At 69.9% G+C, this 57671-nt stretch carries 44 protein-coding genes (1 of these 44 running past the window's edge); 28 read left to right on the plus strand and 16 right to left on the minus strand.

The features are described from left to right. Nucleotides 1-517 precede the first annotated feature (517 nt). Nucleotides 518-685: a hypothetical protein gene (locus ACFY2Z_RS29605; protein ID WP_167529864.1), complete on the minus strand. Its 168-nt coding sequence runs from the start codon at nt 683-685 to the stop codon at nt 518-520. Between the two features lie 112 nt (nt 686-797). Here ACFY2Z_RS29605 and ACFY2Z_RS29610 point away from each other — a divergent pair, with 112 nt between their 5' ends. The 9 genes from ACFY2Z_RS29610 (at nt 798) to ACFY2Z_RS29650 (ending at nt 8652) form a co-directional block, all read left to right on the plus strand. After that, nucleotides 798-1391, plus strand: a complete 594-nt coding sequence (locus tag ACFY2Z_RS29610) for a hypothetical protein (protein WP_390747150.1) — start codon at nt 798-800, stop codon at nt 1389-1391. Next, nucleotides 1379-1546: a hypothetical protein gene (locus tag ACFY2Z_RS29615; RefSeq protein ID WP_390747151.1), complete on the plus strand. Its 168-nt coding sequence runs from the start codon at nt 1379-1381 to the stop codon at nt 1544-1546. Before ACFY2Z_RS29610 ends, ACFY2Z_RS29615 begins: the two co-directional genes overlap by 13 nt. Further along, on the plus strand, nt 1543-1920 hold the full coding sequence (locus ACFY2Z_RS29620; protein ID WP_390747152.1) for a hypothetical protein: 378 nt from the start codon (nt 1543-1545) through the stop codon (nt 1918-1920). The genes ACFY2Z_RS29615 and ACFY2Z_RS29620 overlap by 4 nt, the downstream gene beginning before the upstream one ends. A 520-nt stretch (nt 1921-2440) precedes the next feature. Next, nucleotides 2441-4579, plus strand: a complete 2139-nt coding sequence (locus ACFY2Z_RS29625) for a hypothetical protein (protein ID WP_390747153.1) — start codon at nt 2441-2443, stop codon at nt 4577-4579. Then, complete coding sequence (locus ACFY2Z_RS29630; RefSeq protein WP_141316184.1) at nt 4576-5100, plus strand: hypothetical protein; 525 nt, start codon at nt 4576-4578, stop codon at nt 5098-5100. Before ACFY2Z_RS29625 ends, ACFY2Z_RS29630 begins: the two co-directional genes overlap by 4 nt. Nucleotides 5101-5381: 281 nt before the next feature. Further along, the gene (locus tag ACFY2Z_RS29635; protein ID WP_390747154.1) at nt 5382-6329 is read left to right on the plus strand and encodes a hypothetical protein; all 948 of its coding nucleotides are present in this window, start codon (nt 5382-5384) and stop codon (nt 6327-6329) included. Further along, on the plus strand, nt 6326-6607 hold the full coding sequence (locus ACFY2Z_RS29640; protein ID WP_390747155.1) for a hypothetical protein: 282 nt from the start codon (nt 6326-6328) through the stop codon (nt 6605-6607). The genes ACFY2Z_RS29635 and ACFY2Z_RS29640 overlap by 4 nt, the downstream gene beginning before the upstream one ends. A gap of 564 nt (nt 6608-7171) precedes the next feature. Beyond that, complete coding sequence (locus tag ACFY2Z_RS29645) at nt 7172-7414, plus strand: hypothetical protein (protein WP_390747156.1); 243 nt, start codon at nt 7172-7174, stop codon at nt 7412-7414. 206 nt (nt 7415-7620) lie between these two features. Further along, nucleotides 7621-8652, plus strand: a complete 1032-nt coding sequence (locus ACFY2Z_RS29650) for a DUF3800 domain-containing protein (RefSeq protein ID WP_390747157.1) — start codon at nt 7621-7623, stop codon at nt 8650-8652. Nucleotides 8653-8790: 138 nt separating this feature from the next. Here the strand turns inward: ACFY2Z_RS29650 and ACFY2Z_RS29655 are convergent, their stop codons facing one another. After that, nucleotides 8791-9492: a methyltransferase domain-containing protein gene (locus ACFY2Z_RS29655; RefSeq protein WP_390747158.1), complete on the minus strand. Its 702-nt coding sequence runs from the start codon at nt 9490-9492 to the stop codon at nt 8791-8793. Between the two features lie 111 nt (nt 9493-9603). Beyond that, the gene (locus ACFY2Z_RS29660) at nt 9604-10074 is read right to left on the minus strand and encodes a glycine-rich domain-containing protein (RefSeq protein WP_390747159.1); all 471 of its coding nucleotides are present in this window, start codon (nt 10072-10074) and stop codon (nt 9604-9606) included. Nucleotides 10075-10264: 190 nt separating this feature from the next. On the opposite strand from ACFY2Z_RS29660, the gene ACFY2Z_RS29665 reads away from it, so the two are divergent. Beyond that, entirely contained in the window at nt 10265-11557 is a 1293-nt protein-coding gene (locus ACFY2Z_RS29665; protein WP_390747160.1) for a helix-turn-helix domain-containing protein, read from the plus strand. A 115-nt stretch (nt 11558-11672) separates the two neighbouring features. Here the strand turns inward: ACFY2Z_RS29665 and ACFY2Z_RS29670 are convergent, their stop codons facing one another. Then, on the minus strand, nt 11673-14105 hold the full coding sequence (locus tag ACFY2Z_RS29670) for a Helicase associated domain protein (RefSeq protein WP_390747161.1): 2433 nt from the start codon (nt 14103-14105) through the stop codon (nt 11673-11675). Nucleotides 14106-14294: 189 nt separating this feature from the next. On the opposite strand from ACFY2Z_RS29670, the gene tap reads away from it, so the two are divergent. Together tap and tpg are read left to right on the plus strand one after the other, a co-directional pair. Then, nucleotides 14295-16454 carry a telomere-associated protein Tap gene (gene tap / locus ACFY2Z_RS29675; protein ID WP_390747162.1) on the plus strand — a complete coding sequence of 720 codons (2160 nt, stop codon included), beginning with the start codon at nt 14295-14297 and terminating at the stop codon, nt 16452-16454. A 13-nt stretch (nt 16455-16467) separates the two neighbouring features. Further along, nucleotides 16468-17025, plus strand: a complete 558-nt coding sequence (gene tpg, locus ACFY2Z_RS29680; RefSeq protein ID WP_390747163.1) for a telomere-protecting terminal protein Tpg — start codon at nt 16468-16470, stop codon at nt 17023-17025. Nucleotides 17026-17426: 401 nt separating this feature from the next. Here the strand turns inward: tpg and ACFY2Z_RS29685 are convergent, their stop codons facing one another. Both ACFY2Z_RS29685 and ACFY2Z_RS29690 read right to left on the minus strand, forming a co-directional pair. Continuing rightward, nucleotides 17427-20615, minus strand: a complete 3189-nt coding sequence (locus ACFY2Z_RS29685; RefSeq protein WP_390747164.1) for an AAA family ATPase — start codon at nt 20613-20615, stop codon at nt 17427-17429. Beyond that, on the minus strand, nt 20612-21934 hold the full coding sequence (locus ACFY2Z_RS29690; RefSeq protein ID WP_390747165.1) for an exonuclease SbcCD subunit D: 1323 nt from the start codon (nt 21932-21934) through the stop codon (nt 20612-20614). The genes ACFY2Z_RS29685 and ACFY2Z_RS29690 overlap by 4 nt, the downstream gene beginning before the upstream one ends. Nucleotides 21935-22068: 134 nt before the next feature. On the opposite strand from ACFY2Z_RS29690, the gene ACFY2Z_RS29695 reads away from it, so the two are divergent. The 8 genes from ACFY2Z_RS29695 to ACFY2Z_RS29730 all read left to right on the plus strand — a co-directional run bounded on the left by ACFY2Z_RS29695 (nt 22069) and on the right by ACFY2Z_RS29730 (nt 36250). Next, on the plus strand, nt 22069-22911 hold the full coding sequence (locus ACFY2Z_RS29695; protein WP_279562810.1) for a hypothetical protein: 843 nt from the start codon (nt 22069-22071) through the stop codon (nt 22909-22911). A gap of 50 nt (nt 22912-22961) precedes the next feature. Beyond that, nucleotides 22962-24107 (plus strand): hypothetical protein, encoded by a 1146-nt coding sequence (locus ACFY2Z_RS29700; protein ID WP_132838550.1) that lies wholly within the window; start codon nt 22962-22964, stop codon nt 24105-24107. 14 nt (nt 24108-24121) lie between these two features. Beyond that, nucleotides 24122-25615: a hypothetical protein gene (locus tag ACFY2Z_RS29705; protein ID WP_390747166.1), complete on the plus strand. Its 1494-nt coding sequence runs from the start codon at nt 24122-24124 to the stop codon at nt 25613-25615. Beyond that, entirely contained in the window at nt 25605-26951 is a 1347-nt protein-coding gene (locus ACFY2Z_RS29710; RefSeq protein ID WP_279562812.1) for an AAA domain-containing protein, read from the plus strand. Before ACFY2Z_RS29705 ends, ACFY2Z_RS29710 begins: the two co-directional genes overlap by 11 nt. Before the next feature lie 281 nt (nt 26952-27232). Next, nucleotides 27233-28717: a DUF2397 family protein gene (locus ACFY2Z_RS29715; RefSeq protein ID WP_390747167.1), complete on the plus strand. Its 1485-nt coding sequence runs from the start codon at nt 27233-27235 to the stop codon at nt 28715-28717. Further along, nucleotides 28714-30009 carry a DUF2398 family protein gene (locus ACFY2Z_RS29720; protein WP_279562814.1) on the plus strand — a complete coding sequence of 432 codons (1296 nt, stop codon included), beginning with the start codon at nt 28714-28716 and terminating at the stop codon, nt 30007-30009. The genes ACFY2Z_RS29715 and ACFY2Z_RS29720 overlap by 4 nt, the downstream gene beginning before the upstream one ends. Continuing rightward, nucleotides 30009-35015, plus strand: a complete 5007-nt coding sequence (locus ACFY2Z_RS29725) for an SbcC/MukB-like Walker B domain-containing protein (RefSeq protein WP_390747233.1) — start codon at nt 30009-30011, stop codon at nt 35013-35015. Before ACFY2Z_RS29720 ends, ACFY2Z_RS29725 begins: the two co-directional genes overlap by 1 nt. Next, a complete protein-coding gene (locus tag ACFY2Z_RS29730; RefSeq protein WP_390747168.1) occupies nt 35015-36250 on the plus strand; it encodes a TIGR02679 domain-containing protein in 1236 nt (411 codons plus the stop codon). The genes ACFY2Z_RS29725 and ACFY2Z_RS29730 overlap by 1 nt, the downstream gene beginning before the upstream one ends. Before the next feature lie 255 nt (nt 36251-36505). Here the strand turns inward: ACFY2Z_RS29730 and ACFY2Z_RS29735 are convergent, their stop codons facing one another. From ACFY2Z_RS29735 to ACFY2Z_RS29745, 3 genes are all read right to left on the minus strand, one after another. Further along, entirely contained in the window at nt 36506-37795 is a 1290-nt protein-coding gene (locus ACFY2Z_RS29735; RefSeq protein WP_390747169.1) for a hypothetical protein, read from the minus strand. A 38-nt stretch (nt 37796-37833) separates the two neighbouring features. Continuing rightward, entirely contained in the window at nt 37834-38769 is a 936-nt protein-coding gene (locus ACFY2Z_RS29740) for a hypothetical protein (protein ID WP_390747170.1), read from the minus strand. A gap of 139 nt (nt 38770-38908) precedes the next feature. After that, nucleotides 38909-39391, minus strand: coding sequence for a hypothetical protein (locus tag ACFY2Z_RS29745; RefSeq protein WP_390747171.1), 483 nt, complete (start codon nt 39389-39391; stop codon nt 38909-38911). 85 nt (nt 39392-39476) lie between these two features. Here ACFY2Z_RS29745 and ACFY2Z_RS29750 point away from each other — a divergent pair, with 85 nt between their 5' ends. Beyond that, nucleotides 39477-40355 carry a hypothetical protein gene (locus ACFY2Z_RS29750; protein WP_229850791.1) on the plus strand — a complete coding sequence of 293 codons (879 nt, stop codon included), beginning with the start codon at nt 39477-39479 and terminating at the stop codon, nt 40353-40355. A 71-nt stretch (nt 40356-40426) separates the two neighbouring features. On the opposite strand, the gene ACFY2Z_RS29755 is transcribed toward ACFY2Z_RS29750, so the two are convergent. After that, nucleotides 40427-41257 carry a hypothetical protein gene (locus ACFY2Z_RS29755; RefSeq protein WP_390747172.1) on the minus strand — a complete coding sequence of 277 codons (831 nt, stop codon included), beginning with the start codon at nt 41255-41257 and terminating at the stop codon, nt 40427-40429. Continuing rightward, nucleotides 41254-45321: an AAA domain-containing protein gene (locus tag ACFY2Z_RS29760; protein WP_390747173.1), complete on the minus strand. Its 4068-nt coding sequence runs from the start codon at nt 45319-45321 to the stop codon at nt 41254-41256. Before ACFY2Z_RS29760 ends, ACFY2Z_RS29755 begins: the two co-directional genes overlap by 4 nt. 1575 nt (nt 45322-46896) lie before the next feature. Between ACFY2Z_RS29760 and ACFY2Z_RS29765 the strand changes: the two genes are divergently transcribed. The 5 genes from ACFY2Z_RS29765 to ACFY2Z_RS29785 all read left to right on the plus strand — a co-directional run bounded on the left by ACFY2Z_RS29765 (nt 46897) and on the right by ACFY2Z_RS29785 (nt 51002). Then, nucleotides 46897-47160, plus strand: coding sequence for a helix-turn-helix transcriptional regulator (locus ACFY2Z_RS29765; protein WP_058846732.1), 264 nt, complete (start codon nt 46897-46899; stop codon nt 47158-47160). Nucleotides 47161-47320: 160 nt separating this feature from the next. Then, on the plus strand, nt 47321-48217 hold the full coding sequence (locus ACFY2Z_RS29770; RefSeq protein ID WP_390747174.1) for a DUF6083 domain-containing protein: 897 nt from the start codon (nt 47321-47323) through the stop codon (nt 48215-48217). A 395-nt stretch (nt 48218-48612) separates the two neighbouring features. Continuing rightward, entirely contained in the window at nt 48613-50181 is a 1569-nt protein-coding gene (locus ACFY2Z_RS29775) for a UvrD-helicase domain-containing protein (protein WP_390747175.1), read from the plus strand. Continuing rightward, nucleotides 50178-50387 carry a hypothetical protein gene (locus ACFY2Z_RS29780; RefSeq protein ID WP_390747176.1) on the plus strand — a complete coding sequence of 70 codons (210 nt, stop codon included), beginning with the start codon at nt 50178-50180 and terminating at the stop codon, nt 50385-50387. The genes ACFY2Z_RS29775 and ACFY2Z_RS29780 overlap by 4 nt, the downstream gene beginning before the upstream one ends. Nucleotides 50388-50822: 435 nt before the next feature. Beyond that, nucleotides 50823-51002, plus strand: a complete 180-nt coding sequence (locus tag ACFY2Z_RS29785) for a hypothetical protein (RefSeq protein WP_390747177.1) — start codon at nt 50823-50825, stop codon at nt 51000-51002. Between the two features lie 124 nt (nt 51003-51126). Here the strand turns inward: ACFY2Z_RS29785 and ACFY2Z_RS29790 are convergent, their stop codons facing one another. The 4 genes from ACFY2Z_RS29790 to ACFY2Z_RS29805 all read right to left on the minus strand — a co-directional run bounded on the left by ACFY2Z_RS29790 (nt 51127) and on the right by ACFY2Z_RS29805 (nt 55603). After that, nucleotides 51127-52905, minus strand: a complete 1779-nt coding sequence (locus ACFY2Z_RS29790; protein WP_390747178.1) for an SAVED domain-containing protein — start codon at nt 52903-52905, stop codon at nt 51127-51129. Continuing rightward, nucleotides 52902-54230: a HesA/MoeB/ThiF family protein gene (locus tag ACFY2Z_RS29795; protein WP_390747179.1), complete on the minus strand. Its 1329-nt coding sequence runs from the start codon at nt 54228-54230 to the stop codon at nt 52902-52904. The genes ACFY2Z_RS29790 and ACFY2Z_RS29795 overlap by 4 nt, the downstream gene beginning before the upstream one ends. Nucleotides 54231-54364: 134 nt before the next feature. Further along, complete coding sequence (locus ACFY2Z_RS29800; protein ID WP_390747180.1) at nt 54365-55369, minus strand: nucleotidyltransferase; 1005 nt, start codon at nt 55367-55369, stop codon at nt 54365-54367. Between the two features lie 93 nt (nt 55370-55462). Then, a complete protein-coding gene (locus ACFY2Z_RS29805) occupies nt 55463-55603 on the minus strand; it encodes a hypothetical protein (protein ID WP_165951458.1) in 141 nt (46 codons plus the stop codon). A gap of 117 nt (nt 55604-55720) precedes the next feature. On the opposite strand from ACFY2Z_RS29805, the gene ACFY2Z_RS29810 reads away from it, so the two are divergent. Both ACFY2Z_RS29810 and ACFY2Z_RS29815 read left to right on the plus strand, forming a co-directional pair. Continuing rightward, on the plus strand, nt 55721-56095 hold the full coding sequence (locus ACFY2Z_RS29810) for a hypothetical protein (protein WP_234386736.1): 375 nt from the start codon (nt 55721-55723) through the stop codon (nt 56093-56095). A gap of 49 nt (nt 56096-56144) precedes the next feature. Further along, a complete protein-coding gene (locus tag ACFY2Z_RS29815) occupies nt 56145-57281 on the plus strand; it encodes an ImmA/IrrE family metallo-endopeptidase (protein WP_390747181.1) in 1137 nt (378 codons plus the stop codon). 26 nt (nt 57282-57307) lie between these two features. Here ACFY2Z_RS29815 and ACFY2Z_RS29820 read toward each other — a convergent pair whose 3' ends face one another. Continuing rightward, nucleotides 57308-57671, minus strand: the final stretch of a protein-coding gene (locus ACFY2Z_RS29820; RefSeq protein WP_390747182.1) for an AAA family ATPase. Its footprint extends 506 nt past the window's final position; 364 of the gene's 870 nt are visible here — the last part of the coding sequence; its start codon lies off the right edge, out of view; it ends in the stop codon at nt 57308-57310.

The following is a 57671-nucleotide window of genomic DNA, read 5'->3' on the forward strand; positions in this document are numbered from 1 at the left end:
CCCGCGGAGCGGGTAAGAGCCTGCTGCGCAGGCTCCAAGAGAACTTCCGCGCTGCGCGCGGAAGTTGGAGTGAAACCCCGCGCTGCGCGCGGGAACCGAAGTGAAGACGCCCCGCGGTGCGGGAAGTTGGGCTCTGCGCTGCGCTCCGAGCCTTGTTTCCTTCCGTCAGAACTTTTGCTATATCCGGAGTTTGGGCTGGTGTTCTCTGGCTCTCCGCTAACGCTCCGAGCCAGCGGCTCCTTCGTCGCTGCGCTCCTGGGAAGGAGCCTGGGGGTCCGTCCGCTGCGCTCCCGGACCGGCCCGCATGCGCGGGCGGCTGGCTACGAGGCGGAGTGGGCCGGGGTCCTTAGCTGGCTGTTTCCTTTGTTCCAGAAATTCTGGTGAATCCGGTTTCAGGGTGTGTGACTCCTTGGGCTGAAGGTTGCGGAGGCGGGGTGTGGTGTGTCCGGGTGGGTGAGGTGATGTCAGTTGGAGCCAGCTGCACAGACATTGAGTTCCTTTCGTGCTCGGGCGGGTGTCAGTCGTGCTGCCACCAGGTCACTGCGAGGTCGGCCAGGAGGGCACCGATGTGGCGGACGGCTCCGGTGAGGAGCGCTATGGAGACGAGGCGCCGCCACGAGACGGGGTCGGGCGTCACGTGATTCTGGTGCGGGGTGGTGGAGGAGGTGCGGTTCTTCTTCGGCATGGCGGGTGTCCGTTCGGGCAGGGCGCGGCAGCACGGGCTGTGGTGCTGGGACCAGTGAGCCAGAGCTGCAGATCCGCAGAAAATTGCGCTTCTCGGGGTTGTAATGGTGGGCATGGCACGAGGAGCGCCGAGTCCGGCCGATCTGCGGGTCATCCGCGAACTTGCCGCGCGGGAGGTAGTGGTGACGGCCAGCCAGTTGGAGAGCTGGCGGCGGGCGGGGTTGCTGCCGCGTCACCAGCGCCGCGGGCTCGGGCGCGGGCAGGGGTCGGTGGTGGACGCGGTCGATCCGGTGGTGGTGGAGAGCGCTGCGGCGCTGGCGCGGCATCTTCGGCAGGGACGAGACCGTCGGCTCGCTGTGCTGGAGTGGTTCGCCGAGGCCGGAATGGGCGTGCGGCCGGGGGCGGTTGAGGTGCCGGAGCCCTCCATCGGCGCCGTGCGTCAGGCTCTCGTCTGGGTGCTGGAGAGGTCGGTGTCGCACCGGCTGGTGGAGTTCGCTCGCAGCGCGGCCGGGAGGGGTGAGGAAGGGCAGGACGCGCTGTATGCGACCGCGGGCCGGCTCGTGGCGCTGCGCCGCGGGGCGGCGAGCCCCGCTCTGGTGCGCGCGGCACTCGAAGCCGGCGAGACGTGCCGGTGGAGGTCGAAGGGCCGGACTCCAGGAGCATGGTGCACGTGGTCGCGGCGATCGGTCTGGGAGTGGAAGAAGTAGGGGCGGACGCGCTGGCCGAGGCGTTCGCCGCGTTCGGCATGTACGGCCTGACGGTCGAGGACTGGGCGCGGATGCTGGGGGCGGCCGAGCGCGGCGATGAACCGCCGGTGGACTGGGGGCTGTTGGAGCGGCAGCGGATGCGGTGGGTCCGGTGAAGCGGGCCAGTGACGAGGAGCTCGTGCGGGCGCGGACCGTGCTACTCGGCTTGCGCTGGTTCTACGGACTGTATGTGATGCACGGGCTGCTCATGCCGGACACACCGGCGCAGGCCGCGCTGCGGCAGCGGATCGACGAATGGGGCATGTTCCCCTTCCTGGACCACCTCATCACCGTCAGCCCCTCCCCCGGCCAGTTCGCCGAGTCCCTGGCGGTCTGCCTCGAACCGCCCTTCGACAACTTGTACGAGGCGCTCATGGAGCAGCTCGCAGCCGACCCGTACATCTTCCGGATCCCCGGCGACGACACAGGCGCCGCCGGCTTCGGCGAGACGTGGATACGCACCCTGCGCGAACAGACCGCAGCCGGGTGAGAGTCAGGCGGTGGCGTGTACCAGGACGCTCGCCGAGAGCGCGCTGGGCCTGCTCTGTCGGATGGCGACCCCTGCAAGTGGCGTAGACCAAAACTGATGTTGGGCTTGGCTTGTGCCGAACTGACCAGGGGATTTACCTGGTTGAGAGCCGTCATCTTGAAGTCAGTCTGTTTTAGGTGGAGATGGGCGTAGGCTTGGGTGGAGCCGGCGGAGTTCGTTGTCGTCGGCTGCGCACCGCTCTGGCTACATGGAACTGCATGCCGCAGGGTTCGAACTGAGGCATGAAGAGCGGCTGGCACCCGTCGTCGACGGGAGTTCGGTCCCCTGGGGATCCGACTGACCAGCAGCTCGCCTAGGACCGTGGAACGCCGGTCGGCACGGGACATCGCGGAGACATGAGCCGCTGGTGGAGCGTGACGGCGCTCGCCGCTCCCTGTGGACGGCGCGCAGTGGAGGCAGTGGCTCACGCCCTGCCCGCGGGTACTTCCTGCTGCGCGCGATGCCCAGGAAGGGCAAGATCGTGACTTCTTCGTTCGACGACTTCGACGGCCTGGACGGGCAGGAGCCCGACGAGGGCCTGCCGCCCCTGCTGCGCCGCCCCGAGCCGGTCGCGGACCCGCTGCTGGTGACCAAGCTCCGCGGCACCCGTAAGGAGTTGCTCGCGAACCCCGAGGTCTCGCTGGACGAGGCCGCGGCGAACGCCGTGACCTCGGGTGCGGTGGACCCGGAGCGGCTGCAGGCGCTCGTGGCCCGTGAGCCGATCAACCTGCTGACGGCCAAGCCGGTCGTCGGCGGGATGCTGTACGCGACCCCGCCGCACTACCGCTACCTCGACCTCGACGTCCTGCCGGACTTCGTCAACCAGCGGTGGGCGGACCAGTTGCACACGGCCATGGACGTGGCGCCGTCCTCGTCGGTGGTGCCGGCGTACGAGACCGTGGTCGATCCGAAGACCGGCAAGCCGCTCGCGGTCTTCACGGTGCGCATGCCGGACCGCAAGGCGCTGGCCAAGGCGGTCGCCGAGAGCATGCGCAAGACGTACAAGGCCCAGAAGGGCGAGAACGTCTACACCTCGAGTGTGCTCCAGCAGGGCGTGAAGGAGCCGCTGACGCTGTTCGTGATGCGCATCGTGTACGACGACAACACCGAGGACACCTTCCTGGTCGCGGGCGACGGCAACAGCCGGATGGTGAGCATGTGGCTGGCGCGCACCGGTGGCGACATCGAGGAGGCGATCTCGGCCTGCACCGCCTCCGTCATCGGTTCCACCGAGCGGTCCGGCGGGCGCAGCCGCGCGGAGCAGGCGGCCACGCGGCGGCGGGTGGGCGAGCTGACGGCGCGGACCCGTAAGAACCTGGCGGCGCCCACGCTGACCGAGGCGACCCGGCGCGAGGGCCACACGCTGGCCTTCCCCGCCACCGTCGTGGTCGGCGCGCAGGCGGACGGGGGTGGGCCGCTGGCGGATCTGGTGGCGGCGCGGGACGACCTGCTGGCCACCCTGCACGTCCGCGTCACCGCCTGGACGCCGGGGGCGCAGAACACGCAGGGCATGCAGCGGGTCTACCGGCACGCCCTGCGCGAGGGCCTGATCACCCCGGACGTGCACCGGGTGCTGTCGGGCACGGTGGGTACGCAGGCCATGCACGAGCTGCTCGGGGTGCCGGCGCACCGGCTGTGGTCGGCTGCCGTCCACCAGCACGCGGTGCTCGCCGGACCGCGCGCGGACGCCATGAACCGGCTGATCAAGCAGGAATTCGGGATGGTCCAAGCCCGTCGGCAGCCGATCAGCGAGCGGCTGGCGCCCATGGCGCTGTCGGCCTACCGCAGCAAGGAGGGCATCGAGCAGCCGCTGCGGGCCTTCGGCAACGGCGGCACGATCACCAACGGGGTGTGGAAGCAGCCGTGGGAGCTGACCAAGGGCGACGACGTCTTCGGGGTGCTCGACGACATCCTCAAGCGTGCCCTGGCCGGCGGGGAGGATGCCGTGGCGGAGCTGATCGTGCTGGGCGGGACCGCCGCGATCCTCGACGGGTACATCACGCGGGACCGTGGATCGAAGGAGGGCACCGACCGCGACAGCCGCAAGGCGCCCTTCCGGGCGACGCCGGTCAAACTGCTGGACCTGCTGTCGAAGACCTCCGGCGGGCTGCGGATGCTGCACTCCATCGCCGTCGCCCACGTCGCCGCCGACCCGACCGTGCTGCCGAAGCTGTTCCACACCCAGGAGCGCGAGGTCGAGGGCGTGGTGGTCCACGATGGCGAGCCCATGCGGGACAAGTCCGGTGTGCAGGAGATCCTCGACTACGAGTGGGACCTCGTCCACGCGGCCGACCCGGCCCACGCCCTGGCCGCCATCGCCAAGAACCGCGCGGAGGCCAAGGCCAAGACGGACGGCACGTCGGCGGAACCGGAGGCCGAGGACGCGCGCCAGCGCCGGCTTCTCGAGCAGGGCATCAAGGGCGCGGCCAAGGCCGGGCGGGCCCTGGCCCGTATGAGCCAGAAGCGCGGCAACCAGGTCTTCGGCGCCTTCGAGGCCGTCGAGGCGCTGCGGGTGCAGCTGGGCCAGCTCGAGGGGATCCTCGCGAAGTTCGGGCCGGCCGATCCCTCGATCTTCGTGGTCGACGAGGACGTCGACGGGGACGAGGAGGACGCCGAGTGAGCACGGCTCTGACTGTGCCGGCGGCGATCGGCCAGGCGCTGCGGCCGGTCCTGCGGCTGATGGGCCCGGTGCTCGACGTCCCCGCGACCGCAGAGGGCCGCGGGGGCTCGCCGGTGGTGGTGTGCCGGGCCAGCCCGGCCGTGGTGCGCCGCCGGGTGGCGGCGAGCTGCGCGGTATACGTCGCGTGGGACAACCGCCGCGGGTGCCGGTACGTGGGCAGTGTGTGCCGCCAGGGCCCGGGCGCGGTCGGCAACCGGCTGGCCGAGCACTACGCCCACCGCACGGCCGGGCTGGCCCGGCGGACGTCCTGGTGCCTGCTGACCGTGCTCCCGCTGTCGGAGGGGATCTCCTTGGAGGGGGTCCGCGTCGCCGAGGGGTGGACGGCCCGGTTGCTGAACCCAGCGGACGGATCCGCTCACCCGCGCATCGACCTCACGCAGACGCCTGCTGAACTGGTCTCCCGGCTCGTCCAGCAGGCGCAGTTCACCGACACCGGCGGTGCAGTACGGGACACGGCGTAGCTGTCATCGAGGTCTGTGCTGTGCAGCGGTCCCGGGGTACATAGCTCCCGGGCCGCTGTACCGGCCGCAGGACGTGCGCAGGAATCGGTCCCCGTCCAGGCCGGGGACAACCGCAGCCGTCGGGGAGCGGCCACGCTTCAAGGGCTGTCGACCGGCTCCGCGAGCTCCGAGCAACCCGGGCCACTGTGACGCAGGACACAAAAAGGATCCGAGGTGCATTGTCGGATCGGGCCGGTGCCGGGACCGAGAGGAGAAGGATTTTCCCCGACAAGGAGACGCTCATGGCCACCGAAGACCCGACGCCTACGCCCAGTTACACCATGGTCGAGGATGACGGCTCTGTCCACACCGACTTGGCGGAGCGAATCAGCCAGTTCAACTGGGACTCGCATACCGGCGCGGCGGTCACGGCCTTGTTCCCGGCCCACTGGAGCGGGAACACCGGCGATACCGTGACCCTCCGGGAGGACGGAAGCGTCGCTCTCGACTTGGACGGCACGTTCGGACTGCCGGAGCCGTTCGACCGTGTCGCCCCTCCCATGATGATCACCACCACCACCGGCATGGCGGTGCTCAAGGCCGGCCACCCGGCCAACCGGACCATCGAGTCCGGGTTCCGGGCGTTGAACATCCCGGTCCCCGATGTGATCCAGGCGCTGAGCGCACGCGAGGCGGCCCTCGCTGGCGACGGATCCACAATCCACTCCTTCAGATCGGAGGTGATGGGACTGTGGAGCGGATGGAATGAACCGGTCTCCACCGCCTTGCTCGGCAACTGGGCGGATCCTCTCTACGACCAAGGTCACCTCACCCCTGACGCCCTGAAGAAGCTGAAGTCAGAGGCCAAGGTCATCAACCGGCAGCTCACCCCGGTCTGGCGCCGCAAGACCGGCCAGGCGCGGCTGCTGCTGCTCGACACCCCGCTCGGCGACGGGCTGACCCTGTACGACCTGGTCCCCGCACAGACCGCCGCCGACACCGGAGTCGAAGCCGGCTTCGATGACCCGCGCCTGACCGAGATCCTGGAGTCCCTCTCCCCTGCCGAGCGAGCCGTGACACTCGCCCTCGCCACCCCCGGGGTCACCACCTGGGCTGAAGCGGCCATGGCCGCTGGTGCTGCGCAGCCGAAGCGCCAGGGCGAGAAGGTCCGCCGGAAAGTGAAAGGGCTCGCTGCGCGCATCACCAGCCGCTCTCTGGAAGCCGAGACGAGCATGGTGAGCGGACGATGAGCGCCCTCAACCCCGTCCCGGCCCGCCCGGCCCGGCGCCGGGAGGTGGTGCTGCGGATCGCCCTGCCCAACGTTCCGGCCTGCACCGCCACACTCGGCACCGGCAGCGTCGGCGCGGCCCTGGTCCACGGCACCATCCCGGCAGCCTCCCCCCTCGTGTGGCCGCTCGTGGTCCTCGCCCTAGGCGCGATGGCGTACGACGTCGGGCTCCGTGCCCTGCCCTCCGCACAGGCCGACCTCGCTGCCGGACGGCAGCGAGGTCCTTCTCGGCCTGGGTGAGTGCGGGCCGCCCCGCGCCTACCCCGCCCTGGGCCTAACGCTCGCGAGCTGGGCCTCGACCACGTTGTACCCGGCCCAGCTTGTGCCGGGCGTGCGTGACCGTCGCCTCGACGACGCGTGCCTCGACCTCGGCGAGGCGCGCCCGGGCGGCGCGGCGCTCGCATCCCGGCTGCGGGCGCCGACGACCGGGCGGAAAGCCGCCTTGCAGGCGCGAGGAACGCATGGTCGAGGTTGACAGCGAGCAGGGCAGCGGCGGCTGTCGGGGCGCCAGAGCGGCGGAGAGGGTTGGTCAGCTCCTCCTCCGTGCCGGGGGACCCCGGTGCCACAGGTCTCCATCGCCTCCAACGAGCCGTTCGCGGGCTGGACCAGGACCTTCACCGACCCCACCTCTGCGCGGCCATCGTCGACCGCCTCATCTCGGCGGCAGCATCGAGCCCGGCACGACTCCTACCGACTCACCACCCGCGCACACGCCGCGCACTGCGGGCAGCTGCCGGCCGAGGTCCCCGTGGCGCGCGGCACCCCTTGCGGCCGCCGCCTGGCCGTACCTGGGCGCGCGGTGCCGTGCCGGGCTACTCCGTGCACGCCCGCAGCCCTTCGCCCACCCGCGGTGCGAAGGAGCGCCGGGGGGGCGCGGTCGGGCCCGCGCAGGCACCGATGACCGTCGAGGCGGTTGTAGCCCGTGCCGAGGCTCTGTGCGCCGCGCTGGGCCGCACCCTGGACGCACGCGCCTCTACGGCCGACTACCTTGCCGAGCGCGGTGACCTCGCCGCCGAGGCCGGGCAACTGGCCCACCTCTTTCCGTGACCCCCTCCAAGAACGGTTCGAGCAGATCGGCAGGCTACTGCTGCTCGTCCTCGGCATGCACCTGGTCCACCGCCGCACACGCGTGGGCTGCGCCTGACGCCAGGCGTAGTTCTGGTCGATGTCCGAGGAGGCACCGGCAATGGCGGAACGGGCTTGGGAAGGAAATTCTGGTGGCCGTCCGCCCGTCTGCCCGGCATGCTCCGAGGGTGAATACTCCCTCCGACCTGCTCCCTGTCGTCTACGCCGACGAGTCCTCGAACTCTGGGCAGAACCTTCTCGATCCTCATCAGCCGGTGTTCACGCTGGCTGGGGTGCATCTGCCCGATGAGATGGCCGCGTCGATCGTAGATGAGGTCCGGTCCCAACTTCCTCCCACCCAGGGTGAGCCCAAGTACGGTTCTCTCGCCCGGTCGTCGGCGGGCCGGAGGGCCTTGAAGCGGGCCTTTGGGAGTATGCCCGAGGGAAGCGTTCGCAGTTATCTGATGGACAAGCGGTTCATGGTGGTCACCAAGCTGGTCGATGTTCTGGTCGAGCCGCTGGCCGACGCGGACGGTCTCAACCTGTATGAGGACCAGGCCGGTCTGGCCCTGGCCGAGTTGCTGCGCATGGCCGGCCCGGTCCTCGGCGACGCTGCGGCCTTTCACCGAATGCTTCAGGCCTTCGTCGACTGGGTGCGTCAGCGGGTGGCGACCGACGACCTCTTCACCGCCATAGCCGCCTACAAGGCGTCGATCCCGGCGGAGCACGCGAACTTTGCCGGATGGATCGAGCTGCTGGAATGCTGCCGGGGGGTGGCCGATGCGACCGCCGCCGACCTCGCGACCGGCGAACAGCGCGACATCCTCGACCCGGCGGTGCCGGCGCTGTACTGCCTCTGCACCAGCTTCGGAGAATCTGTCGGGCGGTTCCGTCTCGTCCATGACACCTCAAAGGTGATCGACCGGAACGCGACGCTGCTGCGCATGGCGCATCTCCTCCCGGACCCCGCCCGCCCCGGCCGCTTCAACGATCCGCTCCCGGCCGTGCAGATCGACTTCGCGGACAGCACATCCCACCCCCAGCTCCAGATTGCGGACTGGGCAGCAGGTGCGGTACGGCAATGGGCCGCCCACCTGGCAGTCGGCAGCGGTGACCGGTTCTCGGAGGAACTGGCGGACGTGGTGAAGCCATGGGTGATCGGCGCTGTATGGCCGACTGGGACCGTCGATCTGCGCGCGTCCAGGACTCAAGGAGGGTGACGTCGCCGCAGAGGTAACTGGCCAGCCGCCTCCGACCCGCCGCCATCGCAGCAACACGGCGCTCAGCCCTCTGCTGCTGGAAGCGGTAGCCGTTCTCCTCGTTCAGCTCCATGTCCCGGGGCGGAGCGGGGCCCTGCTCTAGGACGGGTGGTGCGCGCTCACCAGCAGTGTGTCGGCGGTGCGTGGCCCGCCGGTGGCGGAAGGCAGCACGTCGACTGTGATGTTGGTGAATCCGGCCGCGTCGAGCAGCTTGGTCCACACGTGCTCTTGGAGGACCCAGCGGCGCATCGTGGTGGCTTCGCCGTCCGGTGTCTTTGCCGGGATGTCGGCGGCCACGGCATCGGGCTGGGCGGGCGCCCCGTTCAGGTAGTGGGCGAGGGTTGCGAACACCAGTCGCCCGCCCGGCTTGAGCGCGGCGGCAGCCGCCAGCAGTACCTCGCGTGGGTCGGTGAAGTCCAGGGCGCCGAAGACGCTATACAGCACGTCGTACGCGCCGGGCATCGCCTGCAGGTGGGGCACCGCGTCGGACTGCACGATGCGCAGACGTGGCGCGAGGTGGGCGTAGAGGTCCGTTGCCATAGCGTGTTGGGCGGGCGAGGCGTCGATGGCGGTGACCTGGGCAGGCTGGTGATGGACCGCCAGGTGTGCTGCATGCCGGGCTGCGCCGGCACCAAGGTCGCCCACACAGCGGCCGGTCAGATCACCAAGGACCTCGGGGCCGGGCCCGGCGTCCTGGCCCCAACTCCAGTAGAAGGTGCCGGGAACGGCGCGGTCACTGGTGGCGCGGGCGCGGCCGTAGTGGTGCCAGAGGTCTGCGGTGCTGGTGGTCACCCGGCCCATCCTGGCGGCCGCGACCGGGCCGCCGGGCCGGTTCGCCGAAATGTCACCCGGGCTTGCCCTCGGACCCCGGCCGTGCGGCCGGGGTCCGAGGAGCTCGCCGTTGCGGGGCGGTCAGTGCGAGTCGTTGCCGGGGTGGCACGGGCCGCAGTCGGCGGCGTCCGTCCACAGCGGCAGGTCGACCTCCCAGCCGTCGGCGGCGACGATGTGGGCCGTCTTCACCACGGAGCCGTCGTTCTTCATCTCCACCTTCGGCACGTGGTGCAGGAACTGTCCGTCGTTGAACTTCTCGCACAACTCGGCGTAGGCGACGGTGTCCAGGATGACCGTGTGGACGCCGATGTCGACGAGTTTGCTGGGCGCCAGCCCCAGCCCCTCGCCCCGGTGGTTCATCGCGGTCAGCAGGTAGGCGTAGCTCTGGCCGAGGACCCGGGCGGCCATGACCGAGTCGTAGGGGTAGTCCCGCATGAGGAGCCCGACCTGCTTGTCCCACAGGTCGGTCGGCACGACGTCGCGTGCGCAGCGGACCGGGCCGGTCGTCGGGTCGGCGGCCGGAGGGGATGCAACAGCGGCGGTGGTTGCCATGGTGTGCCTTTCGATGGACGGTGCCCCGCGGCGCGGGGCGGTGGCGCCCAGCACACCGCGCCGAGCGGCTGCGTGGTGATCAACTCTCGTTCTGTGCAAGGCGTTTGCATGTCGTGCAAGCGTCCTCGACGTGCCGGGCCGGCGCCCGTAGCGTGGAGGGCCCCCTGTCTGTGCGGTGTGGGAGGGACGCGTGCCCGTTGACCCGCTCTGGAACAGCACGACAGCACTGCAGTTAGCCGCGCAGCGGCGCCCCGGCGCGCTCATCCGGATCGGACGCCAGCGCCACGCCTGGACGCTGACCGTGCTCGCGGACCGGATCGGCTGCTCGCCCGCGACCGTCTCCCGTCTGGAGCGCCGGACCCGGATCGCTGACCTGGCCTTGGTGCACCGTGCCGCTCGGGAAGTCGGCGTGCCCGGACACATCCTCATGACATCGCTCGCGCCACCGCCCGCTACGGCAACGGCGGCCACTAGAGTGACGGCCAGTCAGCGTGACGCCGAGGAGGACCCCATGCGCCGCCGTACGCTGCTCGCCGCCACGGCGGCCGCAGGCCCCGCCGCCCTGCTGATGGGCCTGGACGACGCCCTGGCCGGCACCCCCGCCCCATCCGGTGCCGGGCCGCTGGACAGCCGTCTGACGGGCGCCCGCGCCCTGTACGACCAAGGCGCGCACGCACGGCTCCTGGCCGCACTGCCCGGCCTCATCGCCGACGCGCATCACGGCGCCGTCTCCCGCCACAGTCTCGACCAGGCCCGGCTGTCCGCCGTATACAGCCTCGCCTCCGCTGTGCTCATCAAGCTCGGCTCCTACGACCGCGCCCGGCTCACCGCGGACCGTGCCCGTACCTGGGCCGAGATCTCCGGCTCCCCGCTCGCAGCTGCGGCCGCGGCACGGGAACTGGCCATCGTGCTGCGCCACCAGGACCAGCACGGCGCCGCTCAACGCCTGATGTCCTCGGTGACCGACGACCTCGAGACGAGCGGGCTGCGCACCGACGCCACGGCCGCTGCCTACGCACAGATGCTGTGCACCCTGGCCTACACCGCCGCCCGGGCTGGGCAGCGCACCGAGGCCCTGGCGATGACCGAGGAGGCCCGCCGCGCCGCCCGCCGCCTGCCCCAGGCCGCCCCACCCGGCCGGCTGTTTGCCATCAGCCCGGCCGCCGTCGACCTGTACGCGGTCGGCGTGCACTGGGCGCTCGGCGACGCCGGTGCCGCACTCGATGCCGGGAAGAACCTGCGGCCGGAGCAGTTCCCGACCGCTGAGCGCAAGGCCCGCCTGGGCACCGATATGGCGCGCGCCTGGTGGGCCTGGCAGCGCCCCGAGCAGACCGCCGGCGCCCTGCTGGACGCCTACCGGGCCAGCCCCGGCGAGGTCCGCGACCGGCCCGCGATCCGCCGCATCGTCACCGAGCTCGCCGAGCGGCACCCGCGCACCAGCGGCGTACGCGAGTTGCACGCCGCCGTGACACGGGCCGTATGACGCCCGTGCAGACACTCCGCAGGAGTGACCGCGCCAGCCCCATGCCCCTAACCCTGGCGTCAGAACCCGTACGCCAGGGGCTCCCAGACGCGGCCTCACAGGTGTTCCGGCGGCTCTAGCCCAGGACAGCGGGGGCAGCGTCTTCGGCGGTCCAGTCACCGTCGAACAGCGCGGCAACCAGGTCGACGTGCTCAGTGGGGAGTTTTTCGGCACGGTGCTTGGTGCGGGCTTTGGCGAGCCAGGCGCCGATCCTGACCGTCTCACCGTCGACGCGGATGGTCTCGCGGGCGGCGGGGGCGCGGCCTTCGCGGTGGAGGAAGAGTTCCAGGAACTGGACGGTCTGTTCGAACGTGCGACGAGGGCGGCGCGCGGGGGTGAGGGGGTTGCTTTCGGGGGTCAGGCCGAGAGCGGCCATCAGCTGCTGCTGACCAAGATCCAGGGTCTGCCAGGTGGTGAGCTGGCGGTGCAGCCAGGAGCCGATCTTCACCCCGGCCAGGAGGGTGTCGCGGGTGAGTGCGGCGGGGTCGGCGCCGTCGGCGAGGTGGGCGCGCAACAGGTGGTATTTGCGGTGCCAGTCCGCGCCATGGGGCAGGCGCCAGTCGGCGGCGAGGGCGGCCAGCGCGTCGGCGCGGGGCTGAGGGAGCTGGCCGTGGGCTGCACCGTGGCGCTGTTCGGCGAGCCACGCCCCGACGGTGGTGGTGGCAGGGGCGGCGAGGTGGCCGTGGGTGTGCAGGTAGTCGGCGGCCGCAGCCAGGCGGGCGCGCCAGGCAGCCTCGTGCTTGTCCCAGATCATGCCCAGCGCGTCGAGTTCGGCGATCCAGTCCGCCTCGAGGCGGCCAGCCTTCGCCGCGTCGCGCATAGTGGTGATGAAGGTGCCCAGCGCATAGCCAGCGGGGTCCGTGTAGTCGGCGGGGACGTCGAGGTGACCGTATTCGTCACGGTAGGACTGGGCGGCCGCGAGCCCCAGGCGGCGGGAGCGGGAGACGGCCGGGTCGCGGGGATCGAAGGATGCCAAGTCCATGGCACGCGCGATGTGTTCGGGGTGAACGGTGAAGTCGAAGTGCCAGCGGCGCTTGATGACGTCGCTGGTCTCCTTCGGCAGCCGATTGGCCTTGTCCGGGAGGCGCTCGAGGATGCGGTGGTCATGGCTGGCCAGCGCGCAGGCGATCGCCCACACCGGTTCATAGGCGGTGCCGAGGATGTTCTCGCCGTCGGCGCCGGGCGGGACGTAGACGGGGACGATCAGTGAAGCGGTCTTGCCGGATACGTCCAGGCGCAGGGCGCGGCCGAGGGCCTGGACGCAGCGGATCACGCTGCGGGTGGGGTCGGCGAAGACGATGGCATCCACGCTGGGGATGTCGACACCTTCAGCGATCAGGCGGGAGTTGGCCAGGATCGCGCAGTCGGCGGCGGCGAAGGCCGCGAAGATGTCGGCGCGCTGGGCGGGGGTGTGCTCACCGTGGGCGAAGAACAGCTTGGGGGTGATGTCGGGGCACAGTTGGAGGTCGGTCCTGGCCAGCAGGCGCAGGGTGTGGGGCAGTTCCCGGGCGAAGCGGCGGGCGTCGGAGACGAGGTTGAAGTAGACCAGGACCTTCTGCAGGCGGTGTTCGCTCATCGCGCGCAGGACGGCCAGGTGGAGGGCGGTGGTGCGCAGCGCGCTGTTCGGCTCCTCGCCGTTGCCGTCGCCAGGGGTGGTGCCGGGGGCGGGGAGGTTGAGGCGGCGGCGCAGGTCGGCGTCGGTGAGGGTGGGCACCACGATGCGGTAGTCCGCCGCGCGGCCGTCCTCGACGGCCTGGACGAGCGGGTACTCGAAGACCTTCTTGCCGTACACCTGCTCGTTGTCCATGGAGTTGACGAACGCCTCCGCGTCCGGCACGGTGCGGCGCCGGCGGCGCGGGCGGGCGGTGTCGGCGGATTCGGCCAGCTCCGGGGCGGCGAAGATGCGGGGGGTGGCGGTCATGTAGAGGCGGCGGTCCGCGTGGATCCGCTTCGCGTCGTTGACGATCGCCCACTTCTTGTCGGCGCGGCCGGCGATCCGGTGCGCCTCGTCCATGACCGCCAGGTCGAACGGCGGCACCGCGTACCCCGTGCTCTGAGTTTCCTCGATCTTGTTCAGGGAGTCGTAGGTGCAGATGACCGTGAGTGCGGGGATCTGGTCCTTCCCCTCCCCTACTACCGACATCAGCCCGCCCAGCGCGTGCGGGTTGGTGGTCGACATGACGCGCGCCGCGACCAGATCGTCCCGGCCGCTCGCATCCAGGGAGGAGACGATCACCATGTGCTCCAGATGACCGTCGCGGCGCCAGGCCAGCGCCGTCTGGGCCGCCAGGTCCAGGGTGGGCACCACGAACAGCACCAGCCGCGCGCCGAGTTCGTCCGCCACCCGGATCGACACCAGCGTCTTGCCAGTGCCCGTCGCCGACACGAACAGTCCCCTGCTCCCTGGGCGCCGCAGGTGCCGTACCAGCCGCTTGACAGCCTCGGCCTGGTTGGGAAAGAGCCGCGTCCGCTCAGGACGGCCGGGCCGCGGCAGTTCGACCACAGTCATACAGCTCTTCCTCGATCCGAAGCGGGAGGCGTCCGGGCAGCGGGCGGGCCGGGGAGGCGGTGAGGCCGCCGAAGCGGACAGCCTCCGATCGAGCACTCTACACCTACGCACGCCATCCGTACGTGAAAAGTACGGTATCCGTACGCGATAAGCACGATTCACGAGTTAGGATGGGGGCGGAGGTGTCACATGTCCGAGTTGTTCGATGCGGTCGACGCGCTGGTCGCATCCCGGTCCCCACTGCCGCCCCCGGCGGAGCGCAAGCGTCTACGCCAGGCCCACGCGCTCACCCTGGACGAGGTGGCCGCGGCCCTGGACGTGCGGCGGGCGACGGTCAGCGGCTGGGAGTCGGGCAGGACCGAGCCGCGGCCGCCGCAGCGGGAGCCGTACGCGCGCCTGCTGCGGCAGCTCGCACAGCTCTACCCCGCCGACGAGAGCACCGCCGCCCCGCAGCAGGAGGACACCCCGGCACCGCAGATGTTCAGCGGCCCGGAGCGGACCGGGGCCGCGGGCGGGGCTGTGGAGGCTGCGGCCGTGACCACGCCCGGCATCGCCCCGTCCGCTTCCCTGGCAGTCGCTCACGCACCGGCCCACGCACCCGCGCCCGGCGGCCCGTACGCCCACGGTCCGCTGCTCGTCCTCGACGCCGACGCCGACCGGCGGGTGACCGGCTACGGCATCGGCGGCCTCATCCTGGACGTCCCCGCCAAGTCACTGCCCGCGCTGGTGGAGTGGGCGCTGGCCGAGGCGCAGCTCGGGACCGAGAAGCTACACGGCTGCGGGAAGGACGCCGACCCTCTGCTGGTGCTCACCGAAGCGGCCTGCGAACGCTACGGCCTGCCCGCCGCACTGTCCGAGGCCGAGCGGCTCGCCGGACGGCTCCCGGAGGAGCACAAGGTCATCAAACAACTCAAGCGCGCCGACTGGCAGCTCACCAAGCGGGGGCTGGGGCCGTGGGCGCGGATCTACCGCCCCGCCCAGGGTGGCCGCCGACGGTGCGTGCAGCTGTGCATTCCGTCCTGGCACGCCCTCGACGACCGCGCCTGGGGCCACGCCGCCCACCTGGAGCCTGCGGAACTCGCCCGGGTGCTGGGCGTGTACGCGATGCGGGTGATGACGCCGGTCGGTTCCACCGCTGTGACGGGGCTGGAGCTGATGACCGCGCTCAACCCGCCGACCCGCGCGAGCGAGCCGGACGCCGACGGCCATCGGCATTCCGAGCACCGGCCCGGCTCGCTGGGCACCAAGCCGATGGACCCGGCGCCGTGCGAGGCGACCGACGGCCACCCCGTCCTGGCCCACCTGCCCCGGTTCCACGTGCGCGGCCCCGGCGAGAGGCTGTTCGAGGAGGCCTACGACTGGGCGCGGGATCTGACCGATGCCGAGTGCATGCAGCGCTACCTGGTCGGCCTCGACGTGAACCTGGCCTTCGGTGCGGCCGCCAACGGCGCGGTCGTCGGCCTGGCGTCGCCGCCCGTGCACGTCACCAGCCCGGTCTTCGATGCGGCGGTGCCCGGTTCCTGGCTGGTCGACCTCTCCCATGTCGACCTGTCCCGGGTGAAGGTCGGCAAGCAGTGGCGTGAGCTCGACGCCGCGTTGCTGCCCAGCCCGTTCACGCCGACCGGTGAACGCCCCGAGGGGCCGGCCTGGTACGCCACCCCCACCGTGGCGTACGCCGTCGAACTCGGCTACGACGTCGCCCCGCTTGAGGCCTGGGTGCGCGAGGAGAGCGGCCGGTTCCTGGACGGCTGGTACAAGCGGCTGCGCAACGCCTACGTCGACACCATGGCGGATCTGGGCGTGGGCGAGAAGCTGGTCCCGGCCGAGTTCCTGCAGTCGATGGACGGCTACAAGCAGCGTGATGCGGAGCTGGCGATCGTGGTGGACGCCGTCAAGATGACCGTCAAGGGCGGCATCGGCAAGCTGCAGGAGAAGGCCCGCGGCGGCGGCTGGAAGCCGGGGCAGGCCTGGCCCGCCCTCGCCCGCCCGACGTGGCGGCCGGACATCCGCGCGACCGTCATCTCCCGGGCCCGGATCAACATGCACCGCAAGATGCTCACCCTGGCCGCGGCCACCGGCCGTTACCCGGTCGCGGTCCTCTCGGACTGCGCCGTGTACGCGGCCGACGGCCCCAGCCCGCTGGACGTGCTGCCCTACGACGGCGACGGCCAGACCGTGCCGGGCAGCTTCCGGCTCGGTGTCTCCCCGGGGATGGTCAAGCACGAGGGCACCCAGAGCGTGCTGTGGGGCGCGGACGTACTCGAACAGCTCGGCGCCGACGGCAAGACCGCCAACCTCGCCCGCTACATCAAGACCGGCGAGGTCACCGCCAAGGACACCGGAGAATAGGAGCGTTACGGCGATGGTCACGGTCGGGGAGGAACTCGACAAGGCGGTGCAGGGCGCGTTCACGCGCCCGATCCCGAAGTCCGCCGGGGCGCAGATGCGGTACCTGGTCCGGCAGCACCAGCGCAGTACCCGGCGCGTGGCCGAGCTTCTCGGCATCAGCCAGCGCACCGTCGAACGGTATGTGAAGAACCAGATCAAAAAGCCCCGGCCGGAGCTCGCCGACCGCCTCGAGCGTGAGGTCCGCGTACGCTGGCAGCCACAGGTCAGGGCCAGGGCGAAGCAGGTCGCGGCCACCACCGGCGGCGTCATGATCGATGTCCAGGCCCGGTTCGGCTACACCGCCGCCCCCGGCAGCACCGACGACGCCCGCGTGCGTCACCTCACCCTCGCGCTGCCGCCCGGCCACGCTGCCCGTCTCTTCCAGGCCCAGGAGGCCGGTCTCACCGAGGACCAACTCCGCCAGATCGCCGCCGAGGCCCTGGGCGAGGTCTACTTCCGCGACAACGGCCGCCGCGCCCACGGCCTCGAAGTGGAACTCACCGACCTCCTCGACCTCGAGTTCGAGCTGTAGCCGGTCAAGGCCCCGGACAAGACAGGGAGCAGGAAGTGGCATCGGGGACAGCTGTGGCAGCAGAGGCACTGCGGACCGTGCCGCCGGCCGGGGAGCTGAGCGCATTGCTGACCTACCGGGCCGCGTCCGCTAGGGCCTGCCGACCGCCGGCGTGCTGCGGCTGTGGACGTGTCGCCACTCCCCCACCCGGAACGACGACGGCGGCCTGCGCGCCGATGCGAAGGTCGTCCTCAACGCAACCGGGGGGTGTGCTTGCCGAGCTGTGCGCGGTTCAGCCGGCGGTGCCGGCACGCGCTCTGCCCGCCTACACGACATCCACTACAACCCCCGGAACAGGTGCGTTTCAGCGGGCCAGTGTGACCGTGTGAGACGACGTGTTCGTCGAAGAGGTTCCGGCGCAGCTATCGCGCCAGTACTTGTAGGCCGCTGACCAGATCGGCCTGTGCCAATTCGTCGCGCTGGGCCGGTGTGAGCCAGCGGGCGGACGATCCGGCAGGCGTCCGCTCCACCAGCAGCACGTCGTCGACGGCCTCGGCAACAGCGTGCAGGTGGCTGATCACCATGACAAGGCGATTCCCGTTGGCTTGGGAGCGCAGTACCTCGAGGGCGGAGTCCAGTGCGGTGGTGTCGAGGGCGGCGAAGCCTTCATCGAGGAACAGGGAGCCGAGGGCCGGGCCGCTGCGGGAGTGCAGTTCGGCGAGCGCCAGGGCCAAGGCGAGTGACGCTTGGAACTTCTCTCCTCCGGACAGCCGGTTCGGGGGGTGGGCGACGCCGGAGTTGCGGCTAACGATGTCGAAGCTGTCGGCGAAGCCGAAGCGCCCGTCGGACATTTGGCCGAGCAGGTCGCTGGCGACACCGAGCAGTGCCTGGGTACGCAACATGGTGAGGTGGTTCAAGAACTTGGCGTCGACCAGTTCGCGGCGCAGGACTTCCAGGGCTTCACAGCGGGCCTTGCCAGCGGTGATGGCGAAGTCCAGGTCAGCGGCCGGCTTGATCAGGTCTTGCGCTTCCTGCTGTTTCTGGCGCTGGTCTTTGGCTTCTTTGGTTGCCTGTCCGACTGCGGCAACGAGGGGGTGGAGCGCTTCGGGTGTTGTCAGATCGGCGTGGGTATCGAAGCCGTCGACATCGGTAAGTGCGGCGGCGCACTCGCTGAGGCTGTTCTGGGCAGTGGCTGCGTGGTCTGCGGCGGCGACGGCACGCTGGGTGAGCTTGTCGCCCAGCGTTGAGGTGGTCGTCGACAGTTCGGAGGCATACGTGCGGACTTCGGCGATCTCTGACTGGGCCGGGGCCTTCGGCGCCTGGTGCTGGTCGGAGGCATCGAGATGCGTGAGGGCCTGAGTGACGGCCTGCGCCCACACGTCCAGTCGGCCGCGCAGTTGGTTCAGCGGGTGCTCCAGCCGGACCTGAGTGTCCTTGTCGAGGGCACGCTGTTCGCCAAGTACCTCGGCTTTCTCCGCCCTTGCCTCTTCCCTCTGGTCGAACAGCTCTTGGACTTCTGCCTGCCGGGTGGTGACAGCGGCGGCGGCAGCGGCTGCCTCATCGGCGAGGATGTCGATCGCGTCGTGCGGCAGCATCGCTTGGATGCGGGAGGGAAGCGTGCCGACCTGGGTGGTGGTCCTGGCCACGGCACGGGTGTGAAGCGCGGAGGCCTTCGCGGTGTCGTCGGTGTGGCGTTGATGGGCTCGCGTGCGCTCGGCCAGCGCATTGCGGCCGGCTTTGACCTCGGCGATGCGGCGATGCCCTTCGGCCTGCAGTTGCTCGGTGTGCCTGACGGCTGCCTGCTCGCATGCGGCGATCGCGTCGGCGATCGGTGCTGTGTTCTGCTCGAGTGGTGCAGGGCCATCAGCGGTCGGGGCAGCCAGGGCTGCGGTGGCAGCGGTCAGTGCGAGTGATGCTGCTTCCGCGTCGAAGCGTGCGTCGGTTTCGGCGGCCAGAGCAGCGAGGTCTGCGAAGGCGCGCACCGCGTCTGCACTGGTCTCCTGTGCTGTCTGCTGTGCGCTGTGGTGCTCTCTCTCGCGTGCAAGGACCGCCTCTTCGGCGGCGGTCATATCGGCGCGGGCTTTAGCGAGCCGTTCGACGGCCGTGTCACGTGCGGTTTTTGCCCGGCTCAGCCGGTCCGTCGCCGCGGCCAGCTCGGCCGTATGAGTATCCGTCGGGGGTGCGAAGTTGTCCGGGACCTGCTGGTGGCATACGAGACAGTCGTCACCGGGGCGCAGTTCGGCGGCGAGCGCAGCAGCCGTGTTACGTTGTCGCAGCGCCTCCAGATGAGTGTCGGCTTCCTTGACAGCTTTGCGTGCTGCCTCTGCTTTCGCCTCCACTGGGCCGAGATCGCCACGGGCGGATGTGCGCCGGTCCACTGCGGCGGCGTGTGCGCTCGCGGTGCCGGCGACGCGGCGGGCCGCCGTGAGGGCTGTGGCCAGCGCGGTGCGGACGGTGGTGGCACACGTGCGGATCTGGTTGCTCGTCTTTGCGGCGGCACTGGCCTGCTCGGCCAGCGGTTTTGCTTGTTCGGCGTCCTCGTCCAGTTCTGCCTCGGCTTCGGTGATGGCGTCGCGTTCGTCGGCGAGTTGTTCGGCGAGTATGGCGAGCCGGTCACGCTCACTGCGGTGTTCCTCGGCGTCTGCCGCGAGGGTCTTCAGGATCATGGCGGCTTGGGCGAGCGCGTCCTGGCCTTCTCCTGCCGCGTCTGCCGCGGTGATCGCTGCGGTCAGTTCGAGTTCACGGGTTGCGGCGTGTACGGCGCGCTGGTCCAGGGCGTCGTGGCGTGCGGCGATGTCGGTGGCGACGGGCTCGAGTGCGTTGAGGACGGCTCCGGCGTCGGGCACTGCGCACGTTGACAGTGTTTCGGCGGTGCTGGTGGCCGACGCCGCGGTGGCCCGGGCTGCCAAGACCTCGCTCCGCAGTGCGGTGATGCGCTCGATGGCGGTCTTCAGCCGTTCGGCGTGGGCGGTGGCCGCGTCGGCGGCTGCGCCGGCTTCCGTGGCGGTCTGCTCGGGGTTGTCGGGCATGGGGGCGCGTTTGGCTCTCGCGTCGCTCAGCAGTGCCTGGAGGGTCTGGCTGTGGCGGGCGGCCATCTGCTGGACCAGTTCCAGTGACTCGGCGCCGAACAGTTCCCGCAGCCGTGGGCTGCGTTCCTTGGGTGTGGCGGTGAGGAGTTGGTCGAACTTGCCTTGTGGGAGCAGTCCGACGCGCAGGAAGGTCTCGTAGCCCATCTGCAGGACCGCTTTGATGCGGTTGTCGACGGCGGTGGCGCCGTCGGTCTCCTCGCCGGTGTCCAGGTTTCTCAGGTGATGCCGGGCCGCGTTCGGGTTGGTGGCGTGCATGGTCCGGTGTACGTGCCAGCGTTGTCCGTCGTGCAGGAGGGTGAACTCGACGCTCATGGCCTGTGCACCATCGGCGATGAGGTGCCGGGGTTCTCTGGCATCCCAGGTGCTTTTGCGGAACAGGGCGAAGACGACGGCGTCGAGCAGGCTGCTTTTGCCGGCGCCGGTGTCGCCGAGGGCTGCGACCAGGCTTTTGCCGGTGAAATCGATCCGGGCCAGGCTGGGGTAGCTGCGGAATCCGGTGAGAGCGAGTACCAGCGGTTTCATCGTGCCGCCTCCGCTGTGTTGGTGTCGGTGCCGGTCAGCAGGCCGGAGCGGTCGATGCTGTCGAGGGGGCGGCCTGCGATGGCGGCGGTCAGCAGGGTCTCCTCGCAGCACGGTGCGGGATCGTCGGGGTCGGGTTCGGCCTGCAGCTGGGCGAAGGCGGCCATGACACGGTCCAGGGCCGGCCCGGTGGTGCCGCGGCCGGGCAGATATTCACGCAGCAGGTCTTCGATGCCCGGCAGTTCCCTGGTGGAGGTCTCCCGGTCCAGCACGCGGTGGGCTGCATCGGCGCGGCGTTCTTCGACGTCGACGATCGTCGCGTGCGGCAGCATCGTGGTGAGGGTGTTGGACAGGGACGGGTTGAAGGCTTCGACGTTCACCACTGCTTTCACCCATGCGTCTCCGACCCGGCCGGCGCGCTGCGCGATCTCTTCCAGAGTGCCTTCCAGGCGGATGAGCCGGCGGCCGGAGGTCAGCGGCACGGTCTCGATGAGGGGCTCCCTGCCCGGGCCGATCTCGGCCAGCACGACGCTCTTGGTGTCGCCCCTCTCCCCGAAGTCCATCTGCAGCGGGCTGCCGGCGTAGTAGGCCGGGAATCCGGCGCGGGCGACGCGCTGTGGCTTGTGGATGTGGCCGAGGGCTCCGTAGGCGACGCCGGGCATGTCGGTGGCTGCGGCGGCGTAGTCGTCGGCGATGGAGATTTTCCTCTCCGAGTAGGAGGGGGCGGCTCCTTCGATGAACAGATGGGCGGCGAAGACCAGAACGTCCCGGGCGCCGCTGCCCGCGGTCAGGCGGCGGTAGGCGTCTGCCTGGACGGTGCGCATCCGCTGGGCGTAGGTCGCGGTCGTCAGGGCGGGATCGGCGAAGTCGTAGGTGAACCGGTTGGGGTGCAGGTAGGGCAGTGCGCCGATGCGCAGCGTCAGGTCCCCGTCGTTGGCGGGGTAGTCGGCGACGAGCAGCCGGTCGGGGCGGGCGTCGGTGGCGAAGCGGACCCGGGCCTGGTCGTGTTCGCGGCTGCCCATGTCGTTGAGGACGAACTCCACGAATGCCAGAACGTGAGTGGTGTCGTGGTTGCCGGCGACGACAACCACGGGCGCGATCGCGCCGAGGCGGCGCAGTGCCTGTGCTGCGCGGCGTATGTCGTCCAGGCCGGGGCGGGAGCTGTCGAACAGGTCGCCGCTGTGCACGATCAGGTCGGGAGCGAACTCGTCGGCGATGTCGATGATTTCGTCCAGGACGGCGTCGACTTCGGCGTCGCGTCGGTAGCGGCCGATCTGGCGGCCCAGGTGCCAGTCGGAGGTGTGGAATACGCGTGCCGTCACGGGGCGCCTCCAAGGGGACGGTCTGCGGGCGGCCGCGGGTTGCGCCGCTCGGCCGGAGGTTCGGTGGCGCCGACTGTACACCAAATCTCAGGAAGAAGTCTGGAAAACTCTGGAAGTCTGGTAGCGTCTGGGGCATGAGTGATCCGCTGGACGCCCTGGAGAAGAGCATCAGCACCCTGCGCCGCGCGATCCGCGACGCTTCCGCCGCCGGTGACACCGAGCGCGCAAGCGAGCTGCGGGCGCAGCTGCGCCGTGCCGAGCGGGCCTGGGACGCCCTCCTCGACGCCGACGAACCGGCGCCCGCACCGCCCCGGCCCGCGCCGGAAGCGGCCCCGGCCGCCCGGGGAGCGCAGCTCCCGGCACGTGAGCACGTCCACCGCGCCCTGATGCTGCTCGGGACCCCGGCCGCCCCCAAACTGATTGTCGGCGTGCACGAGGCGTTCTTCCCGGGCGAGTTGTCCGCGTCCAAGCTGTCCAGCCTGCGCCGGGACGAGGAGCGCTCCTACCGCTCCAGCCCCGGCGCCCGGCCGTACTACCTCCCCCCGGCACTGGCGCACGACCTGCTGACACCGGTGCGGGCGCTCGTCACCATCAGCACCTGGACGCTGGAACAGCGCATCATCGGACCGCACTCACCACGCGTCGACTTCCTCACTGGCGCGATCCGCATCGCCGAGGCGGTGCACACCGCGGCGCAGTCCGCGGGAAACGGACCCAGCCCGGAGGCGCTGCGGCTGCTGTGGCGCTTCGCCGTGAACATCCCCGACGCGATGCCGAAAAGCGCCTCCGGTCACGAGAGTGCTCTGGATCCGGAGCAGGTGATCGAGGCCGCCCGGGCCGAGCTGGACGTGCACGCCGACGCCGACCGAGCCGTCCGGGCCGAGGCTTCGCGGCGGGCCCGCAAGTCGCTGAGCGACGACCAGCAGCTGTTCGGCGCGCCCTCGCAGGGCGTCACACACCTGCGGGCCCGGGCCTGACCCTCTCCTTCAACAACAGTCCCCTCTCCCCTGCAAGGATCTCCGACACCGTGAAAGCACCCGTCGACGACCGACTGGCCGCGCTGCGCGGATCCGCAAAGCGCCGGCCCTACAACGCCCGCTCGCTGGCCGCCCTGGAGAACAACCCGCGCTGCACGCTGCGGGCCCTGCTGGACGCCTCCGGATCCGACAAGGCCGCGATCGCCGAGCACGCCGGATACCCCTCCCCCTTCGGCCAGTCCGCCTTCGCCTTCGCCCGCGGCAACGCCTTCGAGGCGATGGTGAAGGACAACGGCTGCGCGGAACTCCTGCGCGTCCTGCGCGAGACGCTGAAGCTGACGCTGCCCGAGGTGGCGTACCTGGACCTGAACGACGTCGGCGGCGACGGCAGCAACGAGACCCGCCGCGACCGCACTGCCGAGGTGCTGCTGCAGGCAGCCCAGGGCACCGGCGACGGCACCCTGTTCGACCACCCGATGCTGTACCTCGAGGTCGGCGGGCAGGAGGCGTTCCTGGAGCCGGATCTGGTGGCTTTCCGTATCGACGGCCGCTTTTACATCGTGGAGATCAAGAGCTTCCCGATCATCGACGGGCAGGCAGACCCAGCGCAGGTGCGGTCGGCGACTACACAGGCGTGCGCGTACGTCATCGCGCTGCGCGCTCTCCTCGAGGAGGCCGGGATCGGCCCGGAGGCCGTGTCCGACACCGTCGTGCTGGTCGCACCGAAGGACTTCACCAACCGCCCGACCGCGGCGTTCGTCGACGCCCGCAAGCAGGTATCCGCCCTGACCCGTCAGCTGGCCCGCCTCGAGCGCATCAGCGACCTCGTGGACCTGCTGCCCGAAGGACTCACCTTCGACCTCGATATCGACAAGGACGACAAGCGGCCCCGCCGCCCGGCCGAAGAACTGGCCGAGGCGCTGGAACAGGTGCCCGCGACGTACCGCCCGGACTGCCTGAACCACTGCGAGATGGCGTACTACTGCCGCGCCCGCGCCCGCGCGGAAGCCTCACTGGACGTACTCGGCCCGGCGGTGCGCGAACAGTTGGGCGGGATCGACACCGTGACCATGGCCCTCGGACTGGCCCGCGGGCAGCTGACACCGACCGCTGACCAGAGCGACATGGCCGCCGCGCTGCGGCACGCCGCACGGCTGCGCGCCGAGCTGACCGGAGAAGTCGGGGGTGCCGCGTGAGCATGCTGTCTGCGTTGGCGCATGTAGAGGCGATGGAAACCTTGGAGGCGGTACACCAGACCGAGTTCCGCCACCGGCGCCTGTCGGGGCGGCCACTGGTGATCATCCCGTTGACCATGGCCGGAGAAGCCGGAGCTCCGCTGGCGGCCATGGTCGGCACCGCCAAGAGGGACATGACGCTGCTGGTCGTGCCGCAGCCCCGCAACCGCGACCAGAGGTTCACGTTCGCCGCCGAGCTGGGCCAGATCGTGATGAGGTACATCGACTCCTACCGCCAGGACCGCCGCGGCGACGGCGAGCGCTCCCATTACAGCGACGCGCCGCAGATCCTCGTCCCCAACCACGGCGGCATCAAAGCCCTGGCCGACCTCGGACGCATGTGCCGCTTCCGCTCGACCTCCGGCCCCTACGCCGTACCAGACGTCGTCCCCGAATTCGGCATGTGGCTGACGTTCCTGGTCGACACGTCTGAGCAGGCTGGCACCTCCATGCTGATGCCCGTCACCGCGATGCTCAGCGAGCACTGGGCCACCGGCCAAAGCACGCTGGAGGACCAGAACCTGGCGTCGCTCATGGCCTGGATCGCGCCCCCGGACGGGCTGAGCGTCGAGCAAGCCCTGGCCGACGCGGAGAACCCGGACATCTGCCCGCCGGCGGGCCCGGCGACGTCCCCGGAGTTCGACAACCGGCACCTGGCACCTGCGATCCAACGGTTCGACGCGGCCCACACCCTCGGCGACCCGCACGACCTGGCCACTGCCCAGGCCGAGTTGCGCGACCTGGTCGCGGAACAGGTCAAGCCCACCTGGCGCATGATGTGGACAGCCATATCGCTGCTGCGATCCGTCCCCGAAGCACCGCGGACCGCCAAGCGCTTCGAACGCGACTGCGTGTCCTTCACCTCCTACTCCGACTACCGGGATGCCGGCGGCTTTCCCCAGCGCAAGCGGGACACCGCGATCGGCGCGGCACAACGCCTGAGCCGGCTGGAGCGAGCGCTGGCCGACTTCGAAGCCGATATGGCGTTCGACGACCCGTTCGTGCTGGCCGACCGGCGCAGCGCCGGGGAGGCATTCGCGGGAACGGTCGAGGAGAGCGTGCCCGGCCGAATGGTCACCACGGCCAAGAACAGACGGGTGCCACGCCCGTACGTCACCCTCCGCACCGACGACCCTGTACGGCTGGCCGCCGGCACCAAACTGATCAGCCCGTCCATGCCGGCAGGCCACAAGGCCGTCATCGCCTCCGTCCACCCCGACGGCGACACCACGCTGGTCACCGTGGAGGTCACCGGCGGCATGGGACGCTCCCGCACCCCGAACCCGGGCACCGTCCCGGAGCCCGGCCAGCGCCTCGCCTACCTTCCCGACCCGGGCTGGCGCCCGACACCCGTATTCCCGGCATCCGATCACACCCCGTGGACACACAGCCCCGGCCCCGACGAGCCGGACACCGACTCCGCCGTACCCGAGGACGCCGCCGCAGAGGAGTGGGGCCATGAGGACTGACGACACCACCGCACCCGACCCGGCCGCAGCCGCGAATGTCGCCACCACGGCGATCCTCGCCGACCTGGCCGACACCCGGCACAAGGCCGTCGTCGTCGACTCCCCACCGGGCGCTGGCAAGAGCACCCTGGTCATCCGGGCCGCCCAGGAACTCACCGCAGGCGGCGAACGCCCGATCATCGTCGCCCAGACCAACAACCAGGTCGACGACCTGATCGAGAATCTCACCGAAAAGCACCCCGACATCCCCGTCGGCCGTCTGAGCGCCACCGGCTACAGCCCGCCACCGGCCCTGGTCGGCCTGGCGAACACGACCGTCGGCCGTACCCTGGACGACCTGGCCGGCTGCCAGATCATCGTCGGCACCGCCGCCAAGTGGGCCACCGTCCGCGACAGCACGTTCGGCTGGGCGATCCTGGACGAGTCCTACCAGATGCGCTCGGACATGCTGCTGCAGATTGTCGAGCGCTTCGACCGCGGCCTGTTCGTCGGCGACCCGGGCCAGCTGGACCCGTTCACGATCGTCGGCACCGAACGCTGGATCGGGCTGCCACACGACCCGACACAGAACGGCGTCAGCGTGATGCTGGAGCACAACCCGGGCATCCCCGTGCACCGGCTGCCGGTGTCCTGGCGCCTCCCGTCCTCCGCCGCGCCCACCGTCAATGAAGCCTTCTATCCGTTCACCGGCTTCACCGCCGGAACCGACCACGGCACCCGCGCCCTGGGGTTCGACACCGCCGGATTCGGCAGCACCGACCTGGACGAGACCCTCACAATGGCCTTCACCACCGGCTGGGCCCTGCACGAACTCAAGCGCCGCCACGTCCCGCGCACCGACACCGAAACCATCCAGACCGCCGCCAATCTCGCCGGTCGGCTGCTGGAGCGCGGAGCGGTCGCCACCTGCGAACGCAACCCCGACGGCCGCCCCCTGACCGCCCGTGACATCGCCATCGGCGTCGTCCACCGCGATCAGGCCGACCTGGTGCGCACCGCACTCACCCGGACCGGCCACCCGGACGCTCCGGATGTGGCGGTCGACACCGCGAACAGGCTGCAGGGCCGCGAGTTCGAAGTCGTCATCGTCGTACACCCGCTGTCCGGCCGCCGGGACGCCACAGCCTTCCACCTGGAGACCGGACGGCTGTGTGTCCTCGCCTCCCGCCACCGGCAGGCATGCATCGTCGTCGCCCGCGAAGGAATCGCCGACCTCCTCGACAGCCACCCCTCGATGGATCCGGTGCACCTGTCCGTGCCGGCCAAATTCCCCGACGGCTGGGAAGCCAATCAGGTCATGCTGGCAAAACTCTCCCAGCACCGGGTCGCCGCATGATTCCCGGGCAACACCCTGACTGGGTATGCAGCTTTCCCGTCGAAATCGAAGATCCATTCTTTTTCTGGGATTCGTCAGTACCGGCGGCCGGGACGACGAAGTACTGATGGGTGGCGCTTGTGTCCTGGTGGGAAACGGCCGTTGTTCCCAATTCGTGAGAGATCTGTCAGCGGTGGCCTTCAAGCTAGGAAGCTCTGTACACGTGGGGAACGTGCGAGGCGAGGGGCGGAATGGATCAATCGCGACAGTGGTGGCGGAGCGTTCTGTCCAGCGACTGGACTGTGTTCGCCCTGCCCGAGGACCTCGTGCGGGAACGCTATACGGCCATGCTGGCTGCGTTGGAGGAACTGTCTACCCGCGGCCCGATGTGGACACCGGCTCAGATCCTCGAGCAACTGCGCACCGTGGGTTACCACGATGGGCTGGCCGAGGAGCAGTTGCTGTCGTCGCTTGAGCAACTGGCCAAGTGGGAGCTCGCCAAGCCGTTCAGGGACTATGCGGCGCCGGTGCGCAATTATCGCGGGGTGATCTCGCGGCAGGAGGCCTGGGCGTTGACGCTGCGGGGTCGGGCGCTGGTAGCCGCCGTACGGGCAGCGGTGCTGGACTCCCGTCGTGCGCTGCAGCTGCCGAGCCGGCTGCTGGACGGGGTGGAGCAGACGGTCCGCCGGATGCTGGAGCATTTCACGAGTGATCCTGGGCTGCTGACAGGTGATCTCGATGACGTGCGGACCCGGATCGACGAACTCCAGCGGGTTACAGCCGACTTCTACGGTGCGCTGGCGCAGATGGTCCAGTCCGATGTCACTGACGACGACGTGTTCGGCAGGAACCGGGACCGGGTGCTCGAGGCGCTGCGGCAGTTCCCGCGGGAGTACGGGCGAGCGCTGCGGCGGGTGGGGGACGCGCTGGCGGCGTTGCGGGAGGTAGGCCACGGTCCGGTCGTGGAGACCGCGGCCGTGCACGCGGGGCTGGTGGATCCGGCCGAGCAGCAGCGCTGGGTGGACGAGCGGATGCGTCGCTTGGCCGACTTGGAGGCGTGGTTCACGCCGGACGGGACGGTTTACCGGTTGATCGCTTCGGCGACTGGTGCTGTGCACACGCTCCTGATCGCGATCGACCGGCGGTACGCGGCCAGGAGGCGGGGTGCGGATCTGGGGGCTGACTTCCGCTCTGTGGCGCGCAGTTTGCACCGGCAGGGCGGCGAGGAGCAGGCGCGGCGCGTGTACGGGGCGGCGTTTGGGGACTGGCCGGCGTGGCACGCTCAGATCGGGCCGGCCGAGGAGGACGTGGCGCATGCGACGGTGGCTGCAGCCGGACTCACGGTGCACCGCGTAGAGGTGACGCTGCGTGAGCATGAGCGGGTGGGGAAGCCTGGGGGCAGGCCCCGGAAGCTGGCGGACACCACCGTGGACCGGGAGGGCGCGCTGGCGCAGGCACGCGAGGAGGCGCAGCTGCGCCGCCGGTTTGCCCGGGTGCTGGTGACGCCCGGAGAGGTGGGGCTGGAGCATTTCGCGGGGTTGGCAGCGGATGCTTCGGTGATCTTGCTGCGGGCGGTGGAGGCGGCGCTGCAGGAATTCGACCCGGTGCTGGGGTTCGGGTCTGCGGTAGCCGAGGGGGCCAACGTCGTGGTGCGGGTACGGCCGGGGATGGCAGACCGGCAGGTCCGGGTGGAGTTGGCCGAAGGGGTGCTGACCGGCCCGGATCTGCGTATCCGTGTCGATGCGAGCGAGCGGGCCGACGAAGCGGACGTGCAGGGGGCGGCATGAGCGGCGAGGTGTTGGAGGCCGATCTGCGGGATGCGGCCCGGGTGCTGGTGGATCGGGGACGGCTTCGGGCCGAGGCTGAGCCGGAGCTGTACCGGGCGGCTGTAAAGGGGCAAGCCTCGTTGGCGGGGCTGTTCCGGTCGGAACTGGGCTGGACGTTCGAGGTACTGGAGGTGGCGCAGCTGGTCCGGCTGCACAAGCGGCGTGTGGATGTCCCTGGCGACCGGGGGCCTTCGGTGACCCGCGGCGGAGGCCGTCCGGTGCTGCTGTCCCAGGAGGCGCTGGTGCTGGTGTGCCTGGTGTGCGAGCAGTTGTGGCGGCGGCCGCGGTTGAGCGTGCGGGAGTTGATGCAGGCGCTCGCGCAGGTGTGCGCAGAGGAGGCTACCTCTGGTGGGCTGCCGCGGGTGCAGTGGGTGGCAGGGGAGGGGACGTCGAAGCAGGAGGCCCGCTGGCACCGGCAGAACCTGGTGGACGCGTTGCAGGTGCTGGAGGCCGAGGGTTCAGTGGAGGCCGACTCCGACCTGGAGCGGGTCGTGATGGACGAGGACGCTGACCTTGTGGTGACGGCCTCGAGGGACCGGCTGGCGGCACGGTTCTCGTCACTGTCCCCCGCGCTGCTCGGCCTGGATGCGCTGCCTCCGCAGGAGCACGCGGCGGCATTGTCGACCGCTTCGCTGCTCGACCCGATGACGCCGGAGCCGGATCAGACGGCGTCGTTGGAGGAGCGGCGGCTGCAGGCGCTGCGGCGGCTGGTGGACGACCCGGGCGTGGATCCCTTCGACGAGCAGACGCCGGGGACGGCATACCTGCACACGCTGGCCGGCCGGGAGCGGGGGCTGGCACTGCTGGCCAGCCTGGGATTGGGGGTGACAGTGCGCCGGGACTGGTGGGAGGTCACCAATCCCAGCGGGCTCGGGACCGCAATGGACTTCCCCAACGGGCGGCGGATGGAGCGGCAGGCCGCGCTGGCGCTACTGGCTCACCTGTCCGAGCGGGGCCGGACTGGTTCGGTGGTGCAGGTGGGCGACGTAGTGGAGCTACTGGAGGAGGTGCGGGCGGTGATGCCGAACTGGGCGGCCGGTCACAAGGCACAGCTTCCCGCGTTGGCGCGGGCAGCGATTAGTGAGCTGGCGGCCGCGCGGCTGCTGGTGCCGGTGGTAGGTGAGACGGAGCAGTGGCAGGCGACGCCCGGGGTGCATCTGTGGCGGGTGCGGGTGGCGCACGCCGCCCGCGGAGCAGCGGGGCCAGAGCCCGGCGAGGCGTCCGGTGCCGAACCGGCTGAGGGGGACGCGTGATGATCGCCGGAAACGGGCCCGTCCAGGCCGGTGGCCTCGGGCTGGGAATGCCGGTCGCGGAGGGCCGCTGGCAGCCCACACGGGCCGGAGTGGTGAACTCCTGGGCCTGGGCCGAGGAGGAACTGCTGTTCGCCAACGGGTGGCTGACACTCGCGGGACCGAACGGGTCGGGGAAGTCCTTGTCGGCATCGATGCTGGTCACGGTGCTGTTGGACGCGGATGTGTCGCAGACCGCCTTGTCGGTGTCGGGGAAGGCAGCGGGGACGTTGCTGAGCCGGCACACCGACCGGGACGAACAGCAGGACCGCACGGGGGTGTGGTGGCTGGAGTACGGGCGGCGCACCGATGGCGGGACTGTGGAGTATGTGACGACCGGGTTGTGGCTGAGGGCAGTCGGCAAGACGGTGCACCGGGTGTTTTTCCTGGCGCGGGGACGAGTCGGGGAGCAGCTGAGTCTGCAGGTGGACCGGGAGCCGGTGCGGATCGGTGACCTCGCAGCGCAATTGGCTGCCTGTCAGGGGCAGGCCTTCACCTCCAGCTCCTCGTCTGCGGCCTCGAACCGGGCGCGGTTGTCGGAGCATCTGCGGGTGGTCGGGGACGAGCACGACTACCGGCGGGCGGTACGCGAGGAGTTGTTCGCCCCGCTGGACGAGGTGCAGTTCGACGCGCTGGTGGGAGTGCTGCGCAGCCTGCGCAGTGTGCGCACTGCCGAGGCGATCTCCGCAGCCGAGATGGGCCGGCTGCTGTCCAGCGCACTGCCTGCGCTGGACAGCGAGCGGCTGACGGTGATCGCTCAGGCAATGGAGCGGATCTCCGAACTCGAGGACCAGTTGGAGCGCGCCCAGGCGGAAGAGAAGCTGCTGCAGGGCGCGGAACGGGCGTATCGCCGGTACGTGGAGGCGGTGGCGGTGGTCGAGGCCGCCTCGCTCATCGCGGCGAACACCGGGTTCGACGCTCAGACCAGGCGTGAGCGCCAGGCGAGTGAGGAGGCGCAGCAGGCCGCGGCGCGGGAAGCCGAGGCCGTAGAGCTGCTGGCCGGGACGCGAGCCGAGATCGGGGAGTTGGAGGGGCGCAAGAACGCGGCGGAGGAGGAGCTGCGTGGACACGCGGGCGCGGTCCTTCCGCAGCGTGAGCAGCGGGCGGTCGAACTGGCCGCTGCCGCCCGCACGGCGGCCAAACGGTCGGATGAGGTCGGCGGCGAGGCTTCCCGGGCTGAGGGTGCCGCCCGGGAGTCGGCGGATGGCGTCCGGTCGGCGCAGGGCGCCGTGTCGGCGGTGTCCGGGCCATTGCGGGTGGTGGGGGGCCGGCTGGGCGCGGATGCGGCCCTGGAGGGACTACTCACCCTCGACGAGCGGCTGGTGGCGGCCGAGGCCGCGGCAGTGGCCGCAGACGTGGTCGACGAGGCGTGCGCGGCACCGCTGGCGTGGGTGGACACCCGGATCTCCCAGATGCGGAAGGTAGAAGCCGCGCTCGGAGACCATGCGACGGCGCAGGGAATGGAAGTCGCGGCGGCGGCCGATCTGCGCGAGGCCGAAGGGGTCGAGGAAACGGACCGGGCCACGGCCGACCAGAAGGGCAGGACGCGGGCGCAGGCCGAGGACACGCTGCTTGAGGAGATGCGGCAGTGGGCAGATGAGGCAGTGGAGTTGCGCGGTCCCGCCCTCGAGCTGCTCGTGCGGGACGGTCGCGGCGACGGGGAGCGGTTGCCCGTCGGGAAACTGACAGCAGGGCTCGCTCAAATCGCGGGCGAGGCGCGGGCGAGGATCGACGCGGCAGGGCACCATCGACAGGCAGTCGCGGACCGCGCGTTGGCCGAGCAGGCGACCGGGGCATGGGAGCAGGCACGCACGCTGTGGGAGCAGGCACTCAGCGCAGCCGAGCAAGCCTCGAAGGCGTTGCGCGGGGCGCAGGAGGAGGCCCGGGAGCAGGACGCGGCCGAGCAGGAGGCCCGGGAGCAGCACCAGGAGACGCACCGGCGTCAGGTCGCACAGGCGGAGGCCGCCGTCGCGCAGGCTCAGGAGGCAGCGGACGGGGCCGGATCGGCGGCCGTGGCGGCCTGGGAGCAGTGGCAGGGCCTGGTCGGCATGTGGCGGCATGACACGGTACTGATCGACGTCGGCATGGTGCCGGAGCCGACCGGGGACGGGGCCACGGTCGACGCCGCGCAGACAGTCGCGCAGATCCAGGTGTCCCTGGAGCGGGCGCACGCCGCGGCCGCCGGACGGCTCCAGCGTGCGGTGGACGCCGCCGACCAAGCGGCGGGACTCGCGCAGGAGACGGTCCGCGACTTGGAGCAGCAGCTGGAGCAGGCCCGACAGGCGGCGCCGGTGCCACCGGCACCGCTGTGGCGCAGTCGGCAGCCCGTGGACGGCACCCCGTTGTGGGCGCTGGTGGACTTCGCCGAACACCTGACGGACGGGGCCAAGGATCGCCTCGAGGGTGCTCTGCTGGTCAGTGGCCTGCTGGACGCACTGGTCCGTGCCGACGGGCAGGCGGTGGCAGGGGATGTGACCCTGCGACCTGGAGCTGCGGCGGCGTCGGGAGCGAGTCTGGCGGACGTGCTTCGGCCCGACGCGCAGGGCCGGATCGCCCCCGAGCGGGTCCACCAGCTGCTGCGGTCGATTCCTCTGGACCCGTCGGCGGGCGATCAGGTTACGATCGCGGTGGCGACCGCGGTCGCACCGGCCGGCTACCAGGCGCGGTTCATCGGGCGAAGTGCCCGCGAACGCGCCCGGTTCCAGCACGTAGCCGGCCTGGAGCAGCAACTCGACCAGGCGCAGGGGACATTGCACCGGGCACGCGAGGAGACTGCGCGTGCTCGTGCCCGGGTGAACGCCGCCGCGATGGAGCGGGACCGGTTCCCCTCCCCCGCCGGGTGGGAGCAGGCCCGTGAGAGGTGGCAGGGCCTTCTTGAGTCGCTGCAGGAGACCCGCAACCGGTCCGCTCAGGACATCCGCCTGGCTGAACGCGAGCTTGCGCAGGCACTGCACGCCCTGGACGCGGCTGCCGCGCGGCGCCGCAGCTCGCTGGAGCTGCTGGCCCAGGAGGCACGGCACACCGAACAGGTGGCGACCGCGGCACTGGCCGCAGCCCGGACGGCTGAAGTCACGGCGCGGGAGACGGCCGGGACCGCGGCCGCCAGTCACGCCGGGTGGGAGCAGGCAAAGGACGCCCAGGCCCACGCCGATGCCGAACAGGCCGGTTTCCCGCCGCTGGGTCAGGTCTTCTCGGCCCAGCAGCAGGAGGACGACGCGAGCGAGCAGTTGCAGCACTCCATCAGGCGTACGGCCGACGCGCGCGAGCGGCACCGCCGGGCCGGCGAGGCCGTGCGTCAGGCGCTGCGGGCGTTGAGCCGGGCCGCCGACGCGGGGGGCGGCACCGTGTTGCCCACGGATCCGAAGGCGGCCGATGCCCACCGCGAGGACACCACCTTGATGTTCCGGCAGGTCGAGGCCTGGCGGGGCGCCGCAGGGCGGGTGATCGACCTCGCGGGACGGGCACGCCAGGATGCGGCAACCGCTGGGCGCTGGCGGGCCTTGGCGGCCGACGCCGCCCGGGAGGCGGAGCAGGCCGCCGTGGACGCGGGGCGCGAGAAGGCGGCTGTCGAGGAGATGCGGCGCCTGCACGGCGCCGAGTACGAGGAGCTGCGCGCCTCGCTGCAGGAGGTCACCGGTGCGCTCGACCGCGCCCGGGCACGAGTGGAGGAGCTGCAACGCGCCAAGGAAGAGGCTGCTGCTGACGCGGCGTCGGCCCGGGCGCGGCTGGACGAGGTCGCGCCGCTGCGCCAGGCGGCCGAGGAGCGCCGCGATGCCTGCCTTACCCGGTTGGGCCGGCTCGTCGACGAGGGCCTGGCACTGGTCGACGAGGACATCTCCACCGGGCCGGAGGGCCGACCCGCGAACCTGACCGCGGGACTGGCCTGGGCCAGGCACCTGCTGGCCGACCGCCCCACCGGGCCAGGCGCGGGGGTGGGGGCGGACCGGCTCGCCGCAGCGTCCCGGGCCCGGGACGTTGCGCTGAAGACCCTCGAGGGCGCCGCCCGCACCGCCAACAGCGCACTGGCCCGGTTCAACCGTCAGGTCATCCTCACCAACATTTCGGGCACCGGTTGGCAGCGTGCCGAGGTAGCCGATCCGGCCGCCGCCCGCGGCCAGGACCTGCGGGCCGCGGTGGAGGCGCTGCGCGCGGCTGTCGCCCAGCTAGAGCAAGACCTGCGCGCCGACATCAAGAAGGCCATCAAGACCAGCATGTTCGCCCAGCTGCAGCGCGACGTTCAGGTCCGCCAGGATCTCGCGCAGCAACTGGTGCGGCAGATTGGCCAGACCTTGAAGGACGTGCGTACCGGGGTGGCGCGGGTGGGCGTGAAGGTCGAGTGGGCGGTGCGCAAGGACGCGGACGCGAAAGCCATGGTGGAACTGGTGAAAAGTCCTCCCTCGGACGAGATGTTCGAGCGGATGTATGACGTGCTGCGGCAGCGGATGGACGAGTCCGTCGGGGACACATGGGCGGATCGGGTCGCGCACACCTTCGACTACCGGGCCTGGCACGAGTGGACGATCTCGGTGACACATTCCTCGTTCAGCGACGGGGACGGTGACCGCTTCAAGGAGGTCAAACCGCGCGGCATGAACCCGCTGGAGACGTTGTCGACCGGGGAGCGCCGCCTGGCCACGATGCTGCCCCTGCTGGCGGCCGCGTGGTCGATGTACAGCGGGGAGTACCGCGGGCCGCGACTGCTGTCGATCGACGAGCTGGATGCGGCGTTCGACGACGCGAACCTTCGGCAGATGCTGGGACTGCTGCGCCGGTGGGAGTTCGACGTGTTGGCGACCGCGCCCTCGATGACCCCAGTGATCAAGAAGGAGGCCGGGCAGGTCGTCATCCACCAGGTCATCACCAGCGGGAAGCACCGCGTGACGGTGCCGTGGCTGTGGCAGGGCCACGGGGAAGCGCAGCCGCTGACGCTGGACCTCGGCCAGGGCTTCGACGGCGGGATGGCCGACTGATGGGCACGACATGGGAATGGGTCGCGGACGATGAGGCACTGGCCCCGCTGTGGGCCGCCGTGCACGACCGGCTGTGCGCCGGGACGGATCCGGCAGCAATGGCGAGTGTGCGCGTGACCGGGCTGCCGCCGGCGGGGGTAGCGGCGTTGCGGGCGTGGCTGGACGACGCGGGGCGGCTGCGGCGCGGCACCTCCGCAGTGGTCGTGGACGCCCGCGGGGCGCGAGTGCCGGTACGAGCGCTACGCCAGGTGCTGCGGCTGGAACCGCAGGACTTGGTGGCGCTGGTGGAGCATGCTGTGGGACAGCCGGTGATCGACCGCGCGCGGCAGCGCATGAGCGACGCGGTGCTGCGCCAGGATGTGTGGCAGTACGCGGCCGCACAGCTGCCGGCGTGTCCGGGGCTGGTCTCGCGGATGCGCGCCGCCGGGATCGGCGTCGACGAAGGCGCAGGGGTGCGCAAGCTGGTCGACGCCCTCGCCGCCGTGGCGACACGGCTGCCGGCCGACCCGCCGGTCTCGCTGCCCAAGCTCGCCCACGACACCGCTGGCGATCCCCATTTCTTCGACCTCGACACCCTCGCCGGCAGCCGGCTCGTCACACTGGTCGCCGAACTGACCGGACAGGTGGAGCCGACACGGCCGGACCGGATCCGCGCCCTGCTCGAGCAGACCGGAGTCGTCCCTGACCGGCTCACCGCCACCGTGCTGCTCCACCACGTCCAGGCCATCGGCGACGGACCGGTCGACCGGCGCCTACGCGACGCCGTCGCGCCCGTCGCGCTGCACCTGTTCGACCTGACCCGCACTCCCCCACGTCTGGACCCGACCCAGGTACTCACCGTGGTGGAGAACCCCTCCGTCCTCGAAGCCGCCTTCGCCTACGGCCACACCGCGCCGCTGGCGTGCACCAGCGGACAGTTGCGCGCCGTCGACCACGCCCTGCTGCAACTCGCCGTCGACCAGGGCGTGGCGCTGCGGTATGCAGGCGACCTGGACGGGCCGGGGCTCGCCATCGCGCACACCGTCGCCCGCCTGTACGGCGCCAGACTCGTCGCCATGGACCTGGCCACACTCCACGACGCCGGAACCCGCCCGTCCGCAGTGGTACTGGGCCCGCTCCCCACCGAAGACATCGACCTGCAGCTCACCCGCGAACTGCGCAACGTGGGGCGGGTGGTGTTCCAAGAACACGACGCCGTTCTGGACCGCCTCCTCCCACCCGCTTCCACCTACTGAGCTTGACTCATGAAATCGTTGGGGTGAGGGACAGTCCGGTCCCGGTGCGGCATCCGTCGATGAGGTGGGGACGATGCCGTGCCAGATGGTCTGGATGAGGTGCTCGGGTGTGGTGCAGGCGGTGTGGGACAGCCAACGGCGCACCCGCCGATACCGTCCGCCACGTCAGCAACCACACGAGCGCGACCTGATCGACAAGCCCCCGACCAACCTGTCACGTCACGAACATATACGATCCTTCAAACGCAGCCTCTGTCATGCCCGTTTGGGCTCGTACGGGCTCCAACCACGCAGATACGGGCGCAGGTCCTCTGGTGTGATCGTCGGAGAGTCCGGTAGTCCTGGGTTCTGAGGTACAGGGTCGATGCGGTCCGCATAGGCCCGGGCCCAGGTGGTCCAGGCAGTGGTTGCTTCGGCCACGTCGGTGGCGGCGTGGTGGTCTTCGAGCGCGTCGCAGTAGGCGCGGATGGCAGTGGCTTCCTGCCAGGCCTGTACCTGCGTGCGCAGGGCCTTCAGCCGGTGGTCTTCCAGAAGCGCAGTGCGAGCCTGCCGCATCGCAGTCAGCCAGCGTTGGCGTGTCTCTTCTTCCTTGCGCTGCTGGGCCTGCCGTCGTTCGTACTCGGCGTGTGCGCGGTGGGCGATCTCTCGGAACAGGGTGGGGAGTTTGTCTTCCAGGCGCCAGCGTTGCCTGTCTCCCCAGTGAGAGCGTCGGCCTCGATGGGCGTAGGTGTGCTCGAGGCTGAGTTCGAGTTCGTGGGATGGGCGTGTGGTGCGCGCGATCACGCGTTGCCAGGCGTACTTCGCGCCGCTGGGGTCGGGTACCTCGTAGGAGCCTTCGTGGAAGGAGAGCGGGAAGGAACTATCGCCGATGGTGATCACCAGGCTGGCTGCTGAACCGGTCTCGGGGTTGCTGACGGTGTAGTTCTTGGCTTCGGCTGTGTGGCAGAGGGCGTGGAGGATGCGGCGGGCGCGGGGCTGGCAGTCTGGACAGGCCGGGATGTGTGCTGTGGCGGCTGCGGGGTGCAGGCGTTCTGCTGGCAGGTCGTCGGGGACGGGGACGGTCTCGTCTGGGGGCGTGGAGCGTCGCGGCGGTGGCCCGGGGCGCAGGGTGATGATCAGGTCGCCTTTGTCGCGTCCGGTGTGCTGGAGATGGTGGCCGTCGGGGACCAGGTGGTCTGCGCGTGCGGCATGCAGGGCGCGGCGCCAGTGGGCCCGCTCGTTCGATGTGGGGTTGGCGATGTGCAGGGTGCCGCCGGATTGCTGGAGTCTGCTGATCAGTTCCGCCGCCTCGGGTGCCGTCGGCGGAGCAGAGGTGCTCGGGCGTGGGGCGAGCGTGGCGTCGGTTTGGGCGAGGTTCCGGTGGCCGACTTCGGTGGGGGCTGCGCTCCAGCGGCCGTCGGCCCGGGTTGTGGTGACCAGGCCACGATTGCGCAGGGCATAGACGGTCGCGGTGAGGTCGGAGTCATCGGAGGTGATGGGCGTCTGACCATGGCAAATGCGGCGCAGGACTTCGAGTTGGCGCTCGTTGAGCTTGGTGCGGGCCACGGATCTTCCTGTCGTTGGTGCCCGGTCGGTCGGGGGTGTCAGTCGTCGCGCTCGGCCTGGCGCAACGTCTCGAGGGGGATGCCGAGTTCCCGTTCGAAGCGGTCGGCTGTCTTGGCCTGTCCGGCTTGGCGGAGGCTGCCGATGGCCTGTTCCATGAGCTGGCCGATGCGGAGGACTTCGTCGCGCAGGGCCTTGAGTTCTTCGAAGTTTTCGACCACGTCCGCGCCGCACCATTGGCGCAGCAGGTTGTAGGCGGGTTGGTTGCTGCGGTCGACTTCTGCGCAGATCTCGGGGCTGATGTGGGTGCCGGGATTCTTGCCGCGGCCGGGGTAGTAGCGGCCGTAGATCGCGTCTTGGCGTGCCTGACATTCGTGTTTGTCCACGACGGCCATCAGGTGGTCGGCCCGGGTGCGGGCCAGGAGTCGTGCGACGTCAACGGTGGTGGGCCAGGGCGCGGTCAGCGCGCCGTCGGTGTCGGTGAAGGCACGTGGGTCGCTGCAGAAGAAGCTTTCGGGCACGTCGAGGAGCGCAGCCAGCGCGGGGACATCGTCGACGTACAGCAGGCCTCGGTCACGGTAGTTGACACCAAAGGACACCAGCCCCTCCCACAGGTGCTCGTCGAAGAGGATGACGACCGCCCGAAAGGCAGGGTCCTCGTCGTCCGGGCTGTCTTTCGTCAGTTCGCTCCACTGCTGCTCGCGGGCCAGCCACGCGTCCTTGTCCTGCCAGGCGACACGCAGCCGGGCTGGCGGCACCCACTCCTGTCGGCCTTCCGCTTCCTCCGCGACGAAGCGGACTTTGACCCGCACCGGGCGTTGCGTACCCATCTTCAGGACCTCGACTTCTGCGACGGGTCCGTGGTGTGGCGCCACCCGGTACGCCCACCGCTCCCCCACGTCCACAGGCCCTCCTCTCATGGCGAACGCCTCGCCGCCATTCTGCTCCTGATCACACGGCATGAGGGTGAGCTCCATCAGACCTGCGCCCCCGTAGCGGTGGAAGAAGAGCCAAGTCGAACGGTGTTGTCGCCCGTTGGCCAAGGGTCTCTGATACCGACGCGGACTTTTCGGGATGCTCGCTTCCAGGAAGGGCGCTCTGTGGGGCCTGTCGGGGTCAGGCAGCGCGCTCGTAGGTGGTGCCGGTCCCGAAGACGTCGTCGAAGGGTAAGGCCCGCTGGCTACTGACCAGGTGGTAGGCGCCGTTGGTGGGGTGGAGGGTGTGGAAGCTGTTGTAGAGGACCTCTGCGGGTGTCAGGACATGGAGGTCGCCCAGGACGTAGTACAGCGGCACGGGCGCGTGGACGCCCATGAATTGCAGGCCTGCCAAGGCGCACTTGTGGGAGATGGCGTAGTTGCGGGAGGTGGTGCTGGGCATGCGCGATTTGGCGTCTATGGTGACGAGTTCGCTGCCGCGGGCTGCGATGAGGTCGGGGAAGTAGCGCAGTGCCGAAGGTGTGTGGCGCAGGGCTTGCTGGATGGGTGCCGGGTAGGTGCCCTGTCCGCAGGGGTGGACGGTCCAGCCGCGTGCTTCGAGTGCGTTTTTGACGGTGTGTTCGTGCTGGTCTCCGATGGTCTTTCGTGCCAGCCAGTCGGTCACTGCTGTGCCTCCTCGTCCGCAGCCTCTTCGCGTAGTACGAAGTGCCACTCTTTTGTATTACCACCGTAGCGGCTATGATGCCGCCATGACGGAGTACGTTGACCCACGTTTTCGTCCCACGCTGTGGCCCGGATCCACCATTCCGGCCCCGCCCCTGACGCGGCGCATCAAGAACGTGCGTGTCAAGGGCGACTGGATCCTGTGGACCCCGGTCCCCTTCGAGGACCGCCCGGCCGTGGAGCTGCCCGAGGACTTCTACCTGCGCGAGCTGATGGAGCTGCGGGACGACGACCTCGAGGGGGCAGCCCGCATGATGGCGGCCTACGGACCCCTCTTCGGCGCCGACCGGGACGATCTGTCCTTCGATAACGAGGAGGTGTACTACAAGGTGCAGGACATCCCCGAAGCCGACAGCGAGCAGCAGCCCTACCCATTCGGTGTGCACCGCGATCTGGTGGCCATCTACGTGCGGACCGCGCAGGACGCGATCACGACATGGCTGGCCTGCCAGCGCGAGGGTGGCCTCGAAGAACTCGTCCGACCGCACGTCACCGAGGAGACGCTGACGGACCTGCGATCACAGACCCGGCACCGCGAACAGCCCTGGCCGCAGTCGCTCGAGGAGCTGCAGGAGATCCTCATCGACGCCAAACTCACCTCGCTGGAGGAGGTGTTGAACCGGGCTCTGGGGCGTTTCAGCATCGGCATCGGTGATCTCTCCGACCGTTACCCTACTGTCTACTCGGTGGCGTTCCTGCAGCTGTACAACCACCTCGTCGAAGGCGCCACCGTCCATCACTGCGCCAACGAAAGATGCGGCCGCGCCTTCGTCCGTCAGCGCGGCCGCGCCGCATACCGCCAGCACCGCACCACCGGAGTGAAGTACTGCTCCCGCGAATGCGCCCGCGCCCAGGCCCAGCGCGAACTGCGCCGACGCCGCAAGCAGGAGGCCAGCAATCCCTGAGCGGGCTCGCCAGGCCGCCGCATTCGCCTGATCGCTCGACGCATAGCGGTGCACACGACGCAGCCGAAGCCCTAGCGACTGGTCTCGAGGTCGTTGAGGACGGCGAGGACCGGGCCCCAGCACATGCCGACGGTGTCGCGGTCGGGTGTGACACCTCGTTCTTGTTGTTGGCGCAGGTGGACGAAGTTGCGGTAGTCACGGACGATCTTCATGAAGTCATGGGCGTCCATCTGGATCCAGCCGCGGGAGCGAGCGGTGTCGAGCAACAGGGAGAAGCTGGTCCGTTCGGGAGGCACGAGCTTGCCGTTGGGCAGGACGAAGCCCTGCAGCAGAGTGGGGTCGCGGTGGGTGAGGACGTCCAGGAGCAACGCTTCGGCGAAGCTGCCGATGCCGATGAGGGTGAGGCCGTAGGCGCCGTGCTGTTCGCAGATCTGGGTTTCGGTGACGCGCTCCATGAGCTGCTGGAGGAAGGCTTCACTGCTGACGAGGGGCCGTATACGGGCTTCGAGGTCGTCGGGGACGGTGAAGACGGTGGTGTGGCCGTCGGTGCCGGGCTGGCCCAGGACGGGGCGTCCGGAGACGTAGGTGACGGTGAGTTGTTCGGCGGCGAGGTGAGTGTTGAGTGTCTGGCGGACGAGGTCGGCCGAGGCGAGGCCGTCGTCGTATTCGAGCGGGTCGCAGATGCGGCACAGCAGCCGGCTGACGGCGGCGACATCGTCGGTGCTGGTGAGGATGTCGGTGAGCCAGGGGATGCGGGGTGAGCCGTCGTACTCGGCGGGCTGGGGCCAGCCGGCGCGTTGGAGGAGCTGGGTGAGCTGGTAGCCCCGGCGTTCGAAGGGGCCGTCGATGTCGGCGATGAGGCGGGCGACGCGCTCGAGGGTGAGGGGATCGAGAGGTTTCACTGTGGGGTCTCCCTGTCTGCCGTGTGCTGGGCCTGTTCGAAGGCGCGGGTGAGGCGTTCGACGATGACGCGGCCGCGTTTTTTGAAGCCCAGTTCGGTGATGGCCTGGTTGATGCGGGTGTCGCGGTCGAGTTGGAATCCGTCGCTCAGCAGCCAGGACGCCAGGGCCAGCAGGTCGGTGTCGGAGTAGTCGCCGATGCGGTCCGCCGTGGGCAGGGCGGGGCGGGGGCAGCGTGTGGCCGCCGCTGGAGGTGGGGGTGCTGCCGGGGCGGGCGTGGGGGCAGGATCGGCGGGCGTTTCGTCGGCCTGTCGTACGGCGTCACGCCAGACAGCAAGGAGGCGGTCGATTTCGGTGTTCGGGTTGGTGAACCAGTCGGCGGCCCAGATGCGGTGGAAGCGCCAGCCGAGTCGTTCCAGGTGTGCCTGGCGCAGGCGGTCGCGGTCTCGGGCGCTGGGAGCGCTGTGGTAGCGCTCACCGTCGGTTTCGACGGCGAGGATCATCTGGCCGGGGCGTTCGGGGTGGCCGAGGGCGAAGTCGATGCGGTAGCCGGACACACCCCACTGCGGTGTGACGGGGACATTGGCGGCTTCGAGGGTGGCGAGGACTTGCTGTTCGAAGCCGTTGAGGTTCCAGTCGGTGCGTGCGGTTCCGGTGCGCTGGAGGTCTCCTCCGTGGGAGCAGTACTCGAGGAAGGCGCGCAGCAGTTCGGGGCCGCGGTTGCGGGTGTTCTTGAGTTTGCCGGGGTCGAAGTCGTGGTGGGTGAAGGAGCTGACGACCGTCATCGACTGGCGGGCGCGGGTGATGGCGACGTTCAGGCGGCGCTCTCCGCCGTCGTTGTTGAGCGGGCCGAAGGACATGGAGAGCCGGCCGCTTGCCGCTTTGCCGTAGCCGATGCTGAGGATGATGGCGTCGCGTTCGTCGCCCTGGACCTGTTCGAGGTTCTTGGTGAAGAAGCGGCGCCGGGCTCCGGCCTCGGGGCTGAAGAACTCCTGGAGTTCGGGGTGGTCTTGGAGGGCGTGGCGCAGCGCGAGGGTGATGCGGTCGGCGTGGCGCTGGCCCATGGTGATGACGCCGAGGCTGAGATGGGGGGTGTGGGTGGCGTGGTCGAGGGCGAGTTCGACGACGCGTTCGACTTCCTCGGGCACGGAGCCGCTCTGGCCAGGCTGGGCGTGGCCGTCGACGGTCTCGAGGCAGATGGGGCTGGTGAGGGTGGTACCGGGGAAGGTGACGAGCCGGTCGTCGTAGATGGTGTGGTTGGAGAAGGCGATCAGGCGTTCGTCGCGGCTGCGGTAGTGCCATTTCAGGGTGAGGACGTGGGGCAGGCGGCTGCAGAGCAGGTCCAGCAGTGACTCGTAGGCGGCCGGGGGCGCAGCTTCGTCGAGGTCGTCGTCGGTGTCCTCTTGCGTGCCGCTGAGGACACGCTGGAAGAAGGTGGTGGGCGGGAGTTGGTGGGGGTCTCCGGCGACGATGACCTGCCGGGCGCGCATGATGGAGGTCATCGCGTCGTGCGGCAGGACCTGGCTGGCCTCGTCGAAGATGACGACGTCGAACAGGCGTGTGGCCGGCAGGACACGGCTCACGACGAGGGGCGACATGGCCCAGCACGGCGTGGCGGCCATCAGCACGTCAGGGGCCTTCTCGACGAGCCTGCGCAGCGGGAGGTGCCGGGACTTGCGGCGAGCTTGGGTGCGCACCAGGGTGTTCTGGTCGGGGTGGGCGTCGCGGACCTTGCGGAGCCGGACGGCGACCTCGTAGCGGACCCGGGCGGGGTTGCTGTCGCGGTGGATGAGGTCGTTGCGGCGGAACTGCTCGACGACGTGGTCGTGTTCGAGGCGGGTGAAGGAGCGCAGGTAGGCGGAGCGCATGTGCGCCTCCTCCAGCACCGACGACCACCACAGGTAATCGAAGGTGGCCACCGCCGTGTCGGGGTCGGCGTCCGTGTGTGCCAGCTCGTCGAGGAGGCCACCAAGCCCGGCCGCTTCGAGGCGGTCGGTGAGCTGGTTGAGTTCGGGCATGCGCAGCAGGGTGTCGCGGTCGCCGTCGAGGCGCTGAATGGTTTTGTCTACGTCGTCGGCGGGAGCGGTCTGCCAGCCGTCCCAGCGCACGCACAGGGCTATCGCGGCCAGACGGCTCTGCAGAACGGTGAAGGCTGCAAGGGCGCCGTTGAGGCCGGGGACGGTCCAGGGGGTCGCATTGCCGGTCACGGACAGCGCCTGCCAGCGGGCGTGCTGCTCGGCGGCCCGGATAAGGGCGGCGTGCAGCGCGGGGCGTTCGCGCAGACCGTCCTTGGTCAGGCCACGCGCCTTTTTGATCAGTTTCCGGCGGCTGAACCAGCTGATGTTCCGGTCGTGCTCCTTGCGCCAGGCGCGGCTCGCGGTGGCGGCGATGAGATCGTCCAGGCCGGGGGCGAAGACGGCTGCTTCGAAGCGGGCCAGTGTCGCGGTGACGTCCTGCAGCAGGGTGAGCAGGGCCTGCCATCCCTGGAGGTCGTCGGCCGGACGCAGGCCTGCGGTGTCCACCAGGTGGGCAAGGGTGCGGCGGGTGTCGCTCAGTGCTGTGCCGGTGAGCTGGTCGAGGCCGGCCACCACGGCGCGCAGTTCGTCCTCGGTGCGGGCCTGGGTGTGGGACCAGGGGGATTCGCCGCGGCGGACGGTCAGTCCTTTCTTGGCGACGAAGGTCCGCAGATCCTGCTCTATCTGGCGATGGTGCTCGCCGTGGAGGTGGCGCAGCGCGGAGCCGCGCAGACGCAAGCGGGTGTGGTGGGCGGACGGGCAGCCCATCAGGTGGGTGATCGCCTGGTGCGGGCTCACCTGCCAAGTATCGAGCGGCTGGTGGAACTCCTGTATGTGCCGGAGGGTTTCGTCGCGGTAGTGGGCCAGGCCGGTGTGCAGGTCGGCCGGGCGGGGCGGAGCCTGCTGGCCTGCCCGCTCGAGGGCGTCGTGGAGTTGCTGGGCGATCTGGCGGCGGCTGAGTTTGTTGCCGTGCAGGTCGAAGACCAGTCCGTCCAGGTCCACGGTGGCGAGGCTGTCGGTGACGGCTTCGATCGCGGCGCGTTTCTCGGCGACGAACAGGACGCGTTTGCCCTGGGCCGCGAAGGTGGCGATCAGGTTGGCGATGGTCTGGCTCTTGCCCGTGCCCGGCGGTCCCTCGATCACCAGGTGGGAGCCGGCCAGCGCGGCGCTGATGGCTTTTTGCTGGGAGGCGTCCGCGTCGAGAACGAGGTACTCCGAGCGGGGCGGGATGTCGTCGGCGCCGGCTGGAGCGCGCGGGCCGGTGGCCTCGGCCAGGGCACGGTTTGCTTCCCGGTCGCCGGCCAGGGCGGCGATGACCGGGTGGTCGGCCAGCAGGTCGGTGGCACCACGCAGGTCCTGGACCATGGGCAGCCGGTCGAAGCTGAAGACGCCCGCCACGATGCGTTCTTCCAGCTCGGCCGTCAGGTTGCTGCGGACGAGAACGGCCTCGAGGATCTCGTAGGCGAGAGGGATGCGGTCGGCCGGGTCCGCGCACTCCTCCAGTGCAGTGGACACCTTGTCGGCGAGGACTTCCGTGTCGCCATCCATGCCGTACTGGCGGCTGAGCGCGTACAGCAGCACCGGGTTGATCTCCGCCTCGCCGGCCGTCTCGAGGACGAAATCGTTCTCGGACGCGGTGCGCGGCTGGATGGTCAGAGGCTGCAGGAGCAGCGGGGCGCGCAGTGCCGGCACAGGGGTGCTGCCGCGTGTGGGCGGCGGGTCGACGCGCAGCAGCCCAAGAGCCAGGCGCCCGGCCTCGATGCCCTGCTCCTCGTCCAGTTCGACCATCCTGCGGCGCAGGCTCCGTGCCCGGGTGCAAGCAGGACCATGGTCGGCGGCAGCGGGGAACAAGGCGGCCAGGCGGGTTTTGCGTCCGGCTAGGAGCGAAGTCAGGGCCTGCCCATTCGCGTCGGTCACATCCAGCGACGCCGTTTTGGTGTCCTTGAAGTGCAACAACGTGTTGTAGGGGCCGAAGTCGACCAGAGCATCGGCCCACTGCTGTGCTTCAGCGGCCACTTTCTCCCGACGGGCCTGCCGCGCGATGGCTTCCACGTGTCACCCCTTACCAACCGGCTGCCGAACCCGGCCCGTCTCGCGCCGGAGCCGCCCCGCATGAAGGCGAACAGGTCAACGTACGAAGCACAAGGCACCCTCAGACAGGGCGAGTTGGAGCGCACGAAGGGCGTGAAAGAAGCACACACAGCGCGCTGGGAGCGCCCGGAAAACGAGGCTCCGCGTCTCTGCCTCCCGTCACCGAATCAGTCCGTGGCAGCCAAGTGGCCAGAAGGCGCGGGTCCAGGAGCGGGCACCTCCACCACACGTCGGCGTGGTACGCGGCGCAGTCGCACTTCACAGGGGCTGGCCCGCCGCGCCAGCCGTGGCACATTCAGAGCCACCCGGCCCACGCGGGTTTTCTCGGGCCGCTTCCCGTCTACGGTCGCCAACGCGGACTCCCGTGCCGCTTGCGACGGTCCACTGCAAGTCTCCAGAGTCCGGACAGAGCCGCCACGCCTCCAGCAGCCCTGTTGCCACCAGCTGATCAAGCGCGCTAGGCAGTTGCAGAGCCTGGAGGCCGCAGGTACGCCCCATCCGGTCGAACTCGCCCAAGCCAGTGCCGGAATCCGGATCCGTGTGCGCCGCGAGATACACGCTCGCCAGCCGAGGCAGCGGCCCACTAACCCATGCTGCAGGGGAGGAGCCGGCGCGCAGGGCCCAGTCCGCGGCCTGCCGTCGGTCGGGGCGGGCTGGAGCTTGGCCGAGCAGCGTGGCGTCAAGCAGTTCGGCAACAACCTCGTTGGCCGCGGTCGCGGGGATGATGCGTAGCCATCGCGCGTGCTCCAGCTCGCGCCACGGGTCCTGGACGGCGTTGAGGCGGAGGCTGCGCAGCACGCCGTTGGGAAGCCGGATGTGCATTTTGGTGTTCATGCGGAGCGCGCACTGCAGCGCGAGCAGGCGTGCGGCGGCCGAAGTGCCCGGCGGGAGGGCGGCGGCCAGGTAGCTGAGGATTTCGCGTACCCGGGTCTGTTCGCCGGGCCCTTGGGGGCGGCGTCTGTGCCGACGGGCGGTTGTGGGGTGCAGCGATGCGTGAGTGAGGACGGTGTCGGGCACTACGGCGGCCTGTGCTGTCGCTGCGGCACAGGCGCTGCAGGCATCGGTGAGCCGCCATAGTCGTCCGCCCCTTTCGCGTGCGAGGAGGAGGTGGATGGGGCCAGCGCAGCCACGGTGGCGGGGGTGCCAGGGGCAGCCGCGTTCATGACATTGGCAGATCCGTAGATGCGGAGGACGAAGATCGCCGCGTGCGTGCCGTGCGAGGTGGGCAAGGGCGGCCGCGCGGGCGGAGGCTGCGGTGATCTGCCCGCTGCCGTGCGGGCATTGCCGGCATACGAGAGCAAGCCCGCCGGCGTGCGGGCGCAGTTCCACGGTCCAGGCGCGTGGTGTCGTCGGACATGCTGGGCGCAGCCTCATGGGCGCGTGTTCCTCCTTGTCACGTCCGCGCCGGTCCCGTTCTTGGGTGGGCGGCCACTAACCGTAGTGCAGACCTCTGCCCTGCTGCGGGCGCCGTCACCTGGGAAAATAGGGCAGAGGTATGCACTGGCAGTGCAGGGGTCTGCACCGTCGGATGGACGGGTGACGATCTTGCCGCCCGATCCGGACCTCACGGCGCTGCGGTTCGAACTCGCGCGCCTGCGGGCCGCGCGCGGGTGGAGCTACGACGAGCTCGCCTCCCGCAGCGGCCTGGCCAGACGCACCGTCATCGAGATCGAGCAGGGCCGCACCATCGGCACGCTGAAGACCTGGCACGCCCTCGCCCACGCCCTTAACACCCCGCTCGACGAGCTCTTCAGCACCCTGTGCCGCGGGCACGACCTGCCTGGCCCGGCCCAGGACTGACTCCTCGCACGGGCGCCTGTCGCAGATCACCCGAACCGGCGAGACCCGCTCGAACGCGCAATCATGCATTCGCACTCCAGTCTCACGGTATGAGGCTGACCGGGCGATCCGGCAGAGCTGCTGCCGCGGATCCGGCGTGTTGGCTGACAGGTTCGCCCGCATGCGCTCCACACCTCCTCCCCCGGCGCGGCGCTGGGACGGCAGCCCCCTCGCCCACCGCGTGCGCCGTTCCCTGCACGTCTCCCCCGACGGCGTCAGCCGGCTGCTGCGCTGCGGTCAGGGCGACCGGTGCCGCGAGTGCGGCAACCGGATCGAGTGGTACCACCGCGGCGCTCAGCGGCCCGTCCGCCTTCATCCGCACGAACTTCCGGCTTCCCGGGTGCCCGCCGTGTGCCGCTGGCACGTCAGCTCCGGTGTCGCCTGCCCCGGTGGAGACGGCAGCAGCTGGTGCCGCCTGCCGCACGCCGTCATCTGTCCCGCCCGCACCGCTCCCCCGACCCCGCCCGAGCTGACCGGGCTGCGCCGGTCGCTCGCCGTGAACACCCGCCGTCTCATCGACGCCGGCGCCTTCACCCCTTGCCCGGCCTCCCCGGACAGCCCGGCACCCCAACGGAAGAACTCGGCAGCCTGCCGCCCGGCCCGCCCCGTCGTGCAGATGCTGTACGTGCGCTACCTCGCCGCCCGCCCGGTGGACGAGATCCAGTGCATCGCCCAGACCCGGCGCCGTCACCGCTGCACCAGCACCCTGCTCTCCCCCGATACCCCGGTCGGCGCCTGGACGCTGGTCCCGGCCACCGCAACGAGCGGCCAACTGGCCCTGCCCGCCGTGGTCATGGCCGTCTACGACCTCAGCGCCATCCCGTACGCCGAGCAACTACGCTGGCGCACCCAACGCTGCCCGCAGCACGCCGCCATCCCCACCGCCGCCGACTTGGCAGTGGCCGACTGGGAACCCTTCGACCCTCTGGCCCACCACGAGCACATCCACAACCGCCTGCCCACCCGCACCCGACGCCCAGGCCCCACCGGCAGGACACGCGAGGCAGCCCGCCCATGACGCCCTTCCACGCCCTCGAGCTCACCCCACCAAGGCCCGCCACCCGCACCGAGCTCGGCAAGCCCGGGCAAGCGTCCGGACGGCCGCGAACGCGGACCATACCCGACTGATGACAGTGCAGCCGGTGCGTGGCCGCGGACCGTGCCCAGCATGAGCAGGAACGCGCTCGGCGCCTGGCGAACCGGCTCGAGAGAGCCTGCCCGCCCACCCCACCGTCGAAGAAGTCCTGGGCTGCGCGACCCGAATCCTGCACAGCCGGCATCACCACTGCATCCCGGCAGCGCGGTGAGCCCATCCCGGGCGCTGCACCTTGCCGGTATGGCAGCTACCACCACAGCCCTTGCTTATCGCTCTTTCCCCCCTTCCAACGCTTTTTCTCTTTCGCGGAGTTCTTGTTGCACACGCCCACCGACGAACAGGCGCACGCCGTAGACGTTTTCCGGGCCGGTCACCATCTCGTCCTGCAGGCCGGCGCCGGGACGGGGAAGACCAGCACCCTCGGGCTCCTCGCGGCCGGAACCCACCGCCGCGGCCGCTACCTCGCCTTCAACAAGAGCATCGCCCAGGACGCCGTCGGTCGCTTCCCTCGCACGGTGCTGTGCAAGACCGCCCACGCCACAGCCTTCGCTGCCGTCGGTCACCGCTACAACCGCCGGCTCAACAGCCCCCGCCAGCCCGCGTGGAAGACCGGCCAGGCACTCGGCATCACGCGTCCGGTCCGCATCGGCGCTCACGAGATCGGCCCCCGCGCGCTCTCCCACACCGTGCTGCGCACGGTCACCCGCTACTGCCACTCCGCCGACCGCACCCTGACCCGCCACCACGTGCCACCACTGCGCGGCCTGGACACACCCGGCGACCATGCCCGACTCGCCGACGTGGTACTGCCGTTCGCAACCAATGCCTGGGCCGACCTGCACAATCCCGACCAGGGGGTGGTCCGTTTCGAACACGACCACTACCTCAAGATGTGGGCCCTCACCGCACCCACCATCGAAGCGGACTTCCTCTTCCTCGACGAGGCCCAGGACACCAACCCGGTCCTCGAGGAGGTCTTCGCCGCCCAGCGCGACCACGCACAGCTCGTCATGGTCGGCGACTCCGCCCAGGCCATCTACGGCTGGCGCGGCGCCCGGGACGTGATGACCGGCTTCGAGGCCACCCCTCTGACCCTGACCCGCTCCTTCCGCTTCGGCCCCCTGATCGCCGAAGAGGCCAACCGGTGGCTTACCCTCGCCGACGCCCCCATCCGCCTGACCGGCAGCGACACCATCCCCACCGAGGTCGGCAGCCTCGACCGGCCGGACGCAGTGCTGTGCCGCACCAACATCGGCGCCATGGCCGAAGTCATGCGCCTGCTCTCCGCCGGCCACCGCGTCGCGCTCACCCGCGGAGGACAGCAGCTGGCCGCGCTCGCTCTCGCGGCCCGCGACCTCAAAGACGGCCGCCGCACCTCCCACCCCGAGCTCGTGCTCTTCGCCTCCTGGGGCGAACTGCAGGACTACGCCGCCCACGACCCCGCAGGACGCGACCTTCAGCCCTTCGTCGACCTCGTCGACACCCACGGACCCGACGCCATCCTCACCGCCGTCGACCAGCTCACCGACGAACAGCACGCCGACGTCACCGTCTCCACCGCCCACACCGCCAAGGGCCGCGAATGGCCCACCGTCAAAATCGCCGACGACTTCCCCCCGCCCAAGGACACCGACCAGCACGACGCCCAAGGACGCCCCATCCCGGAACCCGTCAGCGACACCGACGCCCGCCTCGCCTACGTCGCCGTCACCCGCGCCCGCCACCACCTCGACCTCGGCGGCCTCTCATGGATCAACACCCACCCCGCCCCGCACCGAGCGCGGGCTGAAGCCCGCACAACGGGTAGCGTCATGACCTGCGCGGGGCTAACGCCCGGCTCCCCGCCGAGCAGCAGGCCCACCGGGCCAAAGGAGGCCACACAATGACATTCACGTCTGCGGAGCGAGAAGCGATCGCCGCCCACTCTGCTGCTCTGGGCCTGTCCGCTGATGAGTACATTCGTCAGACGGCAGCCGACCGGGCCCTGTCCTGGCAACGCGAGCGGGAAACCTTCCACGCGATGGCACAGCGACGCGGCTGCACCGCCGACGAGCTCGTGCATCGCGGAACCCTCACCGACAACAGCCACTAACCAGTCCGCGTCCATAGCCGCCGGGGCAAGCTGCCACCCGAGAGGTGCGGCTCGTCCAACAACGCCACTGCCGGTGGCCGACCCGCCTGTTCAGCCCTATTCGCGTGCTCCGCCTTGCCCTCCGGCAGAAGGCACTGCTGACGGCCGCCCGGACCACACGAGTAAAACTCTCTATCGATAAAGTCGGCCTCGCAGGTCAGCAAGGGGCCATCCCCACGTAAGGGGTCTATCCACGGCCGCACCACCGGCGGCGTCACCACCTGGTTCTTCCCCACGTGGGTGGGGGTCCTCCCTCAACGAACGCGGCCAACCGGCTGCTGAGCAGTCCCCACGGCTTCCCCTGCTGTCACGGCTCCACGCTACGAGGGGAGGCTCAGGGTGGCCCAGGCGGCGCACTGCAGTCGTCTGTCGGGGCGTCACGGCGGTCAGGACGGGTTGGTCAACCTTCTCGACGACACTCTGCTCTCCCATCGCCTGGGCCAGGAGCACATCGTCGGCCCGCGCGAGGCGTTCCGTGCCACCGGCGGCACCCCGCCGCTGCCGCCCGTCGCGGCCTGGGCACCGGACCGGTTCAGACCGGCCGGCCCCGGCCTCTCCCCCGTCGACCTGGTGTAAGGACTTCTGCTGGCCCTGTTGTTATGGAGACATCCGAGGTTGGCGGGCTCTCGCGCTCGGTCGCTGGTTCTTTTGTGCGCGCCGGAGCGAGACCGGTCGGCACGCTGCGCGTGTATCGCCGCGCCTATTGGCCGAGCAGGACCTGGGTGATCGGTCCGCCGGTCACACCTGGCTCAAGCACGAGAGCTGGGGTGTAGCGGGGCCTCCCAGGGGTCGCGCCGTCCCACTCGTAGACGACGGTACGCAGCGTGTTGAGGTATCGCCCTACGAGTAAGGCCATCGTGTACGGGCCGTGGAAAGCGAGATGCACCTCCGCACGGCCGCTGCGTGCGGCCAGCGCTTTGATCTGTTGCGCGGCAGCCGCGCTGAGGCGTGCGGCCTCGCGCGGGTCGAGTCGGTCTTCGCCGACGACGGAGACTACGGCGGCCGCCGCGAAGCGGTCGCTGGACTCGTGCAGGAGCTGCTCGAAGGCGGTCCGATCTGGAGCGGCAGTCAGGCTGATGAAGATCGCGATGCGGTCGTGGCTGTCGCACGTATCCGCTTGTTCGAGGTCAACTGGTTGCGTATGAAGTTCGCTGGTCAGCGGGTCGTCACCAGCTTCTGTGGACGTCCACAGAGCGCCATGGGCATCGACCACCTCGACATTGCCGATCTTGGTCTCGGGCAGGGCGGCTCCCAAGGCCAGAGCTACCGACAGGTGAGCTCCGCCGGAGACGCGTACCGCTTTCGCATCGGCTGCGTACACGGCGTCGCTGATCAGGGGCAGCGTGGTCTGCAGGAGTGTGAGTCCCTCGCGCGAGGGCAGACGTCCGTCGCCGGCGGATCTGATGCGGATGTGCAGGTCGTCCTCGCCCGCGTCCATGGCGAAGGGTGCGGGGCGGGTCTGTACTCGGATCGTGAAGGCGCGGTTCTCGCTGCGGATGGCGGACTTACGTTGTTCGACTCGGTGCATCAGCAGGTCCCGCACGATCTCGCTCTCGCCGGACGGCTGCAGCATGTTGCTTTGCTTCTTGTCGGCGAGGGTCCGAGAGGGAGCGAGTCTCAGGAGTCGGTCCGGTGCCTCGTAGTCGCACTGTGTATTGCTTCCCGCTCTGGCGATCTTATTCGCGATGCACAGACTGAAGGCGGGGTCCTCGTCCAGTTGAAGCAGCCGAGGCAGCTCACGTTCTCGGACGATGTCGCTGTGGACGATCTCCGGTGTCACGACGAGCACGGCTGCTGAAAGCCCTGTGGTCAGGGCTTGTTCGAGACGATCGGTCGTCGTGCCTGGGCGCAGGTCGGTACGGTCTCTCCACACGACGAGACCGGCGGCCCTGAGCAAGCTCTCGATCGAATCGGCCTGCGGGGAGCCATCCGACTGCCGGTAGGAGATGAACACCGCGCCGTCACGCCGAACCGCATCCTCGGGCAGTGGCCCCAGCGCCTCGAATCTCTGTGGTGGCGGAAGGACCGTTGCTGCCTTGCTGGTGACACGTCCCCATCGTTGGCGCCGCACGATCAGTCCGGAGAAGGGATCCGCCCCGCCGGGAGCGTAAACGAGGAGTGCGATCGGGCCGTCGTGCTCCCGGGCTGTTGCCCGCATCGCAGCAACATCTATCGAGCTCGGTCCGGACGGTGCCGGATGGCTGTGCCACTCGCCGACGTAGCCGGTTGGATCGTCATCCGCTCGCTCTGCAAGGAACTCTGCGAGGAGCGCGTTCGCCCTGACGTCATCGCGCACGTACCTGTGGGTGGACGCTCCTTGTCCGTCGACCACGAGGGCATGAGTGACAGCGAGGTTGGCGTCTTCCCGGTAGCCGAGGAGGATGCCACCCGTTTCCCGCGGCAGCTGCCGGGCGGTCGCGGACGCGATGGCCTCGTATGCCTCCTGGCGCAGCTCGATCCGTGGTGCCGGCCGGGTCACTGGTGGCTCCCTTGTGATGCGGAGTGGAGGTGGCGCGTCTCCCCAGCAGGATGGAGAGGACGCTCCACGAGGAGGCCGATGGCGTGGCGGACGGTTGCCGCTGCTGCCTCGATCACCGCGTGGGGCGGCGTTGGGGAGATAGGGCTTCCGCAGCCTGTTTCGAACAGTAGCGGTGCCTCGGTGTCGGCTCTGGTCGTCGAAGGCGGTAGCGGTGCGGCATCGCCGAGCGGTGGCAGTACGTCGATGCGATAGGTCCTGCCGTCGTTTTGAAGCGCCGCGGACAGGACCCGTGTGCCTACTGTCCGGGCGCTTACGTGCAGGAGCGCCGTGGTGGCGAAGTCGGCGGTGGCGTTCACGACGAGGTCGTGGTTCCGCAGATGGTCAACCGCGTCGGCGCCCGAGGTAAGCGCGCCATTGATGATGCCGATGCCGCTGGCCAGCACCTCGTCCTGCCTGACGAGGTGTCGCTTGACCGCTTCGACTTTCGGCAGCCCGACCGTGTCGGGGCCCACGAGGTGGCGGACGAGGTTTCCCGGCATGACGACATCGTCGTCGATGAGAGTGAGGTAACGGACACCGGAGCGCACCAGCATGTCGGCGATGAACGATCCCAAAGCGCCGACGCCGACGACCGCGACCCTGGATTCACGCAGTGCGGGGGCGAAGACGCCTGCACGAGCGGACCGGGCTGCCTCGGTGTCTGCGCCCGAGCGCAGACGTGTGACGGCCGTGCCGCCCTCCTTCGTGGACGCTACGTCCAGCACGATCGCGCCCTCGTGGGTGCCGCGTCGGTAGATCAGCACGACAACTGCGAACGACTGCTGACGAATTCCGCGGTCTAGCTCCGTGTTCGAGCCGAGCCGGGCGGAGATGTCTGCCCAGGTTCGCGGCGGCACGTCCACCTCGCCGAGGTCGGCTACATACCCGAAGCGGTCCTTGCTGTACTCAAGGGCCTTCCTGGGGCGGCTGCCGTGCCTGATCCGCATCGTGTTGTTGCTGGACGGGCTGAAGCGGACGGAGCGGTTGAGGTACTGGCCGAGGTCGTCGTAGAGATAAAGGCGCCGGTCCGCGGACGGCTGGAAGTACCGGTCGAGGTCGAGGTCGGGCCGATCGCCCGTCCAGCCGATGTCCGCGCGCTCGAACCATGCTGTGACGTGTTCCAGGAACGCCGGTGCCTCCGTCCACCACAACCCTTCATGATCATCTTCAGCGACCAAGCACAGACCGCCGTCCGGGTCGCGGTGCCAGGACCAGGGCACCGCGTCGTGCTCGACCGGCGCCACTCTCGGCGGCAGAAACGGGAAACGGGGCGGCAGGTCGATCACGACGCGGGTCGTGACCGCCGAGTGCGGGACCGGCCCTTCCCATCTTGCTTCAACCTCGCTGAACCCGGCGCGGATCAGGCCTTCCTCGAAGTGCTGCCGCGCGTAGGCGACATACTCGTCGAAGCTGACAGGGGTCACCCGAAGGTCCTCTTGCCGGCAGGAACGACGCGGGCGCCGGGCGAGATCGCGGATGCCTTCTTGCTGCCGTCCTCGTTGAAGCCGGGGGGCATCGGGAAGACCGTGTCTCCATCGCCGTTCGTTCCCAACAGTTTCTGGAACGCCAGCGCGGCCTCGCCCGCGTCCTCCTCGTCGAGCGCAGCTTCTGCCGACGCTGCGGCGTCGGTGAACCGCGTACGCGCGGTGTCCAGTTCGTCGTCGGTCGCGCGGATGCGGATGGTGTGCCCGGGCAGTGTCGGGTCGGTCACTGCGATGCCGTAGGTCACGAAGTTATCTATGATCTTGCTGACCTCCCGGAGTGCGCTGACGTAGTACTCCGCCTGGTCGTTGCCCGAGACTGCGCCTGAGGCGAACGCCTGGTAGGCGGCCATCTCGATGAAGAATCCGCCGGGCTTCTTCGTGCCGAGCAGGGCGCGACGCGTCTGACGAAGCAGTTTGACGGTCGGTACGTAGTACTCGTCGTGGTCCGCGTTCATCGTGCTCGACAGGTCCGTCAGCCCGTCGGGGTTGGTGCGCACCCACTCGTTCTTGTCGCCCTTTTGCGGGATCTCCCACGTTCCGTCGCCGTAGGGGCGGGCGGGCACCGCGTCGACGTAGAGGTCGTACTCCGGGAAGGAGACCTGCAGGCTACGGTCCTGCCGCTTGGTGCGCCGGTGCCCGTCGGCGTTGGTGCCGAACTCCGCATGCAGGACCTTGAAAAACCTGTCGAGGATGTCCGTCGACGTGACGTCGCTCGGAACATCGGGCAGGCGCACGAACACGTCGACGTCCTTGATCCTCCGGATCGACACGTTGCGCTTGTAGGAGCCGATCAGGATCGGGCTGACGCCGTACTCGGCGAGCTTGGAGTCAGCCTTGAGGGCGTCACGGACGAGGCGATGCGCCTCTGGCGCGTTGGTCTTGTCGTCGCCGGGCTCGATGGAGCTCAGCGCATCCTTGAACTGCTGCTTGAGGTGAGCCATCGGGCCCTCCGATCCTGGTTGTGACTGCATCGGCCTGCCGAGCTTGCCTCACACCACTGACAATGCGAGGTCGGCCGCGAGGGGCATGGCCGCCTACTTCTTCCTGCCGCCCTTGCCGGCGCTCTCATTGGTCGTCGTCTTCGGGTGCCGCTTCACGGTGGCCTGCTTCACGAACCGGCCCGTGATGGCGCTGCGGCCCCGCTTGCCGTTGGATGCGCTGCTCTTGCCTGCCATGGGCTGTCCTCCAGATCTCCAGCGGTGGCCGGCGGTAACACAGGCCACACCCTACTCCACAGTTTCATTTACCCAGCAGGTGCATGAAATCTTGTGAACCTTGATCGGGAGGATAGCATGGAAGCAGTAGGTACACGGAAAAGGATTCTGAGGTCGCTGGTGGAGATCGTCTTCGAGGACGCCGAGCTCGCCCGTGTCTGCAACAGCGGCCCTGCCCGCAGGGACCGTTTAGGCCCCGACGGAGCGACCACCCTGCTCCGGCGTCTTGGCCAGATGTCGGCCGCCCACCACCTGGCTGACCTGCGGCACATTGCGGCCGCGCGGCTGCGGCCCGCAGCCAACGGGGACTGCTTCACTCTGCTGGTGTCGCTTGGTGATCACGGCGATCTCGTGGTCCGCCCGCGCGACGACCCGCCCGACACCCTCGACGACGGCACCCTGAACGAGCACGCCGTACGCGCTGTGATCGTCGCAGCGATCCACCGCCCCTGACCCCGCCACCAGGCCCGCCCCGCAGCCTCGCCGACCGAGAGGCACTCACGTGACTCCGCCCTCCGCCCCGCACCCGTTCGCACCGGATGAAGTCCTGCCTCCGGGCGACACGCTGAAAGAACAGCTCGACGCCCTCGGCATCCCCCAGGCGGACCTCGCCCGCCGCACCGGACTGTCGACCAAGCACATCAACCAGATCGTCCAGGGCAGCGCCGTCCTCACCCCCGAGACTGCCCTTCTGCTGGAGCGGGCCGTTGGAATCCCGGCTTCGCTGTGGAACCAGATGGAGGCCGCCTGGCGCACCCACGTCAGCCGCACCCAGAGCCGTGAAGCTCTCAGCCACCGCCTCGACTGGCTCGACCGCTTCTCCCTGCAGGAGCTGGTCAAGCGGGGCATCCTGCCGACCAAAGAACGGACGGTGGACAATCTCGAGCGTCTGCTGGCGTTCTTCGGTGTCGCCGACCCCGAGGTCGCGGAGAACGTGTGGGGCAGCTACCGGACCGCCTTCCGGCGCTCCACCGTCCTCACGCCCGACGACTACGCCACCGCCGTCTGGCTGCGCCAGGCCGAACTCAGAGCACGCAAAATCCCCTGCGCACCCTACGACCGTGCGGCCCTGCTTGAGCTACTTCCCCAGCTACGCGCCCTGACCGTCGAGGAACCCGCCGTCTGGCGCACCGAAATCCCGCGCCTGTGCGCCCAGGCCGGCGTCGCGGTGGTGTTCGTTGCCGCACCCCCCAACAGCCGCGTCTCCGGCGTCACCCGATGGCTCACCCCGGAAAAGGTCGGAGTCGCCCTCAGCGGCCGGTTCAAGAAGGACGACCACTTCTGGTTCACCGTCTTCCACGAGCTCGGCCATGTCCTACTGCACGGCAAACGCCTCACCTTCATCGACAACACAAACCGCGACGACGACACGACCCCCGAAGGAGACCGCAGCGAGGAGGAAGCCGACGCATTTGCCAGGGAAACCCTCATCCCCCCCGAGCATGCGGCCGCCTACAAGCAACTCGCCCAGCGCCCCATGCCCTTCACCAACATCACAGCCTTCGCCCGCCGGGCCGGCATCGCCCCGGGCATCGTCGTCGGACGCCTCCAGCACGACGGCGTCCTGGACTGGAAATACGGCAGCAAACTCAAACGCCCCATCGAGATCAGCCTCTCCGGCGATCTCACCGCGGGCTAGATGCGCCCAGACGCCGGGGCAGCGCTTCAGTCGGTGTGACGTTGGGTGGGGTCGAGGCGGCTGAGGACGGCGCGCATGAGGTCCCGGCTGTAGGGAGGGAGCGGTGCGGCCGCGCCGTGTGGAGTGGGCGGGTTCGTCGGCCCCGTGCTTCCGGCCCCCATCGAGCCGGGGCCGCCGTGCTGTTCCCGGAGCAGGTAGGTGATTTTGGCCCACTGGCGGAAGTTGCCGTGGCAGGCGACGTCGTCGATCCACAGCAGTTCGTCGGTGGGTACGTCCGCCCACAGCGGGTGGTATTCGGGGATGACGGTGAGGACTTCGGCCGGGGTGAGGGGCTTGTAGCGCTGCCAGACGAGGATGCGGGAGTCCAGCGCCGGACGGTTTTTGATCTTC

Origin of the sequence: Streptomyces sp. NPDC001222 (genome assembly GCF_042896945.1) — a bacterium.
Lineage (GTDB): Bacteria > Actinomycetota > Actinomycetes > Streptomycetales > Streptomycetaceae > Streptomyces > Streptomyces gibsoniae.

What these genes read in the sequence shown, in the direction of transcription:
- ACFY2Z_RS29605 (WP_167529864.1), bottom strand. Translation starts at nt 685, where the DNA reads ATGCCGAAGAAGAACCGCACCTCCTCCACCACCCCGCACCAGAATCAC.
- ACFY2Z_RS29610 (WP_390747150.1), top strand. Translation starts at nt 798, where the DNA reads ATGGCACGAGGAGCGCCGAGTCCGGCCGATCTGCGGGTCATCCGCGAA.
- ACFY2Z_RS29635 (WP_390747154.1), top strand. Translation starts at nt 5,382, where the DNA reads ATGGCCACCGAAGACCCGACGCCTACGCCCAGTTACACCATGGTCGAG.
- ACFY2Z_RS29640 (WP_390747155.1), top strand. Translation starts at nt 6,326, where the DNA reads ATGAGCGCCCTCAACCCCGTCCCGGCCCGCCCGGCCCGGCGCCGGGAG.
- ACFY2Z_RS29655 (WP_390747158.1), bottom strand. Translation starts at nt 9,492, where the DNA reads ATGGGCCGGGTGACCACCAGCACCGCAGACCTCTGGCACCACTACGGC.
- ACFY2Z_RS29660 (WP_390747159.1), bottom strand. Translation starts at nt 10,074, where the DNA reads ATGGCAACCACCGCCGCTGTTGCATCCCCTCCGGCCGCCGACCCGACG.
- ACFY2Z_RS29670 (WP_390747161.1), bottom strand. Translation starts at nt 14,105, where the DNA reads ATGACTGTGGTCGAACTGCCGCGGCCCGGCCGTCCTGAGCGGACGCGG.
- tap (WP_390747162.1), top strand. Translation starts at nt 14,295, where the DNA reads ATGTCCGAGTTGTTCGATGCGGTCGACGCGCTGGTCGCATCCCGGTCC.
- tpg (WP_390747163.1), top strand. Translation starts at nt 16,468, where the DNA reads ATGGTCACGGTCGGGGAGGAACTCGACAAGGCGGTGCAGGGCGCGTTC.
- ACFY2Z_RS29685 (WP_390747164.1), bottom strand. Translation starts at nt 20,615, where the DNA reads ATGAAACCGCTGGTACTCGCTCTCACCGGATTCCGCAGCTACCCCAGC.
- ACFY2Z_RS29695 (WP_279562810.1), top strand. Translation starts at nt 22,069, where the DNA reads ATGAGTGATCCGCTGGACGCCCTGGAGAAGAGCATCAGCACCCTGCGC.
- ACFY2Z_RS29710 (WP_279562812.1), top strand. Translation starts at nt 25,605, where the DNA reads ATGAGGACTGACGACACCACCGCACCCGACCCGGCCGCAGCCGCGAAT.
- ACFY2Z_RS29720 (WP_279562814.1), top strand. Translation starts at nt 28,714, where the DNA reads ATGAGCGGCGAGGTGTTGGAGGCCGATCTGCGGGATGCGGCCCGGGTG.
- ACFY2Z_RS29725 (WP_390747233.1), top strand. Translation starts at nt 30,009, where the DNA reads ATGATCGCCGGAAACGGGCCCGTCCAGGCCGGTGGCCTCGGGCTGGGA.
- ACFY2Z_RS29730 (WP_390747168.1), top strand. Translation starts at nt 35,015, where the DNA reads ATGGGCACGACATGGGAATGGGTCGCGGACGATGAGGCACTGGCCCCG.
- ACFY2Z_RS29740 (WP_390747170.1), bottom strand. Translation starts at nt 38,769, where the DNA reads ATGGAGCTCACCCTCATGCCGTGTGATCAGGAGCAGAATGGCGGCGAG.
- ACFY2Z_RS29750 (WP_229850791.1), top strand. Translation starts at nt 39,477, where the DNA reads ATGACGGAGTACGTTGACCCACGTTTTCGTCCCACGCTGTGGCCCGGA.
- ACFY2Z_RS29770 (WP_390747174.1), top strand. Translation starts at nt 47,321, where the DNA reads ATGCGCTCCACACCTCCTCCCCCGGCGCGGCGCTGGGACGGCAGCCCC.
- ACFY2Z_RS29780 (WP_390747176.1), top strand. Translation starts at nt 50,178, where the DNA reads ATGACATTCACGTCTGCGGAGCGAGAAGCGATCGCCGCCCACTCTGCT.
- ACFY2Z_RS29800 (WP_390747180.1), bottom strand. Translation starts at nt 55,369, where the DNA reads ATGGCTCACCTCAAGCAGCAGTTCAAGGATGCGCTGAGCTCCATCGAG.
- ACFY2Z_RS29805 (WP_165951458.1), bottom strand. Translation starts at nt 55,603, where the DNA reads ATGGCAGGCAAGAGCAGCGCATCCAACGGCAAGCGGGGCCGCAGCGCC.
- ACFY2Z_RS29810 (WP_234386736.1), top strand. Translation starts at nt 55,721, where the DNA reads ATGGAAGCAGTAGGTACACGGAAAAGGATTCTGAGGTCGCTGGTGGAG.